This window comes from Stenotrophomonas sp. YJH_SMC_120, from assembly GCF_059368675.1.
In genome coordinates, this window is sequence record NZ_JCAFRY010000028.1 from 1 (window position 1) to 41,432 (window position 41,432).

At 67.7% G+C, this 41,432-nt stretch carries 40 protein-coding genes; all 40 read left to right on the forward strand.

Features of this window, described 5'->3' with window-relative positions:
• Positions 1-904 (forward strand): flagellin (locus tag AC5P60_RS20140; protein ID WP_495201812.1); only part of this gene is annotated, 904 nt, incomplete at its 5' end.
• Between the two features lie 440 nt (positions 905-1,344).
• A complete protein-coding gene (gene fliD, locus AC5P60_RS20145) occupies positions 1,345-2,763 on the forward strand; it encodes a flagellar filament capping protein FliD (protein ID WP_043033573.1) in 1,419 nt (472 codons plus the stop codon).
• Between the two features lie 128 nt (positions 2,764-2,891).
• Positions 2,892-3,308 (forward strand): flagellar export chaperone FliS, encoded by a 417-nt coding sequence (gene fliS / locus AC5P60_RS20150; protein ID WP_049448908.1) that lies wholly within the window; start codon positions 2,892-2,894, stop codon positions 3,306-3,308.
• On the forward strand, positions 3,305-3,598 hold the full coding sequence (locus AC5P60_RS20155; RefSeq protein ID WP_005413263.1) for a hypothetical protein: 294 nt from the start codon (positions 3,305-3,307) through the stop codon (positions 3,596-3,598). The genes fliS and AC5P60_RS20155 overlap by 4 nt, the downstream gene beginning before the upstream one ends.
• Positions 3,595-4,173, forward strand: coding sequence for a PilZ domain-containing protein (locus AC5P60_RS20160; protein WP_483692721.1), 579 nt, complete (start codon positions 3,595-3,597; stop codon positions 4,171-4,173). The genes AC5P60_RS20155 and AC5P60_RS20160 overlap by 4 nt, the downstream gene beginning before the upstream one ends.
• 92 nt (positions 4,174-4,265) lie before the next feature.
• Complete coding sequence (locus AC5P60_RS20165; protein WP_005413261.1) at positions 4,266-4,898, forward strand: response regulator; 633 nt, start codon at positions 4,266-4,268, stop codon at positions 4,896-4,898.
• A gap of 405 nt (positions 4,899-5,303) precedes the next feature.
• Entirely contained in the window at positions 5,304-6,713 is a 1,410-nt protein-coding gene (rpoN, locus tag AC5P60_RS20170) for an RNA polymerase factor sigma-54 (RefSeq protein WP_088470509.1), read from the forward strand.
• Between the two features lie 14 nt (positions 6,714-6,727).
• On the forward strand, positions 6,728-7,105 hold the full coding sequence (locus AC5P60_RS20175) for a response regulator (protein WP_005409556.1): 378 nt from the start codon (positions 6,728-6,730) through the stop codon (positions 7,103-7,105).
• Complete coding sequence (locus tag AC5P60_RS20180; RefSeq protein ID WP_483692722.1) at positions 7,102-8,607, forward strand: sigma-54 dependent transcriptional regulator; 1,506 nt, start codon at positions 7,102-7,104, stop codon at positions 8,605-8,607. The genes AC5P60_RS20175 and AC5P60_RS20180 overlap by 4 nt, the downstream gene beginning before the upstream one ends.
• 725 nt (positions 8,608-9,332) lie before the next feature.
• A complete protein-coding gene (fliE, locus tag AC5P60_RS20185; RefSeq protein WP_414498092.1) occupies positions 9,333-9,698 on the forward strand; it encodes a flagellar hook-basal body complex protein FliE in 366 nt (121 codons plus the stop codon).
• 13 nt (positions 9,699-9,711) lie between these two features.
• A complete protein-coding gene (fliF, locus tag AC5P60_RS20190) occupies positions 9,712-11,358 on the forward strand; it encodes a flagellar basal-body MS-ring/collar protein FliF (RefSeq protein ID WP_033833132.1) in 1,647 nt (548 codons plus the stop codon).
• Between the two features lie 7 nt (positions 11,359-11,365).
• The gene (fliG, locus tag AC5P60_RS20195) at positions 11,366-12,352 is read left to right on the forward strand and encodes a flagellar motor switch protein FliG (protein WP_024958226.1); all 987 of its coding nucleotides are present in this window, start codon (positions 11,366-11,368) and stop codon (positions 12,350-12,352) included.
• Positions 12,349-12,990, forward strand: a complete 642-nt coding sequence (locus AC5P60_RS20200; RefSeq protein WP_005409549.1) for a FliH/SctL family protein — start codon at positions 12,349-12,351, stop codon at positions 12,988-12,990. The genes fliG and AC5P60_RS20200 overlap by 4 nt, the downstream gene beginning before the upstream one ends.
• Complete coding sequence (locus AC5P60_RS20205; protein WP_005413257.1) at positions 12,987-14,372, forward strand: FliI/YscN family ATPase; 1,386 nt, start codon at positions 12,987-12,989, stop codon at positions 14,370-14,372. The genes AC5P60_RS20200 and AC5P60_RS20205 overlap by 4 nt, the downstream gene beginning before the upstream one ends.
• A 3-nt stretch (positions 14,373-14,375) precedes the next feature.
• A complete protein-coding gene (gene fliJ, locus AC5P60_RS20210) occupies positions 14,376-14,843 on the forward strand; it encodes a flagellar export protein FliJ (protein WP_005413256.1) in 468 nt (155 codons plus the stop codon).
• Complete coding sequence (locus AC5P60_RS20215) at positions 14,843-16,000, forward strand: flagellar hook-length control protein FliK (protein WP_483692723.1); 1,158 nt, start codon at positions 14,843-14,845, stop codon at positions 15,998-16,000. Before fliJ ends, AC5P60_RS20215 begins: the two co-directional genes overlap by 1 nt.
• A 194-nt stretch (positions 16,001-16,194) precedes the next feature.
• On the forward strand, positions 16,195-16,710 hold the full coding sequence (locus tag AC5P60_RS20220; RefSeq protein ID WP_012480107.1) for a flagellar basal body-associated FliL family protein: 516 nt from the start codon (positions 16,195-16,197) through the stop codon (positions 16,708-16,710).
• Positions 16,711-16,720: 10 nt separating this feature from the next.
• The gene (gene fliM / locus AC5P60_RS20225; protein ID WP_005409544.1) at positions 16,721-17,725 is read left to right on the forward strand and encodes a flagellar motor switch protein FliM; all 1,005 of its coding nucleotides are present in this window, start codon (positions 16,721-16,723) and stop codon (positions 17,723-17,725) included.
• Complete coding sequence (fliN, locus tag AC5P60_RS20230; protein ID WP_005409543.1) at positions 17,722-18,057, forward strand: flagellar motor switch protein FliN; 336 nt, start codon at positions 17,722-17,724, stop codon at positions 18,055-18,057. Before fliM ends, fliN begins: the two co-directional genes overlap by 4 nt.
• The gene (fliO, locus tag AC5P60_RS20235; RefSeq protein ID WP_005409542.1) at positions 18,054-18,473 is read left to right on the forward strand and encodes a flagellar biosynthetic protein FliO; all 420 of its coding nucleotides are present in this window, start codon (positions 18,054-18,056) and stop codon (positions 18,471-18,473) included. Before fliN ends, fliO begins: the two co-directional genes overlap by 4 nt.
• A gap of 1 nt (position 18,474) precedes the next feature.
• Positions 18,475-19,254 carry a flagellar type III secretion system pore protein FliP gene (gene fliP, locus AC5P60_RS20240; protein WP_495201813.1) on the forward strand — a complete coding sequence of 260 codons (780 nt, stop codon included), beginning with the start codon at positions 18,475-18,477 and terminating at the stop codon, positions 19,252-19,254.
• An 82-nt stretch (positions 19,255-19,336) separates the two neighbouring features.
• Positions 19,337-19,606, forward strand: a complete 270-nt coding sequence (locus tag AC5P60_RS20245) for a flagellar biosynthetic protein FliQ (RefSeq protein WP_005413254.1) — start codon at positions 19,337-19,339, stop codon at positions 19,604-19,606.
• A 13-nt stretch (positions 19,607-19,619) separates the two neighbouring features.
• Positions 19,620-20,411 (forward strand): flagellar biosynthetic protein FliR, encoded by a 792-nt coding sequence (gene fliR, locus AC5P60_RS20250; protein ID WP_483692724.1) that lies wholly within the window; start codon positions 19,620-19,622, stop codon positions 20,409-20,411.
• Between the two features lie 164 nt (positions 20,412-20,575).
• Positions 20,576-22,711, forward strand: a complete 2,136-nt coding sequence (locus tag AC5P60_RS20255) for a putative bifunctional diguanylate cyclase/phosphodiesterase (protein WP_005409538.1) — start codon at positions 20,576-20,578, stop codon at positions 22,709-22,711.
• A 144-nt stretch (positions 22,712-22,855) separates the two neighbouring features.
• The gene (flhB, locus tag AC5P60_RS20260) at positions 22,856-23,986 is read left to right on the forward strand and encodes a flagellar biosynthesis protein FlhB (RefSeq protein ID WP_049453552.1); all 1,131 of its coding nucleotides are present in this window, start codon (positions 22,856-22,858) and stop codon (positions 23,984-23,986) included.
• Positions 23,987-24,030: 44 nt separating this feature from the next.
• Entirely contained in the window at positions 24,031-26,091 is a 2,061-nt protein-coding gene (gene flhA / locus AC5P60_RS20265) for a flagellar biosynthesis protein FlhA (protein WP_169449112.1), read from the forward strand.
• 145 nt (positions 26,092-26,236) lie between these two features.
• Positions 26,237-27,853, forward strand: a complete 1,617-nt coding sequence (gene flhF / locus AC5P60_RS20270; RefSeq protein WP_483692726.1) for a flagellar biosynthesis GTPase FlhF — start codon at positions 26,237-26,239, stop codon at positions 27,851-27,853.
• Entirely contained in the window at positions 27,840-28,727 is an 888-nt protein-coding gene (locus AC5P60_RS20275; protein WP_231522863.1) for a MinD/ParA family ATP-binding protein, read from the forward strand. The genes flhF and AC5P60_RS20275 overlap by 14 nt, the downstream gene beginning before the upstream one ends.
• Complete coding sequence (locus tag AC5P60_RS20280; protein WP_005413248.1) at positions 28,724-29,467, forward strand: RNA polymerase sigma factor FliA; 744 nt, start codon at positions 28,724-28,726, stop codon at positions 29,465-29,467. The genes AC5P60_RS20275 and AC5P60_RS20280 overlap by 4 nt, the downstream gene beginning before the upstream one ends.
• Before the next feature lie 57 nt (positions 29,468-29,524).
• Complete coding sequence (gene cheY / locus AC5P60_RS20285) at positions 29,525-29,917, forward strand: chemotaxis response regulator CheY (protein WP_005413247.1); 393 nt, start codon at positions 29,525-29,527, stop codon at positions 29,915-29,917.
• Positions 29,917-30,522 carry a protein phosphatase CheZ gene (locus AC5P60_RS20290; protein WP_010482455.1) on the forward strand — a complete coding sequence of 202 codons (606 nt, stop codon included), beginning with the start codon at positions 29,917-29,919 and terminating at the stop codon, positions 30,520-30,522. Before cheY ends, AC5P60_RS20290 begins: the two co-directional genes overlap by 1 nt.
• 2 nt (positions 30,523-30,524) lie before the next feature.
• Entirely contained in the window at positions 30,525-32,354 is a 1,830-nt protein-coding gene (locus AC5P60_RS20295; RefSeq protein WP_033833124.1) for a chemotaxis protein CheA, read from the forward strand.
• Positions 32,355-32,454: 100 nt separating this feature from the next.
• On the forward strand, positions 32,455-33,195 hold the full coding sequence (locus tag AC5P60_RS20300; RefSeq protein ID WP_005409527.1) for a flagellar motor protein: 741 nt from the start codon (positions 32,455-32,457) through the stop codon (positions 33,193-33,195).
• A 1-nt stretch (position 33,196) separates the two neighbouring features.
• Positions 33,197-34,213: a flagellar motor protein MotD gene (motD, locus tag AC5P60_RS20305; RefSeq protein ID WP_005409526.1), complete on the forward strand. Its 1,017-nt coding sequence runs from the start codon at positions 33,197-33,199 to the stop codon at positions 34,211-34,213.
• A 4-nt stretch (positions 34,214-34,217) separates the two neighbouring features.
• Positions 34,218-35,000 carry a ParA family protein gene (locus AC5P60_RS20310; protein ID WP_033833123.1) on the forward strand — a complete coding sequence of 261 codons (783 nt, stop codon included), beginning with the start codon at positions 34,218-34,220 and terminating at the stop codon, positions 34,998-35,000.
• Positions 34,997-36,181 (forward strand): chemotaxis protein CheW, encoded by a 1,185-nt coding sequence (locus AC5P60_RS20315; RefSeq protein ID WP_033833122.1) that lies wholly within the window; start codon positions 34,997-34,999, stop codon positions 36,179-36,181. Before AC5P60_RS20310 ends, AC5P60_RS20315 begins: the two co-directional genes overlap by 4 nt.
• 286 nt (positions 36,182-36,467) lie before the next feature.
• Positions 36,468-36,776, forward strand: coding sequence for an STAS domain-containing protein (locus AC5P60_RS20320; protein ID WP_005409522.1), 309 nt, complete (start codon positions 36,468-36,470; stop codon positions 36,774-36,776).
• Positions 36,773-37,138, forward strand: coding sequence for a response regulator (locus AC5P60_RS20325; RefSeq protein ID WP_005409521.1), 366 nt, complete (start codon positions 36,773-36,775; stop codon positions 37,136-37,138). The genes AC5P60_RS20320 and AC5P60_RS20325 overlap by 4 nt, the downstream gene beginning before the upstream one ends.
• Positions 37,139-37,183: 45 nt before the next feature.
• On the forward strand, positions 37,184-39,175 hold the full coding sequence (locus AC5P60_RS20330) for a chemotaxis protein CheA (protein WP_005409520.1): 1,992 nt from the start codon (positions 37,184-37,186) through the stop codon (positions 39,173-39,175).
• Positions 39,176-39,518: 343 nt separating this feature from the next.
• On the forward strand, positions 39,519-41,432 hold a 1,914-nt coding region (locus tag AC5P60_RS20335), incomplete at its 3' end, for a methyl-accepting chemotaxis protein (protein ID WP_495201814.1).

Here is a 41,432-nt window from a genome sequence, read left to right on the forward strand (position 1 = left end):
CAGCGACCGCAAGGCCCTGCAGGCCGAAGTGACCCAGCTGGTCAGCGAAATCGACCGCGTCGCCAAGCAGTCGGACTTCAACGGCACCAAGCTGCTGGACGGCTCGTTCTCCAGCCAGCTGTTCCAGGTCGGCGCCAATGCGGGCCAGGCCATTGCCATCGACAAGACCATCGATGCCAAGGCCAATGCCTTGGGCGGTGCGATGTTCGATTCGGTCAGCTTCACCATCGCCGCTCCGGCAGACGGCGCAACCGGCGTGAAGGTCAGCGGCATGACCATCACCAACGGCGCAGGTTCGGCAATCAGCATCGCCGACATCGACGTGGCCGCCCAGGGCGGTGCCGATGGCACCAAGACCCAGGACGCCGCCACCAAGGCCATGGTCGCTGCGATCAATGCCAAGATCGGTGAGACCGGCGTCCTGGCCGAGGTCGACGCTGCCGGTGGTGGCAAGATCAACCTGAGCTCGGTCAAGGACAGCGTCGACAAGAATGGCGCCTTCCTCGGTATCGCCGTGGAAACCGGCACCTGGACCGGCATCGCCACCGGCCCGGGCGACATCACCGCCAGCACCACCGCAGTGGCCAAGAGCTTCGCCGACAAGATCGACGTGTCCACCGTGAAGGGTGCACAGCAGGCGATGGAAGTGGTCGACAAGGCCCTGGGTGCGATCAACAGCACCCGCGCTGACCTCGGTGCGATCCAGAACCGCTTCACCTCGGTGGTGGCCAACCTGCAGACCTCGTCGGAAAACCTGTCGGCTTCGCGCAGCCGCATCAAGGACACCGACTTCGCCAAGGAAACCGCAGAGCTGACCCGCACCCAGATCCTGCAGCAGGCCGGTACGGCCATGCTGGCCCAGGCCAACCAGGTGCCGCAGGGCGTGCTCAGCCTGCTGCGCTGATCCACGGCAAGAAGGCGCCGCTACCGTCGGATCGAACCGACGGTAGCGGCAACCCGGAAGCCACGGTGCACGAAGGCGCGGGCCATACCCGGCCCGGGATCGCTCCCGAACCGGCTTGGCATCGCCCGCTCCTGCGGACCTCTCTTTCAGCGCTGTACCTTTGACTGTACGTACCGGGCGGCTTCGTCTCCCCCCGATTGTCAGTAGCCTGATCCCTCCCCTGCCTTGGGGGAGGGTTTTTTGCAGACTCCCGGCAGCCTGCGGTGATTCCACCCGCACCCTGCCCCAACCCTCCTGCAAACCGCGTGCCAGATCCGCCGCCAGACAACTGGCACGGCGCATGCATCAACGAAGTGCTCAAGACCCAGCGGCGCAGGCCGCTATTTTCGTTGACGACGGGCCACCGCACGGCGGCCAGGCCCGGATACCAGGAGAATCACATGGCAAGCTTTGGATACGGTGGCATTGGCTCGGGGCTCAACATCTCGGACATCGTCAACCAGCTGGTCGCAGCCGACCGCAAGCCCGCCGACAACGCGCTGAACCTGCAGCAGTCCAAGGCCAAGATGCAGCTGTCGTCGATCGGCACTGTCACTTCGGCCTTCGACAAGCTGAAGACCGCACTGACCGCACTGAAGGCCACCACGGCCTTCGATACCCGCACGGTGACCGCCACCGGCAAGGCACAGCCCGCCAACACCGACGACGTGCTGACGGCCTCGGTGGCACTGTACGACCTGGGCACGACCAAGGCAGCGGCCTCCAATGGCACGCATCAGGTGGAGGTGAAATCCCTTGCCACCGCGCACAAGCTGATTGCCAATACCTCGGTGGGGAAGACCGACACCTTCGGCGCCGGAACCTTGACGCTGACCGTTGGCGTTGGCGACAAGGCAAAGACGATGAAGGTCGAGGTGGAAGCCGGCGATACGCTGACCACCGTGCGCAACAAGATCGACGCCGCAGGCCGCAAGGAAGGCGTGCAGGCGACCCTGATCGCCTCGGGCGACAACCAGTACCTGTCGATCGCCCAGGAAAAGACCGGCGCGGCCAATGCCATCAAGCTCGAATACGGCGGCAGCGACCCGAAACTGACCGCACTGGTGGGCAGCCTCCAGGAAAACACCGCGGCAGCCGATGCCGAGCTGACCATCGATGGCGTCACGGTGGTCAGCGCCAGCAACACCGTGGCCGACGCCGTGCCGGGGTTGACCCTGAACCTCAAGGTCAAGGGCAAGAGCACCGTCGTGATCAGCACCGATACCACTGCAGCCACCAAGGTGATGCAGGAGTTCGTGACCGCCTACAACGCAGCAATCGCGGCGATCAACACCGAGACCAAGTACGACGCCAAGACCAAGGAAGCCGCCACGCTGACCGGCGACGCGCAGATGCGTGGTGCCTCCAGCCAGTTGCGCTCGGTGATGTCGGGCGTGCTGAAGGAGCTGTCCGCCGATGGCCTGGACCCCAAGACGCTGGGACTGCAGACGCGCGGCTATCCCAACGCCGACGGCAGCCTGGTGCTGGACGCCACCAAGTTTGCCGCCGCGCTGGCCAGCCAGCCCGAGAAGATCCGCTCGGCGATCACCGGCGACACCGGTGGTGCCGGCACGCTGTACACCATGGTCGACGGCTACGTCAGCACCACGGTCGGCAAGGAAGGCGCATTCGTCGCCCGCACTAAGGGCCTCAACACCACGCTGGACAACATCGACAAGCGCCGCAAGGACCTCGACACGCGCATGAAGAACGTGGAAGAGCGCTACAAGAAGCAGTTCATCGCGTTGGACAGCCTGATGGGCAAGTTGCAGCAGAGCAATACATCGCTGCAGCAGCAGCTGGCACAGCTGAACCGCTAAAGGACTGCGTGCAACGCTCAAGTTTGGCGTGTAACGCACCGATAACGGACGCAACAGCAATCAACGCCGCACCGCCGTCAGCGGTCCCCACGACCGTCCGGCGGCACCCCGCGCAAGGAGAATCACGAATGTACGGTTCCAGCCGTCAATATGCCGAGCAGTACCGCCAGGTGGGAGTGACCAGTGCGGTCGCCGATGCCGATCCGCACAAGCTGGTGGCGATGCTGCTGGCCGGCGCGCTGGAGCGCGTGCGGCGCGCCCTGGCCAGCCTCGAGCGTGGCGACCAGGCCGGCAAGGGCAAGGCGATCGGAGAGGTCTGCGCGATCGTCGGCCACCTCAATGGCTCGCTGGATCATGAGGCTGGCGGTGAAATCGCCGGGAACCTGTCGGCACTCTACGACTACGTGCTGCAGCGCCTGACCGAGGCCAACCTGCACAACGACCGTGCCGCCCTCGATGAATCCCTGCAGTTGCTGGGCGAGATCGACAGCGCCTGGAATGCGATCCCGATGGAACAGCGCCGCCCGGCTGCGGTGGCCCCATGAGCCTGCACGAACTGCACGCCCAGCTGGACGCCTTCGAAAAGGCCCTGGGCGAAGACGCCCTCGACCAGGCCGACAGCCTGCTCGACGGTCACGACAGCACGCTGCATGCCCTGCTCAGCCAGCCGCTGACCTCGGACGACCACGCACCGCTCAGTGCGCTGTTCGAGCGCCAGCAGAACCTGCTGGGCCTGCTGCGCCAGCGTCGCGATGCGGTGGCAGCACTGATGAATGACGGCCAGCGCTCTCTTCGCGCGGCCCATGCCTACCTGCAGGCAGAATCGCTGGCATGACCCAACTGCCGACAACGTCGCTGCACCATCCCGCCGAAAGCGAGCTGTTCGACGAAACGCTCAGCTGCGAGCTGGCACTACCCGCCGAATTCCAGGCAGGCAGTGGCACCGGCCGTACCGGCAGTGCCGAGGGCCTGCTGCGCAGCCTGGCGCTGGTTGAAGACAGCCGCGTTGACGAGCATGACGACCGCAATGAAGCCAGCCTGCAATTGCAGCGGCTGGAGGCGAAGCTGGATCTGGCGATGGTGTTGCTTGGCCGTCTGGTCCGCCAGCAGGGCCAGGAACTGACCCTGCGCCCGGTGCGCTGGTCGCGCCGTGGCATCCGCTTGCAGCTGGGCCCGCGCAGTGGCGCCAGCCCGGGCCAGGCGGGCCTGGTCCGTCTGCAGCCCAGCGATTGGCTGCTTGACCATATCGACCTGCCGGTGGAAGTGATTGCCGAAGCGGCCGATGGCGGCGGCGGCCACTATCTGTGGCTGCGCTTCCAGCGCCTTGGCGATGGCCTGGAAATGGCCATGGAGCGCCACCTGTTCCGCCTGCACCGGCGCCAGGTGGCCGAGGCACGCCGGGCGCGTTGAAACCTGCCACCATCACGCTTGGCGGGCAAGCCTTGGCGCGCCCGTTCAGCTAAGTTAAGGTGGACTCCCCTACACGGACCTGCTGCGTGCCTGTGCGAGTTCTCATCGTCGACGATCACACCCTGGTCCGCGCCGGCCTGGCGCGGCTGCTGCAGGGGTTTGCCGACGTGCAGCTGGTTGCAGAGGCCAGCAACGCCGAACAGGCGCTGCAGCTGGCCCTGCAGCACGCCCCGGACGTGGTCCTGATGGACCTGTCATTGCCTGGCCGTACGGGTCTGGAAGCGCTCAGCGATATCCGGCTGCGCGCGCCCGGTACCCGGGTTGTGATGATGACCATGCACGACGACGCCGCTCACGTGCGCGATGCGCTGGATCGGGGCGCGGTCGGGTTCGTGGTCAAGGATGCAGCACCGCAGGAGTTGGAACTGGCGCTTCGCGCGGCGCATGCCGGCCAGGTGTTCCTGAGCCCGCAGATCTCCGCCAAGATGCTGGCACCGATGCTCGGCCGCGAGAAACCCACCGGCATCGCCGCACTGTCGCCGCGCCAGCGCGAGATCCTGCGCCGCATCGGCAAGGGCGAGAGCAACAAGGAAATCGCCGCCGACCTCGGCATCAGCGTCAAGACAGTGGAAACCCACCGCGCACGCATGATGGAGTCACTGGGCTGCCGTCGCGCCAACGATCTGCTGCTGCTGGCCGCGCGCCACCAGCACGAGCTGGAGTGATCCAACCCCACCGTGGGCGTCGGGAAAATGCCGGGTAGAGTCGACTGCCAGTCGACTTGCGCGCGAAGCGCGCGGGCGTTTTTCGCTATCTGACCGGAGAGCAGTCGACTGGCAGTCGACTCTACCAACCCACGCCCGCCCACTTCACCGGCGTCGAATTCCCGTCATCCCGACACTCCCCGACAGGAATACGTACACGGCGCAGCCCGATCAATCCGGGCCTTGCACCGGAAATCAGCAACTTAGCGGAGCTCATCGTCAACATTCCGCGCCGCTGTAGGGAATACCCCTACACGCCGTCAGGAAATTCACGAAGCTCCTCAGGAACCCCCCGATTCCGCCACCGCCGGATCAAAAGCAAGATGCGTTCCACAAGGCGCCGGGGAGCGGCGCCGGGGAACCACGATGAAGGCTGCACTCTCGACCCAGCTGGGCCAACAACTTCACCTCACCCCGCAGCTGCTGCAGTCGATCCGGCTGCTGCAGCTTGATGGCCTGCACCTGGAACAGGAAATCCAGCGCCTGCTGGACTCCAATCCCCTGCTGGAAATCGAAGAGCCCGAAGCACCGGCCGCCGACGCCACCGACGTTGCCACCGCGACGCTGGAAACCGCCGCGTTCGACGAGCTGCCGGAGTCGTCGATGTGGGACGTGGCCGGCGCCAGCTGGCAGGACGACGACGACGACCGCATGGCGCGCATCGCCGCCGGCGAATCCACCGACCCGCAGCTGCGCGTGCTGCAGCGTCTGTCGCTGGACATGGATGACCGCCAGCTGGCAGTGGCCGCATTCTGGCTGGACCACTGCGACGAGGCTGGCTACCTGCAGGCGCCACTGGGCCAGCTGCAGCTGCTGGCCAGCGCCCAGTTCGACATCGACGCCGACGGCGTCGAAGCCATCCGCCAGCAGCTGCTGCACGGTGACCCGGCCGGCATGGCCGCCCAGGACCTGCGCGAGGGCCTGCAGGCGCAGCTGCGCAGCCTGCACGGCGCGGTGCCCGCCCGCCACCTGGCCACGCGCATCCTGGACGGCGCACTCGATGCGCTGGCCGCACACGATTACCCCGCCCTCGCCCGCCAGCACGACGCCGAGATCGACGATGTGCGCGAAGCGGTACGCCTGATCCTGTCGCTGCAGCCACGCCCAGGCGACAGCCTGCTGCCGGAACGCAATGCCGTTGTGGTTCCGGATGTGGTCGCCTGGCACGCCGATGGCCAGTGGAAAGTGGCATTGAACCCGGCCACCAGTCGCCGCGTCTCCATCAACAGCCAGTACGAACAGGCGCTGGCAGAGACCAGTGAAGCCGCCCCGGCTCTGCGCGAGATGCTGCAGGAAGCGCGCTGGTTCAGCCGCGGCCTGTCGATGCGCTACGACACCCTGCTGCGCACCGCGCGGGTGATCGTCGAGCGCCAGGCCGCGTTCCTGGTGCGTGGCGAGGAAGCCATGGCGCCATTGACCCTGAAGGAAGTGGCCGAGGAAATCGGCATGCACGAGTCCACCGTCTCGCGCATCACCACCGGCAAGTTCCTGCAGACCCCGCGCGGCACCTTCGAACTGAAGCATTTCTTCGCCGTCCGACTGGAAGGCGCCAGCGTCTCCGGGCAGGCGGTCAAGGCCATGGTCCGCCGCCTGATCGACGCCGAACCGGCCGGTCGGCCACTGGCCGATGAGGCGATCGCCGGCCTGTTGTCACGCCAGGGGGTGAACATTGCCCGCCGAACCGTCGCAAAATACCGGGAACAACTGGACATCGCCCCGGCCCGTGAACGGCGCCGGCTCGGCGCCAGGCAACCACAGCTGGCCCGGGTGGGCTGAAAAGGATGTTGGACATGAACAAGCTTACCGTCCTGCTGGTCGATGACCACGAGGGCTTCATCAACGCGGCAATGCGCCACTTCCGCAAGATCGACTGGCTGCAGATCGTCGGCAGCGCCGGCAACGGCCTGGAAGCGATCGAGCGTTCGGAAACGTTGCGCCCGCAGGTTGTATTGATGGATCTGGCAATGCCTGAGATGGGCGGCCTGCAGGCCACCCGCCTGATCAAGTCGCAGGACGACGCACCGTACATCGTGATCGCCAGCCACTTCGACGACGCCGAGCACCGCGAGCACGCGCTGCGTGCTGGTGCCGATAATTTCGTCAGCAAGCTGTCCTACATCCAGGAAGTCATGCCGATCCTGGAAGGCCTCAGGGAGGAACAGTCGTGAGCGAATCGCGCATCCTTGTGCTGGACAACGACGCCGTGCGTGCAGAGCGCACCGTTGCCCTGCTGGAGTTCATGGACTTCAACCCGCGCTGGGTCTCCGACGCGGCCGACTTCGATCTGGGCCGGCAGCGCCAGAACGATTGGATGGCAGTGATCGTCGGCAGCCTGGACGACAACGCCGCCAGCGCCGCACTCTACAACTGGCTGGGCGGCAGCAGCCTGCCACCGCCGGTACTGCTGGCCGACGGTGATGCCGCAGCCTTCGCGCAGCAGCACGGCCTGCACGAAGCCAACATCTGGCCGCTGGAGACGCCGCTGCGCCACGCGCAGATGGAAGCCCTGCTGCGCCGCGCCAGCCTCAAGCGCCTGGATGCCGAGCACCAGGCCGGCGCCGCGCAGGAGCAGGGGCCGACCGGCAACGGCCCGGCGGTCACTGCGCTGCGCACCATGATCGAGCAGGTGGCCGCGTTCGACACCACCGTGCTGGTGCTGGGTGAGTCCGGCACCGGCAAGGAAGTGGTGTCGCGCGCCATCCACCAGCGTTCGCCGCGCCGTGATGGCCCGTTCGTGGCGATCAACTGCGGCGCCATTCCGGCCGACCTGCTGGAAAGCGAACTGTTCGGTCACGAAAAGGGTGCCTTCACCGGCGCATTGACCGCGCGCAAGGGTCGTTTCGAAATGGCCGAGGGCGGCACCCTGCTGCTGGACGAAATTGGCGACATGAGCCTGCCGATGCAGGTGAAGCTGCTGCGCGTGCTGCAGGAACGCAGCTTCGAGCGCGTCGGTGGCAACCAGACCATCCGCTGCAACGTGCGTGTCGTGGCCGCGACCCACCGTGATCTGGAAACGCGGATCGCCGAAGGCAAGTTCCGTGAGGATCTGTTCTACCGCCTCAACGTGTTCCCGATTGAAGTACCCGCGCTGCGCGAGCGTCGCGAGGACCTGCCGGCACTGGTGGAAACCATCGCCGCACAGTTGGCGCGAACCGGCCGTGGCGAAGTGCGCTTCACCCCGGAAGCCCTGCAGGCACTGGCCGGCTACGAGTGGCCGGGCAACGTGCGCGAGCTCACCAACCTGGTCGAACGACTGGCCGTGCTGCATCCGAGTGGATCGGTGCGCGTACAGGACCTGCCGGCCCGCTACCGTGGCGATGCCGCGCTGGCCGCCGTCGCTACGCCGGCGCCGGCACAGCCCGCCACCAGCGAAGAGCGACTGGACCTGCGCAGCTTCTCGTTCCACACGCCCGGCAGCGGCAACCAGCCGGCGCTGGAGCACGGCATCGCCGTCAATCGCCCGGCGGCACCGGCCGCCCTGCCCGACGAAGGCATGGACCTGCGCAACCACATGGCCAACATCGAACTGGGCCTGATCAACGAAGCACTGGAACGCACCCAGGGCGTGGTCGCCCACGCCGCCCAGCTGCTCGGCCTGCGCCGCACCACCCTGGTGGAAAAGCTGCGCAAGTACGGCATCGAGCGCGAGCAGGCCGAACTGGCCGGCTGACGCGCGCTACCAGCATGAAGGGGGCACGAACGCCTGGGCTTGCCCGGGCGTTGGTGTTTCTGGCGCCGCTGCACGACGTCAGTAGATCCACGTCATGCGTGGATAGAGACCGTGGCCGCGCGCTGACAGCGCCGCGCATCTGCACGAATTCCTACAGACAACGTTGCCGCGTTCCGGAGGATGGAGTGGGACCTCCCAACGAGGCTCCACCATGCATCGCCTCACCCTGCTCGCCGCCCTGCTCTGCCCCGGCATTGTCACCGCCACCGGCTGCACCCTGCCCGCCACGCTCGACCAGCGCCAGAATTCCGGCCGCTGGACCCTGCAGCCCCAGGCCAGAAAACCGACGCCGGTTAAATGGCGCCACCAATGGGGTCAGAGCCCGTGCCGACCAACGGTCGGCACCCACCATCAGCAGCAGGTTCCAACAGATCGCGGCCACCTGTCTAAGGCGGGGTGGGTCCGGTTGCGGGGGCGTGAGCGCCATGGATGGCGCGACCGAGCCTCCATGGACGGATTTACGGCGTCCCGCGTAACCGGACCCACCCCGCCACCCCACGGATAGCCCGATTTTGACGTTGATGTTGACGTGGCGTCGGCGGGTGCAGGGCGCAGCCCTGCCAGCACCCCCAACCCTCACTTCACTGAATCGAAAACCGGTTTCGGCACGGCACTTGCACTGGCTACAGCAGACAACCCCATCCCTGTTTCTGGAACCGTTGCAGATGTCCCACTCCGTCACTTCGATCCTTTCGCAGATCCGCTCCTATCAGACCCAGATGGGACAGCCGGCGCTCAACCCGCTGGGCGAAACGCCTCGCAGCAACGCCCTGACGGGCACGGTGCTGGATGCACCGCAGGCCCAGCCGGCCAGCTTCACCGAAACCCTGCGTGGTGCGATTGCCGGCGTCAACGATGCGCAACAGAAATCCGGCGCCCTCGCCAAGGCCTTCGAAATGGGCGACCCCAGCGCCGACCTCGCCAAGGTGATGGTCGCCTCGCAGCAGTCCCAGATCGCCTTCCGCGCCACCGTGGAAGTCCGCAACCGTCTCGTCCAGGCTTACCAGGACGTGATGAACATGCCGCTGTAAGGAATAGAGACGCATGGCACTGACGCTCTCCAAGGACAGCCTGAACGCCGAAAAGGCCGGGCAATGGTTCGACCGCCTGCAGAGCCTGCAGATCACCCGTCGGCTGGGCCTGATGGCGATGATCGCGGTGGCGGTGGCGGCAGGCCTGTCCGTGTTCTTCTGGTCGCAGAAGCCGGGCATGGTCCCGCTGTACACCGGCCTGGACCAGAAGGCGACCGCTGAAGCGACCGACCTGCTGCGCGCCGCGCAGATTCCGTTCGCACTCGACCCGGCCACCGGTGGCATCACCGTGCCTGAAAAGAACCTGCACGATGCCCGCCTGAAGCTGGCCGGCTCGGGCCTGACCGATAGCGGCAAGCTCGGCTTCGAGCTCATGGAACGCGACCCGGGCTTCGGCGTCAGCCAGTTCGTGGAAAGCGCGCGTTACCAGCATGCGCTGGAAACCGAGCTGTCGCGCACCATCAACACGCTGCGCCCGGTGCGCGATTCGCGCGTGCACCTGGCCATTCCCAAGCCCAGCGCCTTCACCCGCCAGCGCGACGTAGCCAGTGCCTCGGTCACCCTGGAACTGCGCGGTGGCCAGCAGCTGGAACGCAGCCAGGTGGATGCCATCGTGCACATGGTTGCGGCCAGCATCCCGGATCTCGCGCCGGAGCGGGTGACCGTGGTCGACCAGAGTGGGCGCATGCTCAGCATCACCGACCCGAACAGCGAAGCGGCGGTCAACGCTGCCCAGTTCGAGCAGGTGCGCCGCCAGGAAACCTCGTTCAACCAGCGCATCCGCGAGCTGCTGGAACCGATGACCGGCCCTGGCCGCGTCAACCCGGAAGTGAGCGTGGACATGGATTTCTCGGTGACCGAGGAGGCCCGCGAGCTCTACAACGGTGAGCCGCAGAAGCTGCGCAGCGAGCAGATGAGCGAGAACACCACCAGCACCCCTGGCCCGCAGGGTGTGCCGGGTGCCACCAGCAACAGCCCGCCGGGCCAGCAGGCTGCACCGGCCACCGCGCAGACGCCGACCGAAAGCAGCAAGAACGCCACCCGCAACTACGAGCTGGACCGCACCCTGCAGCACACCCGCCAGCCGGCAGGCCGCATCAAGCGCGTCTCGGTGGCGGTGCTGGTGGACAACGTGCCGCGCGCCGGCGCCAACGGCAAGATGAGCCCGCAGCCGCTGTCGGCCGCCGAACTGACCCGCGTCGAAGCGCTGGTCAAGCAGGCCGTCGGCTTCAACGCCGAGCGTGGCGATACCGTGTCGGTGATGAATGCGCCGTTCGTGCGGGATACCACGCCGGTCGAAGGGCCGGCCTGGTGGGAACTGCCGTGGGTGCACGATGCCGGCCGCATGCTGCTCGGCGCGGTGGTGGTGCTGGCGCTGCTGTTCGGTGTGCTGCGCCCGGCACTGCGTGCGATCACCGGCCAGAACAGGAAGAACGACGAACCGGCACTGGAACCGCATACCGCGGATGTGCAGCTGGTCGATGACGATGGCATGCCGCTGCCGGCGCTGGGCGCCGACCGGGCCAGCCTGGCCGGACCAGACGCACTGGCCCTGCCGGTGGATTCTTATGAGGAACGACTGCGGATGGCGCGTGAAGCCGTGAAGACCGACTCCAAGCGCGTGGCCCAGGTGGTCAAGGGCTGGGTGGCCAATGACTGAGGCACAACTGACCGGCGTACAGCGCGCGGCCGTGCTGCTGCTGTCCCTGGGCGAGCTAGATGCGGCCGAAGTGCTGCGCCACATGGAACCCAAGGAAGTGCAGAAGATCGGCATCGCCATGGCCACCATGACCGACATCACCCGCGAGCAGGTGGAACGGGTGATGGACCAGTTCGGCCAGGAGCTGGGCTCGAAGACCTCGCTGGGCGTGGGCTCTGACGACTACATCCGCAACATGCTGGTGCAGGCGCTGGGCAGCGAGAAGGCCGGCAACCTGATCGACCGCATCCTGCTCGGCCGCAACACCACCGGCCTGGACGCGCTGAAGTGGATGGACCCGCGTGCGGTGGCCGACCTGGTGCGCAACGAGCACCCGCAGATCATCGCCATCGTGATGGCGCACCTGGAGACCGACCAGGCCGCCGACGCGCTGAAGCTGCTGCCGGACCGTACCCGCGTGGACGTGCTGCTGCGCATCGCCACCCTCGACGGCATTCCGCCGAACGCGCTCAATGAACTCAACGAGATCATGGAGCGCCAGTTCGCCGGCAACCAGAACCTGAAATCGTCCAACATCGGCGGCGTGCAGTGCGCGGCCAACATCCTGAACTTCATGGACAGCGGCCAGGACCAGGCGATCCTGGGCGAAATCGCCCGCATCGATGCGCCGTTGAGCAACCGCATCCAGGACCTGATGTTCGTGTTCGACGATCTGGTCGACCTGGATGACCGCGAAATGCAGCTGGTGCTGCGCGAAGTGAGCGGCGAGCGCCTGGGCCTGGCCCTGCGCGGTGCCGACATCAAGGTGCGCGACAAGATCACCCGCAACATGTCGCAGCGCGCGGCCGAAATCCTGCTGGAAGACATGGAAGCCCGTGGCCCGGTGCGCCTGTCCGACGTGGAAGGCGCACAGCGCGAGATCCTGGCCATCGTCAAGCGCATGGCCGATGAAGGCACCGTCACCATCGGTGGCAGCGCGGAGGCCATGCTGTGAGCAACGTCGTGCGCTGGCTTGCCCCGGACCTGCTGGCCCAGCCCGAACCGGTGCTGGAGCAGGAGGATGCGTTCGAACTCACCGAGCCGGACCCGGAACACGAGCCGGAGCCGCCGCTGCAGCTGCCGACCCTGGAGGAGATCCAGGCCATCCAGGACAGCGCCGAGAAGGAAGGCTTCCAGCACGGCCATGCCGAAGGTTACGGCCAGGGCCAGGCCGAAGTGCGTCGCCTCGCCGCGCAGATCGAAGGCATCCTCGACAACTTCAGCCGCCCCCTGGTGCGGCTGGAGAACGAAGTGGTCGGCGCACTGGGCGAACTGGCGGTACGCATCGCCGGTGCGCTGGTCGGCCGCGCCTACGAAGCTGACCCGGCACTGCTGGCACAGCTGGTCGGTGAGGCCATCGACGCGGTGGGTGGCAGCACCCGCGAGGTCGAAGTGCGACTGCACCCCGACGACATCGCCGCCCTCGCCCCGCTGTTGAGCCTGCCGCCACAACAGCGCCTGGTGCCAGACACCAGCCTCAGCCGCGGCGATCTTCGCGTGCACGCCGAAGCCGTGCGCATCGACGGCACCCTGGAAGCCCGCCTGCGCGGCGCGCTGGACGCGGTGATCCGCCAGACCGGAGCCAATGCATGAACCCCGATCCGCAGCCGACGCCGCCACCGGCCGACTGGGCCATGGCCCGCAACCTGCGCCTGGCCCGTCGCCTCGATGGACTGCGCGTGGATACCGCCCATGGCCGTGGCCTGATCCGCGAAGGCGTGCTGCGCCGCGCGGTCGGACTGACCCTGGAAGCCGTCGGCTGCGAGGCGCCGCTGGGGGCCAGCTGCAAGGTGGAAGTGGTCGACGGCGGCTGGGTCGATGCCGAAGTGGTCGGCTTCGCCGGCGAGCGCACTTACCTGATGCCCAGTGCCGAGCTGCATGGCCTGTTGCCCAACGCCCGCGTGGTGCCATCGGCGCGCCGCGGTGGCGTGGAAGTGGGCGAAGGCCTGCTTGGCCGCGTCATCGACAGCGATGGCGTGCCGCTGGACGGCAAGGGCCCGATCCGCGCCGAAGGCCATGTCGGCATGGCCGGCGTGTCGATCAATCCGCTGGCGCGTGAACCGATCACCCAGCCGCTGGACGTGGGCGTGCGCGCGATCAACGCGCTGCTGCCGATCGGCCGCGGCCAGCGTGTCGGCCTGTTCGCCGGCTCCGGCGTCGGCAAGTCGACCCTGCTGGGCATGATGACCCGCTACACCGCCGCCGACGTGATCGTGGTCGGCCTGATCGGTGAACGTGGCCGCGAAGTGCGCGATTTCGTCGAGACCACGCTGGGCGAGGAAGGCCTGCGCCGCGCCGTGGTAGTGGCCAGTCCCGCCGACCGGCCGCCGCTGGCGCGCCTGCACGGCGCCTACCGCGCTACCGCCATCGCCGAATGGTTCCGCGACCAGGGACTGAACGTGCTGCTGCTGATGGACTCGCTGACCCGCTTTGCCCAGGCACAGCGCGAGATCGGCCTGTCGGTGGGCGAGCCGCCGACCACCCGCGGCTACCCGCCGTCGGTGTTCGCCAAGCTGCCGGCACTGGTCGAACGCGCCGGCAATGGCGCCAAGGGCCGTGGCTCGATCACTGCGTTCTACACGGTGCTGACCGAGGGCGATGATCCGCAGGACCCGATCGCCGATGCGGCGCGTGCGATCCTCGACGGCCACATCCTGCTCTCGCGGCGCGTGGCCGACAGCGGCCTGTACCCGGCCATCGACGTCGAATCGTCGGTCAGCCGCGTGGTCACGGAAATCGCCGACGAGCCGTGGCGCCTGCGCATCCGCAAATTGAAGCGACTGGTCTCGGCCTACTCGGCCAACCGTGACCTGATCGCCATCGGTGCCTACCAGCGCGGCAATGACGCGGCCACCGACGAAGCCCTGGAACGCTGGCCGGAAATCATGGAGTTCCTCGGCCAGGACGTTGCCAAGGCCGCAGATCTCCCGCACAGCCAGGCGGCGCTGCAGCGCCTGGTGGAACAAGAGAGTTAAGCCATGAACCAGTCCAAGCGCATTGATCCCCTGCTCAAGCGGGCCCAGGAACACGAGGACGCGGTTGCCCGCGACCTTGCCGAACGCCAGCGCGTGCTCGATACCCATCTATCGCGACTGGACGAACTGCGCCGCTACGCCGAGGAGTACGCCAACGCTCAGATGGCCGCCACCAGCCCGGCGCAGCTGCTGAACCGACGCGCCTTCCTCGACCGGTTGGACAGTGCCGTCGAACAGCAGCAGGCCACGGTCAATGGCAACCGCGAAAAGGTGGAAGCCGAGCGCGCCCGGCTGATCCTGGCCAGCCGTGACAAGGCCGTGCTGGAACAGCTGGCCGCGAGCTACCGCGCGCAGGAAAAAGTGGTGACCGACCGCCGCGACCAGCGCGAGATGGACGATATCGGTGCGCGCCGCGCGCGTCTGGTCCAGGCCGAAGACCAGGACGGCACCGAGCAGGGAGGTCGCTCGTGATGCCCTCCCCACTCGCCGGCAGTGCCAACCCCGCCACGCCGGCCACCAGCAACAGTGCGGCGCGCGCCCCGCGCAGCGAAGGCGGAAAGGACTTCAGCCAGCTGCTGCAGGACGGCGCGCCCTCTGCACCCGCCCCTGCCGGCAGCGCCACCACGCCGTCGCCATCCACGTCGAGCCAGCCGTCGACCACAGACAGCAGTGGCCAGGCACCAGGCGAACGCAGCGACGCCGAAGCGGTAACCGCTGAAGCGCCGCCGCCAGCGCCCGTTGCCGTGACCCCGGCTGCACCCGCTACCGACAAGGACAAGCCCGCCGCGACCGAAGACGCCCCTTGGCCGCCGCTCGGTCTGGCCGGCCTGGTGCTGGCGATGCCGACGACCGTGGATGCGGCCGCTGCCCTGCCGACCACCGCTGCACCGTCGCAGGCCAGCGACGGCAGCGCACTGCCCGTTGCCCCTGCCGCGAACCCGGCACTGCCTGCAACTGCCCCAGCAGCGGCCGCCGCAGCGACGGCCGACGGCAAACCGGCGGCGACCAGCGCGGGCGATGCCAGCGCGCTGCCACTGCCGGAGATGATCCTGCCCGGCAAGCGCAGCGAGCGCGGCGAAGGCAGTGACGTGGCCGCCGTTGGCGACCGCGCCAGTGCACCACTGCTGCATGCACCGGCGGGGGCCGCCGTACGGGACCTGAAGGCGGCGCTCGCCACCGGCAACGCGATCTTCAATGGCGAACCCACGCCCAAGCCCGTGCTGGGTGACGACGGCTTCGACCAGGCCATTGGCGCACGCCTGGGCTGGCTGGCCGACCAGAAAGTCGGCCACGCCCATATCCGCCTGAGCCCGGACGACATGGGCCCGGTCGACGTGCGCCTGCAGTTGAACGGCGACAAGGTGCATGCCAGCTTCAGCAGCCCGCACGTGGACGTGCGGCAGGCGCTGGAAAGCAGCCTGCCGCGCCTGCGCGAGCTGCTGGGCGAACAGGGCTTCCAGCTGGCACACGCTGATGTTGGCCACCAGGCCCCGGGGGGCGACGGCAATGCGTCGGGAGCATCTGGCAACGGTGGGACCGCCGGTGACGGAGAACCGTCGCCGGGCGACACCAACGTGTCGTCCGCGCAGTTGATCCGCCAGCGCGGGTTGCTGGACGCCTACGCCTGACAGGCGTGCCAACCAAGGTTTGCACCCACCAGAGCGATGCGGTTGGCACCTGCCAGTATCGCGTTGGTGGGTGCGGAGCTTGCTCCGCACGGCCCCACCGCCCCCCCCCGACGGAATTCCGTCGCACCCCTCTGCCCCGCCTTCGGCACACCCCTTGCATATCCCGGTGAAGCAACCCTCAGGAGCTTCACCCCGTGGCCGCAGCCGCTGACAAAACCAAGAAGACCGCCGAGAAGGACAAGGCCGCCAAGCCGCGCAGTCCGATCCTGATCACCGCGCTGGTGGCCGTACTGGCCGCCGCTGCCGCCGGTGGCGGCGTCTGGTTCTTCACCCAGTCCAAGCACGAAGACAAGGCCGCGCAGGCCCCGAAGAAGACCACGACCCCGGCACCGGCCCAGTATTTCGCGCTGGACCCGGCCTTCGTGGTCAACCTCAACGGCCCGGTCGACGGTCCGCGCTACCTGCAGCTGGAAGTGCAGCTGATGACCCGTGACCCGGCTGCGCTGGAAGCGATCAAGACCCATGCACCCGCCATCCGCGCACGCCTGCTGATGCTGTTCTCGCAGGTCAGCCCGGACCAGATCGCCGATGTCGCCGGCAAGCAGAAGCTGCAGGCTGCGTCGCTGGCCGAAGTGCAGAAAGTGCTAAAGGCCGAGACCGGCAGCAATGGTGCCGACGACCTGCTGTTCACCAGCTTCGTGACCCAGTAAGGGCCCACCGATGAATGATCTGTTGTCCCAGGACGAGATCGATGCCCTGCTCCACGGCGTGGACAGTGGCGCGGTCGAAACCGATCCGGAACCGCCGTCAGGCGAAGCGCGCTCGTACGACTTCGCCAGCCAGGACCGCATCATCCGCGGTCGCATGCCAACCCTGGAAATGGTCCACGAGCGTTTCGCGCGCCTGTGGCGGATCGGCCTGTTCAACCTGATCCGCCGCTCGGCCGAGCTGTCGGTGCGCGGCATCGAGCTGATCAAGTTCAACGACTACATGCACTCGCTGTATGTGCCGACCAACCTGAACCTGATCCGCTTCAAGCCGCTGCGCGGTACCGGCCTGATCGTGTTCGAGCCGACCCTGGTGTTCGCCATCGTCGACAACTTCTTCGGTGGCGACGGGCGCTACCCCACCCGCATCGAAGGCCGCGAGTTCACCGCCACCGAAATGCGGGTGATCCACCTGCTGCTGAAGCAGACCTTCGCCGACCTGCGCGAGGCCTGGGCACCGGTGATGGACGTCGACTTCGAGTACATCAACTCGGAGATCAACCCGCACTTCGCCAACATCGTGACGCCGCGCGAATACGTGGTGGTGTGCCGCCTGCACGTCGAACTCGATGGCGGCGGTGGCGACATCCACGTCACCCTGCCGTATTCGATGCTGGAGCCGATCCGCGAGCTGCTCGACGCAGGCATCCAGAGCGACCGCAACGACCGCGACGAGAGCTGGGGCAAGACCCTGCGTGAACAGCTCAACATCGCCGAAGTCACCCTGTCCAGCGTACTGGCCAGCAAGCGCATGACCCTGCGTGACCTGACCCAGCTGAAGGTCGGCGACATCCTGCCGATCGAGCTGAGCCCGCAGGTGCCGGTGTGCGTGGAGAACATCCCGGTGTTCACCGGCGAGTTCGGCATCGCCAACGGCATGAACGCAGTGAAGATCACCGCTACCCATCCGCCGGGCACCCGCCCGCGCGTACCCGTCATCCAGGAAGACCCGCAATGAACGATATCGACGCCCTCGAACCCACTCCGGCCCAGTTCAGCAGCCTGCAGGCCGATGAGGCGAACGGCCCGGACCTGAACCTGGACGTGATCCTCGACGTACCGGTGACGCTGTCGCTGGAAGTCGGTCGCGCGCGCCTGCCGATCCGCAACCTGCTGCAGCTCAACCAGGGTTCGGTGGTGGAACTGGAACGTGGTGCCGGCGAGTCGCTGGATGTGTTCGTCAACGGCACCCTGATCGCCCATGGCGAAGTGGTGGTGATCAATGACCGCTTCGGCGTGCGCCTGACCGATGTGGTCAGCCCGAGCGAGCGGATCCGGAGACTGCGTTGAGCCTGCTGGCCTCCACCCTGCTGGCGGTCGGCAAGACCGCCGCTCCGGCCGGCCCGCAGATCGGCCAGCACGCAGCCGCCGCACCGAGCCTGTTCGGCGCGGTGCTGGCGCTGCTGGCAGTGCTGGCGCTGGTCATCGGCCTCGGCTGGCTGCTCAAGCGCCTGCCCGGCAGTGGTTTCCGCCCGGCCGAAGGCATGAAGGTGGTGGCCAGCCTGAGTGTCGGTGCCAAGGAGCGCGTGGTGGTGGTCGAGGTCAACGGCCAGCAGCTGCTGCTGGGCGTCACCGCCGGCGGCATCAACACCCTGCACACCCTGCCCGAACCGCTGCCGCCGCCCGCGCCCGTGCGCGTGCCGGACTTCAAGAATCTTCCGAATTTCGCCCAGCTGCTGCAGCAGCGGCTGCGCAAGGACCCCTGACATGCGTGTCACCCGTACCCGTCTTGCCACCCTGATGCCGTGGCTGCTGATGCTCGCCCTGTGCCTGTTGCCGGCACTGGCCTTCGCTGCACCCGGCGCACCGACCACGCCACTGCCGGACATCAACGTCGGCAAGATCGGTGGTGCGCCGGTCAGCCTGCCGCTGCAGACCCTGCTGCTGATGACGGCGATCACCCTGATCCCGTCGATGTTGCTGGTGCTGACCTCGTTCACCCGCATCATCATCGTGCTGGGCCTGCTGCGCCAGGCGCTGGGTACCGGGCAGACGCCGTCCAACCAGGTGCTGCTGGGCCTGGCCCTGTTCCTCACCGCGATGGTGATGATGCCGACCTGGGACAAGGCCTGGAGCACCGGCATGGCGCCGTACCTCAATGGCGAGATCAACTTCCAGACCGCCTGGACGCTGACCACCACGCCGTTGCGCGGCTTCATGCTGGCGCAGATCCGGGAGACCGACCTGATGACCTTCGCCGGCATCGCCGGGCACGGCACCTACGCCAGCCCCGACGCGATCCCGTTCCCGGTACTGGTCGCATCGTTCGTCACCAGCGAGCTGAAAACCGCTTTCGAGATCGGCTTCCTGATCTTCATCCCGTTCGTGATCATCGACCTGGTCGTGGCCAGCGTGCTGATGTCGATGGGCATGATGATGCTGTCGCCGATGCTGGTGTCGGCACCGTTCAAGATCCTGCTGTTCGTGCTGGTGGATGGCTGGGTGCTGACGGTGGGTACGTTGGCGGCGAGCTTCAATCCGGCGTGATTGAGAGGCAGTCGGGCATGGCTCGGCTCTACAGAAGCACAGTCGAGCGCGGCTCGACTCCACACAAGCAGATGGACCCCGAATGTCTCCCGAACTTGCCTTGACCGAACTGCGTGGCGGCCTGATCACCGTGTTGTGGGTGGCCGGCCCGCTGCTGCTCACCGTGCTGGTGGTGGGCGTGGTGGTGGGCGTGGTGCAGGCCGCGACCCAGCTCAACGAACCGACCATCGCCTTCGTTGCCAAGGCGGCGGCACTGACCGCGGTGCTGTTCGCGCTCGGCAGCCTGCTGATCGGCCACCTGGTTGAATTCACCACGCTGCTGTTCCAGCGCATTCCACACCTGATCGGCTAGGACACGCGCCTCGATGGACGCCGCCACCCAGATGGCTGCCGACGGCCTGCAGGCCTTTGGCATGATCGCCACCGTGCTGTGGACCATGCTGCGCATCGGCGCGGTGGCCATGGCCATGCCCATGGTCGGCACCCGTGCGGTGCCGGCACGGATCCGCGTGATCCTGGCCGGTACCCTTGCCATCGCGTTGGCACCGCTGCTGCCGCCGGTTCCGGACTGGACCGGCTTCGATGCTGCCACCGTACTGACCATCGCCCGCGAGCTGGCCATCGGCGTGTCCATCGGCTTCCTGCTGCGGCTGGTGTTCGAGGCCGGCGCGATGGCCGGCGAACTGATCGCCCAGGGCACCGGCCTGGCCTTCGCTCAGATGAGCGACCCGCTTCGTGGTGGCACCTCCGGCGTGATCGGGCAGTGGTTCTACCTGCTGTTCGGCCTGCTGTTCTTCACCGCCAACGGCCATCTGGCGCTGATCTCGCTGGTGGTGGACAGCTACCGGGCGCTGCCGATCGGCGCCCCGCTGCCGGACCCGCACGCCTTCTTCAGCATCGCTCCGACCTTCCTGCTGACCGTGCTGCGCGGCGCACTGACCCTGGCTATTCCACTGACCGTGGCGATGCTGGCGGTGAACCTGGCCTTCGGCGTGCTGGCGCGTGCTGCCCCGGCACTGAATCCGATCCAGCTGGGCCTGCCGGTCTCACTGCTGCTGGGCCTGTTCCTGCTGGCCCTGCTGGCCGGGGAAATGGGCCCGCCGGTACAGCGCCTGTTCGATGCCGCCTTCCAGGCTGCGGACGCGGTCACACACTGACCCGATCATCACGTTTTACTGCTTGCCCTTCCCCCGGGTCTGCGCGCTAGAGTGAATGCGCGGCAACCGGGGGGATGCCGCACGTGGCCGCCGCCCTGCGTCGGCCTGCCTCATGCATGCCCCACCGTGGTTTCCGTCGACAGGCAGGTCCGGGAGACTGACGAATGCTGGTAGGCACGTACAACCCGTGGCTGGTGGCGATCTCGTTGCTGGTTGCCGTGATGGCGTCATACACCGCGCTGGCGATGGCCGGGCGCACGGTCACCGCACCCGGCAAGGGCGCGGCCTGGTGGTGGCGCCTCGGTGGTGGCTTCGCCATGGGCCTGGGCATCTGGTCGATGCACTTCATCGGCATGCTCGCCTTCGACCTGCCCATTCCGCTCGGCTACGACCTGCCGATCACCCTGCTCTCCCTGGCCCTGGCCATCGCCTCATCGGTGTTCGCGCTGTGGCTGGTTTCGCTGCGCACCCTGCCGCACCCACGCCTGGCCGGCGGGGCATTGCTGATGGGTACCGGCATTGCCGGCATGCACTACGTCGGCATGGCGGCGATGCGCATGCAACCCGGCATCGACTATGACCCGGGCTGGCTGCTGTTCTCGCTGATCGTGGCGGTCGCCGCCTCATGGACTGCATTGTATGTGGCATTCCGCCTGCGCGCGCAGCGCACCCGTGTCGGCGACCGGCTGGCAGCCGCTGGCCTGCTCGGGCTGGCCATCGTTGGCATGCACTACACCGGCATGGCCGCCGCACGCTTTCCGGAAGGCAGCATCTGCGGCGCGGCGGTCGGCGATGGCCTGCAGAACGAGTGGCTGGCGATGCTGGTAGTGGTGCTGACGGTCGCGATCCTCGCGGTGGTGCTGGTGGTGTCCTGGCTGGACCAGCGGGTGGAGGCGCAGCTGCTACGACTGCGCAATTCCATGCTGAGCACTTCGTTGACCGATGCGCAGCAGGAACTGACCCAGGCCGCGTTGCATGATCCGCTCACCCGCCTGCCCAACCGCCTGCTGTTGCAGCGCCGCATCGTGCAGGCACTGGCCGAGGCCGAACAGGGCGGCAGCCGCTTCGCGGTGATGTTCATGGACCTGGACGGCTTCAAGCAGGTCAACGATGCCTATGGCCACCAGGCGGGTGACGCATTGCTGGTGGCGGTGGCCGAGCGCACCCGCCAGCTGCTGCGCCCGCATGACATGCTGGCGCGCCTGGGCGGCGATGAGTTCGTGCTGGTGGTGCGCATCGAGCACGATGAGGATCTGCCAACCCTCGCCCGGCGCATCCTGCAGGCGGTCGGCAGTGGGCCGCTGCTGCCGGACAACGAACTGCAGGTAACCGCCAGCATCGGCGTGGCGATCTGCCCGGATCACGCCGCCAGCGAGCGACAGCTGATGGCCTTTGCCGACGCGGCGATGTACCAGGCCAAGGAATCCGGGCGCAACGCCTTCGTGCTGTTCGCCGACTGGATGAATGACAGCGCCGAACAACAGTTCCGGCTGCTGGCCGACCTGCGCCGGGCCATCGGCAGCGAGCAGCTGTTCCTGCACTACCAGCCCAAGATCCGCGTGGCCACGCAGAAGGTGGCCGGTGCCGAAGCATTGATCCGCTGGCACCACCCGGAGCATGGCCTGATTCCGCCCGATCGGTTCATCCGCCTGGCCGAGCGCAGTGGTGCGATCAACGAGATCGGGCGCTGGGCGCTGGACCAGGCCTGCCTGCAGCTGCGGCGCTGGCACGATGCCGGTCACGAAGGCTGGTCGATGTCGGTGAACCTGTCGCCGGTGCAGTTCAGTTCGCCGCACCTGCTGCAGGATGTGCGCGCGGTGATCGAACGCCACAACATCGCTCCGCGCCACCTGGTGCTGGAAATCACCGAAAGCACGGTGATGCGCGATACCGACACCAGCCTGCGCCTGCTGCAGGCGCTGTCGGCGCTGGGCGTAGGCATCTCCATCGATGACTTCGGCACCGGCTATTCCAGCCTGCTGTACCTGAAGCGGCTGCCGGCCACCGAGATCAAGATCGACCATGCGTTCGTGCGCGACCTGGAACACAGTGCAGAGGACGTGGTGATCGTCTCGGCGATCGTGGCGCTGGGCCATGCGCTGGACATGGACATCGTCGCCGAGGGCGTGGAGACCGCCGCCCAGCGCGCCTACCTGGAGCGCCTGGGCTGCGACTACCTGCAGGGCTACCTGCTGGGACGGCCGGTCGATGCGGCGCGCTTCATGCAGCTGCACGACCTTCCCCGGCCGCGGGTGGAACTGGCGCAGAGCCCACCGCCCAGCGACAACGCGCCCCGGTAGCGCCGAGCCTGCGCTCGGCTCCCGCCGGGCACGGCCCGGCGCTACCGTTGCCTGCTCTGGTAGGTGCCAACCTTGGTTGGCATATGAACCCGTCACGGAACACTTCTTGCACGCATCCCGGCAACCCCTGCCGCAGTGCCCGTGATGTCCGAGAACGAATCCGCCGGCGAAAAGACCGAACAACCGACCGAAAAACGCCTGCGCGATGCCCGTGAACAGGGCAACCTGCCGCGCTCGCGCGAACTCGGCACCGCCGCCGTGTTCGGCGCCGGCGTGCTGGCGGTGATGGCCATGAGCGGCTCGATCGGCCGTGGCGCCACGGCCTGGATGAAGCACGCGCTCAGCCCCGAGCAGAGCCTGCGGCAGAACCCGAAGGAACTGTTCGGCCACTTCGGCGACCTGCTGCTGCAGTTCATGCTGGTGATCGCACCGCTGGTGCTGGTCTGCCTGCTGGCCAGCTTCGTCGCCCCGCTGGTGATGGGTGGCCTGCGCTGGTCGCAGAAGGCGTTGCTGCCCGACATCAACCGCATGAACCCGATGAGCGGGCTCAAGCGCCTGTATGGCCCCGAGGCCATTGCCGAGTTCACCAAATCGCTGCTGCGCGTGGCGTTCGTCGGTGTGGCCGCAGGGCTGGTGGTCTGGACCGGCTTCGACATCCTGCGCGGGCTGATCCACCACCCGCTGGAAACCGCCATCACCGATGGCCTGGGCTTCACCCTGCGCCTGCTGCTGGCCACCGCCGGCGCGATGCTGGTGCTGGCCGCCATCGATGCGCCCTACCAGCGCTGGAACTGGATGCGCAAGCTGAAGATGACCCGTGAAGAGCTGCGCCGGGAAATGAAGGAAAGCGAGGGCAGCCCCGAGGTGAAGGGCCGCATCCGCCAGCTGCAGCAGCAGATGGCCAACCGCCGGATGATGGAGGCAGTGCCCACCGCCGACGTGGTGGTGGTCAACCCGACCCACTACGCGGTGGCCCTGAAGTACGAAGGTGGCGCCATGAACGCCCCCACCGTGGTCGCCCTGGGCGTGGACGAAACCGCCCTGCGCATCCGTGAGGTGGCCGACGGCAACAAGGTCGCGATCGTCTCCGCCCCGCCTTTGGCACGCGCCTTGTATCGGGAAGGCCAACTCGGAAAGGAAATCCCCGTGAGACTGTATTCGGCCGTCGCCCAGGTCCTGTCCTACGTCTACCAGCTGCGCGCCTGGCGCACTGGCCCGATGCCGGACGCCCCGCACATCCAGGTGGATGAATTCGGCAAGGGAGGCCGCCCGTGAGCGCCCAGCCCTCCGCCGGCTTCAACACCCGCCGCGCCCTGGAAATGATCCGCCAGGGCCTTGGCGCGCCACTGATCGTGCTGGCCCTGCTGGCCATGGTCGTGGTCCCGCTGGCCGCGCCGGTGCTCGATGCGCTGTTCACCTTCAACATCGCCATCTCGCTGATGGTCCTGCTGGCGGTGGTCTACGTGAAGCGCCCGCTGGACTTCACCATCTTCCCGATCGTGCTGCTGATCACCACCATGCTGCGGCTGGCGCTGAACGTGGCCTCCACCCGCGTGATCCTGCTGAACGGCCAGAACGGCCACGACGCCGCCGGCAAGGTCATCGCCGCCTTCGGCGAATTCGTGATCGGCGGCAACTATGCGGTCGGCATCGTGGTGTTCGCGATCCTGACCATCATCAACTTCGTGGTCATCACCAAGGGCGCCGGCCGCGTTTCGGAAGTGACCGCGCGCTTCATCCTCGACGCGATGCCCGGCAAGCAGATGGCGATCGACGCCGACCTCAACGCCGGTTTGCTGACGCGTGAAGAAGCCAAGCTGCGCCGCGAGGAAGTCCGCGAGGAAGCCGACTTCTACGGCGCGATGGACGGTGCCAGCAAGTTCATCCGCGGTGACGCCATCGCCGGCATCCTGATCCTGTTCATCAACATGCTCGGCGGCCTGGCCGTGGGCGTGCTGCAGCATGGCATGCCGTTCGGCGAAGCCGCCGCCACCTACACCCTGCTGTCCATCGGTGACGGCCTGGTGGCGCAGCTGCCGGCCCTTCTGGTCTCCAGCGCGGTGGCGATGCTGGTGACCCGCGCCTCGCGCTCGCAGGACATGGCCCAGGCGATGACCGGCCAGGTGTTCGGCCAGTACCGCGCGCTGGCGATCACTGCCGGCATCATCGGCGTGGTCGGCCTGGTGCCAGGCATGCCCAACGTCGCTTTCCTGACGCTGGCCGCGATCCTCGGCTTCATCGCCTGGAAGGTCTACCGCAAGGGCAAGGCCGCAGCCACCGACCCGGCAGCCGCCGGCAATGACGCGGCCGCACTCAACGCACTCGGCCGCCCGGCGGCACCTGCGCCGACCGCCGAACTGAGCTGGGACGAACTGCGCCCGGTCGATCCACTGGGCCTGGAGGTCGGCTACCGGCTGATCCCGCTGGTGGACAGCAACCAGGGCGGCGAGCTGATGGCGCGCATCAAGGGCGTGCGCCGCAAGCTGACCCAGGACGTCGGCTTCCTGATCCCGTCGGTGCATATCCGCGACAACCTGGAACTGCCCGCCAACGGCTACCGCGTGCTGGTGCACGGCGTGCCGGTGGCCACCGCCGAGATCCACCCCGACCGCGAACTGGCGCTGGACCCGGGCAGCGCGCTGGGCACCCTGGAGGGCATTGCCGGCAAGGATCCCGCGTTCGGCCTGGATGCCACCTGGATCCAGCCGCACCAGCGTGCCCAGGCTGAAACGCTGGGCTACACCGTGGTCGACCCGGCCACCGTGGTGGCCACCCACCTCTCGCACCTGATCCGCGAACATGCGCCGGAACTGCTCGGCCACGAGGAAGTGCAGCACCTGCTGGCCAACCTGGCCAAGAGCGCGCCCAAGCTCGTCGAAGATCTGACGCCGAAGGCGCTGCCGCTGTCGGCAGTGGTGCGCGTGCTGCAGAACCTGCTGGTCGAGCGCATCCCGATCCGACAGCTGCGCAAGATCGCCGAGGCGCTGGTCGAACACGCGCCCAGCAGCCAGGACCCGGCGGTGCTGACCGCTGCCGTGCGCACCGCGCTGGGCCGCTTCATCGTGCAGGAGATCGCCGGAATGTCGGCGGAGCTGCCGGTGTTCACCCTCAACCCGCAATTGGAACGTGTCTTGCAGGAGTCCACGCAGGGCAACGGCGCCGCGCTGGAACCCGGACTCGCAGAGCGACTGCACCAGAGCCTGGCCGAATGTGTCAGCAAGCAGGAAGCGCGAAACGAGCCGGCGGTCGTGCTGGTACCGGGCCCGGTGCGCGCCGCGCTGGCGCGCCTGGTCCGCCACAGCGTTCCGTCGTTGTCGGTCCTGGCCTACAGCGAGGTGCCGGAGGACAAGCGCCTGAAGCTGGTCGGAACGATCAGCTGACGCCGCCCACCGATGCGCCAGAAAACAGACACCACCTTCGAACCAACGCAACAGACAGATACCAAGGGGAACCCGCACCGTGCAGACCACCGACCACCCGAGTTCTCCGACCGCCACCCCGCCGTCTTCGTCCCGTGACCACAGCATGAAAATCAAACGATTCGTCGCCGCCGACATGCGCTCGGCCATGAACCTGGTGCGCAAGGAACATGGTCCTGACGCCGTGATCCTGTCCAACCGCCGGATCGAGGAAGGCGTCGAGATCGTCGCCGCGGCCAACTACGACGAGAGCGCCGTGCAGCGTGCACTGGAAGCCTCGCGCCGTGATGTCGCACCGCCGCCGGCACCCAAGCCGCGCACCGCTGCTGACGCGGTGATCGCCGCGGTCACCCGCCGCCGCAGCAGCACCCCGGCGCCGGAACCGGTCGCCGCCACCACCTCGGCCGTGGCCGCCCTCGCCCGTGCGGCCGTTGGGGCCACCGGCCGCACCCTGGACAGCGCAGACGAGATCGTGCCGACCCGTGGCAGCACTGGCTTCGCCGCCACCCTGGCGCGCGCCGCCGTCAACGAACCGGCGCTGCCCGAACAGAGCTTCGCTCCATTCGCCGAGGCCATCGTTGCGCCGGCCGCCACCGTGCCGGCCAACCGCGCCCGCTTCCAGATCGACCCGCCGCGCGACATGCATCACGAAAGCGTGGCCCCGGCAGTGCAGCCGCCGCCGCTGCCGACCGCTGCCGTGACCGAAGCGCAGCCCGGGATCGCCGCCAGCGAACCGGCAGCGGCCGAAGCCGCCGGCGAAGCCAGCCCGGCCCCCATGCTGGCCCCGGCACCGACGCTGACCGTGGTTGCCCAGGACGACGCCGAGATCCGCCAGCTGCGCCAGGAAGTGGCCGGCATGCGCCAGGTGATCGAGCGCGAGATGAACCGCCTCACCGACGAGCGCCTGCGTGGCAGCCCGGTGCGCGCCACCGCGCTGGACCTGATGGACGAGTACGGTTTCGACGCCGGGCTGGCCCGCGACGTGGCCATGCAGATCCCGCTGGAGACCGAAGCCCATCGTGGCCGCGGCCTGATGCTGGGGCTGATCTCGCGCAAGCTGCCGATCGCCCCGGTCGACCCGCTGGAAGAAGGCGGCGTGATCGCCCTGGTCGGCCCGACCGGCGCCGGCAAGACCACCACCATCGCCAAGCTGGCCTCGCGCTTCGCCGAGAAGCATGCGCCGCGCGATGTGGCCCTGGTGACCACCGACACCACCCGCATCGGCGCCCGCGAGCAGCTGTACGGCTACGGCCGCCAGCTCGGCATCGCGGTGCACGAGGCCAACAGCGGCACCGACCTGGACCAGCTGCTGGAACGCCTGAAGGACTACAAGCTGGTGCTGATCGACACCGCCGGCCTGGGCCCGCGCGACCGCGCGCTGGCCGCGCAGCTGCAGTGGCTGCGCGCCGCCCGCCAGGTACGCACCCTGCTGGTGCTGCCGGCCAACACCAGCTTCGGCGACATGGACGAGGTGGTCCGCCGCTTCGGCGCCGCCAACCTGCAGGGCCTGGTGCTGAGCAAGCTGGACGAGACCGGCCGCTTCGGCAACGCCCTGTCAGTGGCCGTGGACCACGCCCTGCCGATCACCTGGGTGACCGATGGCCAGGACGTTCCGGAGGACCTGCACCGGGCCAGTGCGGCCAATCTCGTACTTCGCCTTGAAGATTTGCGCCGCGCGGCCGATATGCCCTGCAACCCGGAGTTGAACCATGCCGTCGCGTGAGTACGCCAAGCTGACCAAGACCTTCCCGCTGTCGGCCACCCGCAGCGAGCCGCTCGGCCCTGTGCGCACCATTGCCGTCACTGGCGGCAAGGGCGGCGTGGGCAAGACGAATGTGTCCGCCAACCTGGCGGTGGCACTGGCCGGCATGGGCAAGCGCACGCTGCTGCTGGACGCCGACCTGGGCCTGGCCAACATCGACGTGATCCTGGGGCTGAACCCGACCTTCACGCTGGCCGACCTGGTCGCCGGCCGCTGCTCGCTGGACGACGTCATCGTCGAAGGCCCGAACGGCGTGCTGGTGGTGCCGGCCGCGTCCGGCCGCCGGCACATGGCCGAGCTGGCCCCGGCCGAGCACGTCGGCCTGGTCAACGTGTTCTCCGACCTGGAACGCGAACTGGACATCATGGTGGTGGACACCGCCGCCGGCATCACCGACGGCGTGCTGACCTTCTGCCAGGCCGCGCAGGACACCGTGGTGGTGGTCTGTGACGAGCCGGCCTCGATCACCGACGCCTACGCGCTGATCAAGGTGCTGTCGCGCGAACGCGGCGTGGACCGCATCCAGGTAGTGGCCAACATGGTGCGCGACCCCAACGAGGGCCGCGTGCTGTACGAAAAGCTGACCCGCGTCTGCGAGAAGTTCCTCGCCGATGTCTCGCTGAACTACCTGGGCTGCGTGCCGCAGGACGACTGGCTGCGCCTGTCGGTGCAGCGCCAGCAGCCGGTGGTGAAGGCCTACCCGTCCAGCCCGGCCGCGCTGGCGATCACCGAGATCGCGCGTCGCACCGCACGCTGGCAGGCGCCGACCGAACCGCGTGGCGGCGTCGAGTTCTTCCTCGAGCGCATCCTCAAGCAGCGCGGGGTGGCCGCATGAAAGGCGCAGCCCAGTACAGGGAAGTCCAGCGCTCGGCGGCCAACGAGGTCATCGCCCAGCATTCGGACCTGGTGCGGCGCATCGCCCACCACCTGGCCGCGCGGTTGCCGGCCAGCGTTGAAGTGGACGACCTGATCCAGGCCGGCATGATGGGCCTGATCGAAGCGTCGCGCAGCTACGACGCCGACCAGGGCGCCTCGTTCGAGACCTATGCCTCGATCCGCATCCGCGGTTCGATGATCGACGAGATCCGCCGTGGCGACTGGGTGCCGCGCTCGGTGCACCGCCGTGCCCGCGATGCCGCCGCCACCATCCGCCGCCTGGAACAGAGCAGCGGCCGCGCCGCCAGCGCCACCGAGGTGGCCGCCGCGATGGAGATGCCGCTGCCCGAATACCTGCGGTTGATGGAGGACGCCGCACGTGGCCAGGTGCTGAGCCTGGAGTCGCGCATCGAGGACCAGGGCGAGCTGGACACCGTCGCCCAGGGCGGCCCGACCCCGCAGCAGGTACTGGAGCGTGGTGAGTTCGGCCGCGAGCTGGGCAAGGCCATCGGCCACCTGCCCGAGCGCGAACAGCTGGTGCTCTCGCTCTACTACGAGCAGGAACTGAACCTGAAGGAGATCGGCGCGGTGCTCGGCGTGAGCGAGTCGCGGGTCTGCCAGATCCACGGCCAGGCGGTGCTGCGCCTGCGTGGCCGGCTCAAGATTTTCGAGGCGGCGGACGCCGGCCTGGAAGAATGAACATGCCCGAGGCGGCTGCCCCCGGCCGCCCGGAATGAACAACAAAGGAACTCTGCTTTGAACAAGAACATGCGCATCCTGATCGTCGATGACTTCTCGACCATGCGTCGGATCGTCAAGAACCTGCTGGGCGATCTGGGCTTCACCAATACCGCCGAAGCCGAGGACGGGCATGCCGCGCTGTCGCTGCTGCAGAGCCAGCCGTTCGATTTCGTGGTCACCGACTGGAACATGCCGGTGATGACCGGCATCGAGCTGCTGAAGGCGATCCGTGCCGATGCCAAGCTGAAGACCCTGCCAGTGCTGATGGTCACCGCCGAAGCCAAGCGCGAACAGATCATCGAAGCCGCCCAGAACGGCGTGAACGGCTACATCATCAAGCCATTCACTGCGCAGACGCTGGAAGAGAAGCTCGGCAAGATCTTCGAACGCCTGGCGGCCAGCGCCTGATGGATACCACGGTCGACAAGAGCGCCCTCGCCCTGCGCCTGCAGGAAGCCCTGGACGCACTCGAGTCCGGTGACGAGGCCGCCTGGCGGCAGCGCATCGACGGACTGGTCGCGCTGCGTACGCAGCCGATGATGAGCGGCCTCTCGCGGCTGGCCCGCGAGCTGGGGCAGGCACTGGGTGAGCTGCCGACCGTGCCCAGCGAGGCCGGTGAGCTGGACGACGCCTGCGCACGCCTGGACCACGTGGTGGCCATGACCGAACAGGCCACGCACCGCACCCTGGACCTGGCCGAGGAATGCCGCAGCTTGACCGAACAGCTGCGTGCTGAAGGCCTGCAGCCGGGCCAGGACGCGCAGCTCGAGCGCATCCGCCACAACCTGACCGAGATCGCCCTGACCCAGAGCTACCAGGACCTGACCGGGCAGATCATCCGTCGCGTGGTCGGCATCGTCCGCCGCGTGCACGAGGGCTTCGGCGCACTCGGCCTGCCGCCGGAACAGCATCGCACCGACCCGGAACTGGCCGGGCCGGCACTGAAGGGACTGGACCGCCACGCGGTCTCGCAGAACGACGCCGACGACCTGTTGTCGGATCTGGGGCTGTAAGCATGAGCGCGGTATCCGACGACATCACTGCCGATTTCATCATCGAGGCACAGGAAATCCTGGATCGCCTGGGCGAACAGCTGGTGTCGCTGGAGCAGGCACCGCAGGACACCGAGCAGCTCAACGCGGTGTTCCGTGGATACCACACGCTCAAGGGCGGTGCCGGCTTCCTTGGCGTCACCGCGATGGTCGAGCTGTGCCACGCCGCTGAAGAGGCCCTGGGCATCGCGCGTGCCGGGCAGGCGGTGCTGCAGGCCCACCACTTCGACGCCGCCCAGCAATCGCTGGACTACCTGCAGTCGATGCTGGACGCCGTGTCCTCCGGCACCGAGCCGGGTTATGCGCCGCCGGACCTGATCGCGCAGTTCGACATGAACGGTGGCACTGCCGCGCCGGTCGCTGCGGCCGCGCCTGCGGCAGCCGGCAGCGACCTGATCACCGACGACGAATTCGAGGCCCTGCTCGACCAGCTGCATGGCGGCAACGCGCCGACCGCGGTCGCGCCGGCGAAGAAAGCCGACGATGGCTTGATCAGCGAAGACGAGTTCGAAGCCCTGCTGGACCAGCTGCACGGTGGCGCTGCGCCAGGCGCCAAGCCTGCTGCCGCCGTCGCGGCGGCCCCCGCCGCAGCACCGCGCCCGGCACCCGCCCCGGCACCTGCAGCCAAGCCGGCAGCCAAGCCGATGGCCGAGGCCGAGCACACCGTGCGCGTGGACACCAAGCGCCTGGATGCGATCGTCAACCTGATCGGCGAACTGGTGCTTTCCCGCAACCGCCTGAAGACCCTGCGTGCACGCCTGCGCGACGAGGAGCTGGACCGCGCCGTATCGACGCTGGACATCGCCACTGCCCGCCTGCAGTCGGCGGTGATGCGTACCCGCATGCAGCCGGTGGGCAAGGTGTTCTCGCGCTTCCCCAAGGTCGCCCGCGACGTCGCCCGCTCGCTGAAGAAGGAAGTGGACCTGGAGCTGGTCGGCGCCGAGACCGAGCTCGACCGCAACCTGGTCGAAGCGCTGGCCGACCCGCTGGTGCACCTGGTCCGCAACGCCATCGACCACGGCGTGGAAATGCCCGACCTGCGCGAAGCACAAGGCAAGCCGCGGATGGGCCATGTGCGCCTGTCGGCCCAGCAGGAAGGTGACTACGTCAGCATCGAGGTGCAGGACGATGGCGCCGGCATCGACCCCGAGAAGCTGCGCGCGAAGGCGCGCGAGAAGGGCCTGATCGACCCGGAAGCCGCTGCCCGCCTGAGCAGCGAGGAGTGCCTGCACCTGGTGTTCCTGCCCGGCTTCTCGACCAAGCAGCAGGTCACTGATATTTCCGGCCGCGGCGTCGGCATGGACGTGGTGCAGTCGCGCATCCGCGAACTGAGCGGCCAGATCCAGATCCAGTCGGAACTGGGGCGTGGCAGCCGCTTCCTGATCCGCGTGCCGCTCACCCTGGCGATCCTGCCGACCCTGCTGGTGCAGGCCGGCGAGGACGTCTACGCGCTACCGCTGGCGCGTGTGATGGAAGTGCTGCACGCGCCGCGCACGTCGTTGGGCTGGTTCGATGGCCGCGCCGTGCTCGACCGCCGTTCGCACACCCTGCCGCTGGTCGACCTGCGCCAGTGGCTGGATGTGACGCCCGCCGCGTCGACCCTGCTGACCATCGTGGTGCTGCAGGCCGGTGAAGCGCGCTTCGGCCTGGTCGTGGACCAGGTGCGCGGGCGCGAGGAGGTGGTCATCAAGCCACTGCCGAAAGCCCTGCGCGGCCTGCGCGGTTATGCCGGTGCAACGTTGATCGGCGATGGTCGCATGGCACTGATCCTGGACGTGGACGGCATCCGCTGAATTCCGCCGGGCATGGCCCGGCGACCCGAAACTGTGACTACCGTCTGTACGCATTCTCCCGGTGTCTCAAGTCCCATTCATACAAGCCGATACCGGAACCATGGATAGACTCAGCCTCATTGGACTCTTTCTCGCCCTGGCCTCGCTGGTCGGTGGCAGCATCCTCAAGGGCGCCGGCCTGGCGTCGCTGTGGTCGCCTGCGGCGTTCGTGATCGTCATCGTCGGCACCGTTGCCGCGATCCTGCTTCACACCTCGCCGGCGGTGTTCAAGCATGCGTTCAAGATCGTGCGCTGGGTCGTGCGCCCGCCGCACAGCGATCGCCGCGAACTGATCCAGCAGATCGTCGAGTGGAGCAACATCGCCCGTCGCCAGGGCCTGCTGGGCCTGGAATCGCAGGTGGAAGCGCAGCAGGACCCGTTCCTGCGCAAGGGCCTGCAGCTGCTGGTGGACGGCGTTGAACCTGAATCGATGCGGCACATGCTGGAGATCGAACTGGGCAGCCAGGAGCACCAGGACCAGGCCGGTGCCAAGGTCTTCGAAGCGATGGGCATCTACGCACCGACACTCGGCATCATCGGTGCCGTGCTCGGCCTGATCGCGGTGATGAAGAACCTGGCCGACCCGAGCAAACTCGGCCACGGCATCGCCGCCGCGTTCACCGCCACCATCTACGGCATCGCCTCGGCCAATCTGCTGTTCCTGCCGATCGCCGCCAAGCTCAAGAGTGTGATCTCGCACAACACCCGCGACCGCGAAATGGTCATTGAAGGCCTGATTTCGATCGCTCAGGGCGAGAACCCGCGCAACATCGAAACCAACCTCTCCGGCTTCCTGCACTGACATGGCCCGCCGCAAGCACCACGAAGAGCACGCCAACCATGAAGCATGGGCGATCCCCTATGCCGACCTGATGACGTTGCTGCTCGCCTTCTTCGTGGTCATGTACGCGATCTCCTCGGTCAACGAGGGCAAGTACCGGATCATGGCCGACGCGCTCACCGATGCCTTCGGCGGCGCGCCGCGCACCATCAATCCGGTGCAGGTGGGTAACAAGCAGGTGCAGGGTGGCGGCTGGGACAGCCCCTCGGTGATCAAGTCCGGCACCAAGATCGGCCCCTCCGCGCCCGCGCCGTCGCACGACCCGACCCTGCTGCCGTCGATGGCCTCGCAGATGCGCATGCCGGTCTCCGTGCACAACCAAGAACAGATCGCCCGTGCCGAGCGCCAGCTCAACAGCATCGCCGACCGCCTCACCGCCGCACTGGCGCCGCTGATCGACCGCGGCATGATCAGCGTGCGCCGCACCGAGTTGTGGATCGAAGTGGAGATCAACAGCGACATCCTGTTCCCCACCGGCTCGGCCGCGCTGGACGTGCATGCACGGCAGACGCTGGCCAGCCTGGCCGAGGTGCTGCGCGACGTGCCCAACAGCGTGCGCGTGGAAGGCCATACCGACAACGTGCCGATCGCCACCGCCACCTTCCCTTCGAACTGGGAACTGTCGGCCGGTCGCGCCGCCAGCGTGGTGCACCTGTTCGCCGACCAGGGCGTGCAGCCATCACGGCTGGCGATGGTTGGCTATGGCCAGTTCCGTCCGCGCGAAGAGAACGACAGCGCGCAGGGGCGCAACCGCAACCGCCGGGTGATGGTCATCATCCTGGCCGACACCTCGCATTCGGTGGATCCGCTTGGCCAGCGCCTCAATGCGGCCACCGGCGCCGTCGACGACAGCACCACCGAACAAGCCGCCGCAACTCCGGCTACCGCCCCCACCTCCCCCATCGCACCGGTGAAGTTGCCGCCGGTGCCGGCTGGCAGCCGCGTCGGCGCCGCCGTTCCCCCGGCAATGAAGGAGTAAACCGATGCGCATCTGGGCAGTCGCCAACCAGAAGGGCGGAGTCGGCAAGACCACCACCACCCTCGCCCTCGGCCGCGGCCTGGCCGCGCTTGGCCATCGCGTGCTGCTGATCGACCTCGATCCGCATGCCTCGCTCAGCCGCGCCTTTGGCGTGCCGGTGGATCCGCCGCCGGCGGGCGTGCTGGAACTGTTCGGCGCCCCGCCGGCCGATCTTTCCAGCCTGTGCCATGCCAGCAGCATCCACGGCCTGGACTACGTCTGCGCGCAGTCGGCGCTGGCCACGCTGGAGCGCCGCAGCGCCAACCAGCCCGGACTCGGCCTGGCCCTGCAGAACGCACTGGCGCGTCACCAGGGCCAGCACGACTACATCCTGCTGGACTGTGCCCCCACCCTTGGCCTGTTGATGATCAACGCGCTGGCCGCTGCCGACCGCCTGATCATTCCCACCCAGGCCGAGCCGCTGGCCCTGCATGGCCTGGACGGCATGGTCCGCACCGGCGAGATGGTCGAGCGCTCGCGCCGCCGCCCGCTGCCGATCTCGATCCTGCCGACCCTGTTCGATCGCCGCACCCGCGCCGGCAACGAGTCGCTGCGCACGATGCAGGATCGCCACGGCATCCGCGTGTGGGAAGACGCCATTCCGATCGACACCCGCATCAGCAACGCCGCAGGCCTGACCCTGCCCAGCGTTGGTGAGGACTACCCGGGCCGCGGCCTGGCCGCCTATCGCCGCGCACTGAACTGGATCCTCGGTGAGGATGCCCGTGCCCTGGAGCAGGCCGCATGAACAGCACCGGCGTACTGGACGACTACCTGGACGAACTGCTGGGCGAAGCGATCGCCCCGGCGGCCGTCGTGCTGCCAACGCCGGACAGCGCCGCCCCGGTTCCGGACAGCACATCGGAACCGGAACGCGAGCCGACCTGGGATGACCTGCCGGCCGAGGTGATCTACGAAACCGACAGCGTCGCCGCGGGGCCTGCCGTGGACAACGCCGCGCTCGAAGCCGCCTTCGAGGCGGCCACAACGGCCGAGCGCGAGCCCACCTGGGACGATCTGCCCGCTGAAGTGATCTATGAGACGGACGCTGTTGCCGTTGCCCCGGCACAGGATGACGCAGCACTGGAAGCCGCCTTCGAGGCCGCCGCAGTGCCGGTCGCCGCTCCCGAGCGCGAACCGACCTGGGATGACCTGCCTGACGAGGTGATCCACGAGACGACCCCGGCCAAGGCCGGCCCGGAGCCCACCTGGGACGACCTGCCCGACGAAGTGATCTACGAGACCGACGCGGCCGACAGCCATCAGCTCGCCCACACTGACAGCCCCGGTCTGCAGGCTGCGTTCGAAGCCGCTGCTGGTGGCGAGGATGTCCCCACGCCGCCACCGGCCGTGGTTGCGCCCCCGGCACCGCGTGCTGCCGCCGCGCCGCCGCCCCGCGTTGCCCTGGATGCCCCGGCCACCAACCGTCCCGGTACCTGGCAGGAGCTGCAGGCGCAGGCGCACCAGCCCGCCAGCAGTCCGCACCCACAGAACCGCCGCGCCGGCGAGCGCACCTCGCGCTGGCTGCGCCTGCGCTGCGGGACCCAGGCCTATGCGCTGGAACTGTTGAAAGTGCAGGAAGTGGTGTTGCCGGTGCCACTGCTGCCGTTGCGTGGCACGGCACCGGCGATGCTCGGGATCATGAACCTGCGTGGCCAGGTGGTGCCGGTGATGGACCTCGGCCTGCACCTCGGCGCCGCATCGGCAGAAGACGATGCCCAGACCCGCATCGTGGTGCTGGAAGAGGACGGCGAGACCATCGGCCTGCGCGTGTCGGCAGTGGAAGATGTCGCCAACCTCACCGATTCACAGATCGAACCCCCGGATACCGCCCGCATCTGCCAGATCTCCAATGATCTGTTCCGCGGCGTCGCCCGGGTCAGCCAGCGCCCGATGATCCTGCTCGACGCCACACGGCTGTTGAGTTGATCTGGAAAAAAGGGGACGGAGGGGATTAAGTCGCAAGTGGCTCGGCGCTTTGCGCCGAAGCGGTGCCTGTCGGGGACGCAAGGAGTTGAACCGTTGGATCAACTCCTTACGTCCCCACTGCGCGGTCGCCGTTGCCGAGGGGGCTGCAGTAGAGCCAGGTCGCTTGCGACTTGATCCCCTCCGTCCCCTTTTCAGCGGCGACCGCATCGACGCACCGCGTCGATTCCTCTAAAGAACCCCGCCGGGGTGCCGTTATGGATCACGGAACCGTTTGTCCGGAGCAACGATGAGCACTGTCGAACTGGGTGAGGATCTCGGCATCGAGAGCAGCACCGAGCTCAAGAACCGCCTCGCGCCGCTGGTGGCGCAGGCAGGCGAGCTGACCCTGGATGCAAGCCAGGTCGCCCGCATCCACACGGCCGCCGTGCAGGTGCTGTGTGCATTCGTGCAGGCCCGCCGCGAGGCAGGCCTGGGCACCGGCTTCCACGGTTGCACCGCAACCTTCCGTGACGCCGCACGCCTGCTGGGCGTCACCCAGGCCCTGGGCCTGGACGTAACCCATGACAACCTGAAATCTGTGGAGAACGCTGCATGAGCGCACGTATCTTGGTGGTGGACGATTCGGCGTCGATGCGCCAGATGGTTTCCTTCGCCCTCACCTCGGCCGGTTTTGCCGTCGAAGAAGCCGAAGACGGCGCGGTCGCGCTCGGTCGCGCCAAGGGCCAGCGCTTCAATGCGGTGGTCACCGACGTCAACATGCCGAACATGGACGGCATCGCGCTGATCCGCGAACTGCGCCAGCTGCCGGACTACAAGTTCACCCCGCTGCTGATGCTGACCACCGAATCGGCCGCCGACAAGAAGTCCGAAGGCAAGGCCGCCGGTGCCACCGGCTGGCTGGTCAAGCCGTTCAATCCGGAACAGCTGGTCGCCACCGTGCAGAAAGTGCTGGGCTGATCGCCCCGCACCGCTCCCCTTCTTCGCTTCCGGACCACCACTGCCATGAGCATGGACCTGCAACGCTTCCACGCCACCTTCTTCGAGGAGAGCCGCGAAGGCCTCGACGCGATGGAGGCTGGCCTGCTGGCCCTGGAATCGGGGCAGCAGGACGCGGAGATCATCAATTCGGTGTTCCGCGCCGCCCACTCGATCAAGGGCGGCGCCGGCACCTTCGGCTTCGATGCCATCGCCGGCCTGACCCACGTGCTGGAAACGCTGCTCGATGAGCTGCGTGCCGGCAAGCGCGCCCTGGAAGGCCATGCCGTCGATGCCATGCTGTCCTCGGTGGATGTGCTGCGCGCCCTGCTGCGCGAAGCCGAACATGGCCAGGCCGCAGACCCCGCCGCGGTCGCCGCAGTGAAGGCGCGCCTTGAAGCCGTTCTCTCCGGCCAGGCCGCACCGAGCGCGCCGGCCGCTGCCGCAGCCAAGGTGGACGATACGCCGGAAGCCTGGCAGATCGGGTTCACCCCGGCACCCTCGCTGTTCATGAGCGGCAACGACCCGTTGCGCATCATCCGCGAGCTGGAACACCTCGGCTCGCTGCAGGTGGCCGCGCGCATGGAACGCCTGCCGGGCTTCGCCCAGCTCGACCCGCTCGAGGCCCACCTGGCGTGGGACCTGGGCCTGGTCGGCAAGGTGCCGCGCAGCAAGATCGAAGACACCTTCGCCTGGGTACTGGACGACTGCGAGCTGGACATCCGTCCGGCAGCGCCGCCGAGCCTGGCAACCCAGGCGCCCGTTGCTGCATCCCCTTCCACACCTGCTGCCGTCGTGCCGGCAGCGCCTGCTGCGCCTGCCGCCGGCGGTGCTGCCACCCAGGAAGCCGAAACGTCGATCCGCGTCAGCGTCGACAAGGTCGATGCGCTGATCAACCTGGTCGGCGAACTGGTCATCACCCAGGCCATGCTCAAGCAGGTCTCGCATGCGCTGGACCCGGTCCACGCCGAGAGCCTGTTCGCTGGCCTGGACCAGCTTGAACGCAACACCCGCGACCTGCAGGAAGCGGTGATCGGCGTGCGCATGCTGCCGGTCGATGCGGTGTTCCGTCGCTTCCCGCGCCTGGTCCGCGACCTGTCCAGCCGCCTCGGCAAGCAGGTGCGGCTGCGCACCGTCGGCGAAGGTACCGAGCTGGACAAGGGGCTGATCGAGAAGATCGCCGATCCGCTGGTGCACCTGGTGCGCAACTCGATCGACCACGGCCTGGAAATGCCCGACGTGCGCCGCGGTGCAGGCAAGGACGAAACCGGCACGATCACCCTGGCGGCCTCGCACCAGGGCGGCCACATTGTCATCGAAGTCAGCGACGACGGTCGCGGCCTGGACCGCGCCAAGATCCTGGCCAAGGCCACCGAGCGCGGCCTGGCCGTACCGGACAACCCGACCGATTCGCAGGTCTGGGACCTGATCTTCCAGCCCGGCTTCTCCACGGCCGATGCGGTCACTGACCTGTCCGGGCGTGGCGTCGGCATGGACGTGGTTCGCCGCAACATCCAGGCACTGGGCGGCGAGGTCCAGATCGAAAGCAGCCTGGGTACTGGCACCCGCACGCTGATCCGCCTGCCGCTGACCCTGGCCATCCTCGACGGCATGACCGTGGCGGTTGCCGGCGAAACCCTGATCCTGCCGCTGGCCTATGTGCTTGAGGCGTTGCAGCCGCAGGCCGAGGACATCCGCAGCATGGCCGGCGAAGGCCGCGTGCTGCGCGTACGTGGCGAGTACCTGCCGATCCTCTCGCTGAGCGAGTACTACGGCTACGGCAACCGTGCGCCGGGCAGTGAATCGCTGGTGGTCGTGGTCGAAGGCGATGGCCAGAAGATCGCACTGGAAGTGGATGAACTGGTCGGCCAGCAGCAGGTGGTGGTGAAGAACATCGAGAACAACTACCGCCGTATCGGCGGGGTGTCCGGTGCCACCATCCTTGGCGACGGCCGCGTCGCGTTGATCGTCGACATCGGCGGACTGGTGCGCTCGTTGCGGATGCCGCAGGCCGCCTGATCCACGCTGCATGCGTGTACTGGACCGCCGCCCTTCGGGGCGGCGGTTTTTGTTTGTGCGCGCTCTGCCAAGGGATCCGACCCCATCCCTTCTGTGAACTCCGTCGCCATGATGGTTGCGGGCGCAACTACTTCATCCAAGCGAAAGCACGCCGCTGCAACGCTTTCGCGCTGTCATCCCTACGCAACCGAATGTGATCTGCGTCCATAAAGTCCACGCGGACGGCGCCGTTATTTCGCAATGACGGTCGTCACCGAACCCCACCGGGCACCCCCGTTCGCTCTGCAACCACCCCCGAACCGGCGCAGAGACGCCGGCACTCTGCCCACCTGGAGCACCCTGCATGAAGTGGTTCCAAGATCTGCCCATCGCCCGCAAGCTGGCCGTGGGGTTCACCCTCACCACCTTGATGACCCTGATCCTCGGCGCCTTCGCACTGCTGCGCCTGAGCGAAGCCAACGCGCAGTTGCGCGAGATGGCTGGCAACGACATCCCCTCGGTCCAGCACCTGGGCGAGGCGCGCTCGCAGCTGGGGGAATTCCGCACCTATGAACTTGCACAGCTGAGCATGCTCGACCAGCCGGAGAAGGTCGCCGACTACAACAAGCGCATGGACGACACCGCCAAGGCCGTGCATGACGAGCTGGCCGCGTACTCGGCGCTGCCGGCGCTGGCCAAGGAGCGTGAACTCTATCGCGCGGCCAGCGCACAACTGGACCGCTACTTCGCCGCCAACAAGGCGATGCGCGACGCCGTGGCCGCCGGTGATGGCGCTCGGGCCCAGCAGATCTCCGACGAGCAGTCGCGCCCGGCGCGTCGCGACCTGTTCGCTGCGATGAAGGCGCTGGGCACCCACATCGCCGGCCAGATGGACGGCAAGATCGCCGACGCCAACGCCACCCATCGCAACAGCATGATCGCCATCATCGGCTGCATCGTCCTGCTGTCCCTTGTGGCCGCTGCGCTGGCCATCGTCATCTCACGTGCAGTGACCGGCCCCCTGGGCAAGGCCGTGAACGCCATCCAGGCCGTCGCACGCGGCGACCTCAGCGTCACCACCCAGAGCACCGGCAAGGACGAGGCTGGCCGCATGCTGGCGGCCACCGCCGACATGACCGCGATGCTGCGCCGCTTCAGCGAACAGACCCAGTTGATGGCACAGATGCATGCCGGCCCGGACATCAGCCACCGTATTCCGGAAGACTTCCCGGGCGTCTACGGCCAGCTGGCCAGCGGCATCAACACGGTGATCTTCGAACACCTCGATGCGATCGTCGATGCCATTGAAGTGCTCAACCAGTACGCCATCGGCAACCTCGCCCCGGACGCCCGCCGCCTGCCCGGCAGCCGCGCGATCCTGCACGAGTCGATGGACGCGGCCAAGGCCAGCCTGCTGGCCATCAACACGCAGATCCAGCAGCTGGCCTCGGCCGCCGCCGCCGGCGACTTCAGCCAGCGCGGTGATGCGCAGCGTTTCGATCACGATTTCCGCGTGATGATCGAGCAGCTCAACAGCATGATGCAGGTGGCCGACGGCAACCTCGGCCAGCTCTCGCAGCTGCTGCAGTCGATCGCCGCCGGCGACCTGACCGCACGCATGGACGGCCAGTTCAACGGCGTGTTCGCACGCATGCGTGACGACGCCAACACCACCGTCGCACAGCTCACCCAGATCGTCGGCCAGATCCAGGCCAGTGCCTCCAGCATCACCCTGGCCGCTGGCGAGATCGCGTCCGGCAACAGCGACCTGTCGCGCCGTACCGAGCAGCAGGCCGCCAACCTGGAAGAGACCGCTGCCTCGATGGAGGAACTGACCTCCACCGTGCGCCAGAACGCCGAGCACGCCCGGCAGGCCAACCAGCTCGCCATCGGCGCGCATGGCGTCGCTTCGCAGGGCGGCGAGGTGGTCGGCCAGGTGGTCACCACCATGTCGGCCATCGAAGCCTCGTCGAAGAAGATCGCCGAGATCATCTCTGTCATCGACGGCATTGCCTTCCAGACCAACATCCTGGCGCTGAACGCCGCGGTAGAAGCCGCGCGTGCCGGCGAGCAGGGCCGTGGTTTCGCCGTGGTCGCCAGCGAAGTGCGTACCCTCGCCCAGCGTTCGGCTGCGGCGGCCAAGGAGATCAAGGGCCTGATCGATGATTCGGTCGGCAAGGTCGCCGAAGGCTCCAGCCTGGTCCACCAGGCCGGCAGCACCATGGGCGAGATCGTCGCCTCGGTGCAGCGCGTGACCGACATCATGGCCGAGATCTCC

Excerpts from the sequence above, each read along its gene's own strand:
- AC5P60_RS20215 (WP_483692723.1), top strand. The coding sequence starts at position 14,843 with ATGCCCTCCCCACTCGCCGGCAGTGCCAACCCCGCCACGCCGGCCACC.
- fliR (WP_483692724.1), top strand. The coding sequence starts at position 19,620 with ATGGACGCCGCCACCCAGATGGCTGCCGACGGCCTGCAGGCCTTTGGC.
- AC5P60_RS20255 (WP_005409538.1), top strand. The coding sequence starts at position 20,576 with ATGCTGGTAGGCACGTACAACCCGTGGCTGGTGGCGATCTCGTTGCTG.
- AC5P60_RS20280 (WP_005413248.1), top strand. The coding sequence starts at position 28,724 with ATGAAAGGCGCAGCCCAGTACAGGGAAGTCCAGCGCTCGGCGGCCAAC.
- AC5P60_RS20320 (WP_005409522.1), top strand. The coding sequence starts at position 36,468 with ATGAGCACTGTCGAACTGGGTGAGGATCTCGGCATCGAGAGCAGCACC.
- AC5P60_RS20315 (WP_033833122.1), top strand. The coding sequence starts at position 34,997 with ATGAACAGCACCGGCGTACTGGACGACTACCTGGACGAACTGCTGGGC.
- rpoN (WP_088470509.1), top strand. The coding sequence starts at position 5,304 with ATGAAGGCTGCACTCTCGACCCAGCTGGGCCAACAACTTCACCTCACC.
- fliN (WP_005409543.1), top strand. The coding sequence starts at position 17,722 with ATGAACGATATCGACGCCCTCGAACCCACTCCGGCCCAGTTCAGCAGC.
- AC5P60_RS20325 (WP_005409521.1), top strand. The coding sequence starts at position 36,773 with ATGAGCGCACGTATCTTGGTGGTGGACGATTCGGCGTCGATGCGCCAG.
- motD (WP_005409526.1), top strand. The coding sequence starts at position 33,197 with ATGGCCCGCCGCAAGCACCACGAAGAGCACGCCAACCATGAAGCATGG.
- AC5P60_RS20205 (WP_005413257.1), top strand. The coding sequence starts at position 12,987 with ATGAACCCCGATCCGCAGCCGACGCCGCCACCGGCCGACTGGGCCATG.
- fliS (WP_049448908.1), top strand. The coding sequence starts at position 2,892 with ATGTACGGTTCCAGCCGTCAATATGCCGAGCAGTACCGCCAGGTGGGA.
- flhF (WP_483692726.1), top strand. The coding sequence starts at position 26,237 with ATGAAAATCAAACGATTCGTCGCCGCCGACATGCGCTCGGCCATGAAC.
- AC5P60_RS20155 (WP_005413263.1), top strand. The coding sequence starts at position 3,305 with ATGAGCCTGCACGAACTGCACGCCCAGCTGGACGCCTTCGAAAAGGCC.
- fliP (WP_495201813.1), top strand. The coding sequence starts at position 18,475 with ATGCGTGTCACCCGTACCCGTCTTGCCACCCTGATGCCGTGGCTGCTG.
- fliD (WP_043033573.1), top strand. The coding sequence starts at position 1,345 with ATGGCAAGCTTTGGATACGGTGGCATTGGCTCGGGGCTCAACATCTCG.
- AC5P60_RS20160 (WP_483692721.1), top strand. The coding sequence starts at position 3,595 with ATGACCCAACTGCCGACAACGTCGCTGCACCATCCCGCCGAAAGCGAG.
- AC5P60_RS20290 (WP_010482455.1), top strand. The coding sequence starts at position 29,917 with ATGGATACCACGGTCGACAAGAGCGCCCTCGCCCTGCGCCTGCAGGAA.
- AC5P60_RS20245 (WP_005413254.1), top strand. The coding sequence starts at position 19,337 with ATGTCTCCCGAACTTGCCTTGACCGAACTGCGTGGCGGCCTGATCACC.
- AC5P60_RS20295 (WP_033833124.1), top strand. The coding sequence starts at position 30,525 with ATGAGCGCGGTATCCGACGACATCACTGCCGATTTCATCATCGAGGCA.
- AC5P60_RS20310 (WP_033833123.1), top strand. The coding sequence starts at position 34,218 with ATGCGCATCTGGGCAGTCGCCAACCAGAAGGGCGGAGTCGGCAAGACC.
- fliJ (WP_005413256.1), top strand. The coding sequence starts at position 14,376 with ATGAACCAGTCCAAGCGCATTGATCCCCTGCTCAAGCGGGCCCAGGAA.
- flhB (WP_049453552.1), top strand. The coding sequence starts at position 22,856 with ATGTCCGAGAACGAATCCGCCGGCGAAAAGACCGAACAACCGACCGAA.
- flhA (WP_169449112.1), top strand. The coding sequence starts at position 24,031 with ATGATCCGCCAGGGCCTTGGCGCGCCACTGATCGTGCTGGCCCTGCTG.
- fliE (WP_414498092.1), top strand. The coding sequence starts at position 9,333 with ATGTCCCACTCCGTCACTTCGATCCTTTCGCAGATCCGCTCCTATCAG.
- fliM (WP_005409544.1), top strand. The coding sequence starts at position 16,721 with ATGAATGATCTGTTGTCCCAGGACGAGATCGATGCCCTGCTCCACGGC.
- AC5P60_RS20300 (WP_005409527.1), top strand. The coding sequence starts at position 32,455 with ATGGATAGACTCAGCCTCATTGGACTCTTTCTCGCCCTGGCCTCGCTG.
- AC5P60_RS20330 (WP_005409520.1), top strand. The coding sequence starts at position 37,184 with ATGAGCATGGACCTGCAACGCTTCCACGCCACCTTCTTCGAGGAGAGC.
- AC5P60_RS20175 (WP_005409556.1), top strand. The coding sequence starts at position 6,728 with ATGAACAAGCTTACCGTCCTGCTGGTCGATGACCACGAGGGCTTCATC.
- AC5P60_RS20275 (WP_231522863.1), top strand. The coding sequence starts at position 27,840 with ATGCCGTCGCGTGAGTACGCCAAGCTGACCAAGACCTTCCCGCTGTCG.
- fliF (WP_033833132.1), top strand. The coding sequence starts at position 9,712 with ATGGCACTGACGCTCTCCAAGGACAGCCTGAACGCCGAAAAGGCCGGG.